Raw genomic sequence first — 40,431 nt, 5'->3', positions numbered from 1 at the left:
TAGTTGGCGATCTGCATGTACTTCGGGAGAACGTGCTCGATCTCAGGCAACTCGAAACCTTCTGCTACTGGCATAGACCACTGGTCGCTACGCTGGGATTATGGCATCGATAGACTGACCCGATGCGGACACTCCTGGTAGCGGCAGGTGGTGGCGGCGATGCCATTGCAGCAGCCGCCCTCTCCGCCCTTCTGCCGGGTGACGCGGTGGGGATCGCGACGATGGCCTGGGACCGGCTCCTGATCGACCCTCTGCCAGGCCCGCGGAAAGCTGCTGATTTCGCCGGCCTGGAACGCCGTCACGGCTGGTGGAGGATCACGACCCGGAGCCGGCCCGAAGCCCCGGCCGGATCCACACTCCCACGGCTTGCCGGCGAGATTCCCCACCCGCTGGTGCTGCTCGACCCGAGCGACGGTGCCCACGGTATCCGGCAGCAGATCGAGGCCGCGGCCACCGAACTCCACGCCGACGACATCCGGCTCGTCGACGTGGGTGGGGATCTGCTGGGACAACCCGGCGATGCCGGACTGCGAAGTCCCTTCGGCGACGCGCTGACGGCCGCCGGTTGCCTGGAGCTGCCCATGGTCTCCTGGGTCGCCGGCCCCGGCCTCGACGGGGAACTGTCCGAGGACACCGTCTGTGGACGGGCCGGCGAGAACTCCGTGTCACACACGATCAGCCCGGAGAGCTGGAAGCCCTACCTGCCGACATTCGGCTGGCACCCGACCGAGGCCACAGCACTGCTCGCCGCAGCAACCCTCGGGGCCCGCGGAACGGTAGAGATCCGCGAGGCCGGGCTACCGGTCCGCCTGACCGAGCGAAGCCCTACCGTCCTCGAGATCGGCATCGACACGGTCGGCGACATCAACCCCCTGATCTCCCAGCTGGCAGGCACCCGCTCCTTCGAGGACGCGGAACGGCTCGCCGTGCAACTCATGGGTGCCACCGAACTCGACGCCGAACGCGTCAAGGCAGCACGACCCAGGCGACAACAGCCGCCACCCACCGAGACGATCTCCGCACTGCGTTCCTGGGAGACAGCCGCCCGCGCGCGAGGCATCGACTTCGTCACCTACCGACGTCTCGCCGAAGCACTCCACCACCCCGACGTGGCAGCCCTCAGAGCAGCCGTCATCGCACATCAACCGGAACGCGACACCGGTCTGCTGTGGGAAGTCGCAGACCACTGCACCGCGGAGCGATGAGAAGGAGAAGCGCACCCGCGACGTGATCCCGGCCGTGGTCCACCGCCTGCGCCGCGTGCTAGTGTCCGGCTCGAGTTGGCCGCATCCTTTTGGGATGCCAGGGAACTCCGGTGGGAATCCGGGACTGGCGCGCAGCGGTGAGGGGGACGGCGGCACGACGACGCCACTGGGGAGCAGTCCCTGGGAAGGCCGTGCCGCCGGTTGAACCCGAGTCCGAAGACCTGTCGGCTCACATGTTCGTCGATGGACTCTCGCGACCAGGGTCTCCAGACCCGAGAGGCCCCCCGACCTCGTGAGACCCGGATTCCGGCTGCCGTTCCGGCCGCTGCTGCTCGTGCTCGCCGTCACCGCGGTGCTCAGCGTCGTCGCGTCGCTCGCGTTCGGCTCGGAGCACATCCCGCTGCCCGAAGTCGTGGACGCGGTCACCGACCGGTTCACCGGGCAGGACCCGGGGCGCTGGGACGTCATCATCTGGGAACTGCGGCTGCCCCGGGCCCTGATGGCCCTGGTCGTCGGCGCGGGGCTCGCGGTCGCCGGGGCCGGGATGCAGACGCTGGTCCGGAACCCGCTCGCCGACCCCTACCTGCTCGGCATCAGTTCCGGCGCTTCGGTCGGCGCCACTGCCGCGATCACCACCGGGGCGCTCGCCGGGTTCGGCATCTACGCCGTCTCCACCGGGGCGCTGCTGGGTGCGGTCGGGTCGGCGCTGCTGATCTGGCTGATCGCGATGGCCCAGGGTGGTCTGACCCCGCTGCGCCTGGTGCTGTCCGGTGTGGTGCTGTCGTCGGGGCTGTCGGCGATCGCATCGCTGCTGGTGTTCCTCAGTGACGATGCCCGGGCCGCGAACTCGGTGATGTTCTGGATGCTCGGCAGTGTCGGCGGGGCGACGTGGGAGAAACTCGCGATCCCCGCTGTCCTGGTCGCCGTGGTGATCGTGGGCATGTTGGGCGTGCACCGGTGGCTGGACGCGCTGGCTGCCGGGCCGGAGACGGCGGCCTCTTTGGGGATCAACGTGGCGGGGATGCGTACGACATTGTTCGTGGGGTTGTCCGTGCTCGTCGGGGTCCTGGTGGCGGTGAGCGGGGGAGTGGGGTTCGTCGGCCTGATCGTTCCGCACGCGGCGCGGCTGGTCGTCGGGGCCCGCCATCGGGTGGTGCTGCCGGTCGCCGCGGTTGCCGGGGCGGTGTTCCTGGTCTGGGTGGATGTGCTGGCCCGGATGGTGGTGCGCCCGCAGGAGATCCCGCTCGGCGTGGTGACCGGGGTGCTCGGCGCGCCGCTGTTCCTGCTGTTGATGGGCCGGGGTGCCTATCGGTTCGGCGGTGACCGGTGACCGCGCTGCGGCTGGTGGACGTGTCCGCCCGGCTCGGCGGCCGCACGATCCTGCACGAGGTGAACCTGGAGATCCCCGACGGGGCCCGGCTGGGCATCGTCGGTGTGAACGGCGCCGGCAAGTCGACCCTGCTGCGGGTGCTGGCCGGGGTGCTGTCGCCGCACGCCGGGACCGCGTTACTGAACGGTGCCGACATGCGCCGGATCCCGGCCCGGGACCGCGCCCGGCGGTTGTCGTTCGTACCGCAGGAGGATGTCGGAACCCCGGAACTGCGGGTCGGTGAGATGGTCGCGCTCGGCCGGGTGCCGCAGACCCGGCCCTGGTCGCGTGACAGCCGCGCCGAGCACGATCTGGTGCGCGCCGCTCTCGCCGCGGTCGGGTTGGCCGACCGGATCGACACCGCCTGCGACCAGCTGTCCGGCGGCGAACGGCGGCGTGCCGTGCTGGCCCGTGGCCTGGCTCAGCAGTGCCCGATCATGTTGCTCGACGAGCCGACCAACCACTTGGACGTGGCCTGGCAGCTGGAGATGCTGGACGTCTTCGCCGCCCGGGCCCGCACCCTGGTCGCCACCCTGCACGACCTCGACCTGGCACTGCGGTTCTTCGACCTGCTCGCGGTCGTCGGCTTCGAGCGGCCCGGCGAACCGGCGGGCATCGTCGCGTTCGGGCCACCGGCCGAAGTCCTCGACGCCGCCCGGGTGGCGACGCACTTCGGCGTCGGCTCGGTCCAGGTGCCGCACCCCAGCCGCGACCAGACCCACCTGCTCATCCACCCCCGAGAGGACACCCCGCCGGCATGAAACGCCTCAGTCTCGCTCTCCTGTTGACGCTCACCGCCTGCTCCTCCGGCGCGACCGAAGCCACCACCGGCGCCATCTCGGTCCAGAACTGCGGACAGACGGTCACCATCGACAAGCCCATCACCCAGCTGTACGCGTACGACGGCGGCATCATCTCGATCGTCCTGGCCGCCGGGGCCCGCGACCAGCTCGTCGCCGTCACCGGCATGGACCAGGACCGGGCGGTGCTCGAACTCGCCTACCCCGACCTGCGTGTCGGCGAGCTGAAGAATGTCGGGGGCGAGTACCCCACGCTGGAGAACGTTCTCGCGGTCAAACCGGAGATGATGTTCGCCGGGTACGGCTACGGATTCAGCGAGTCCCGCAACCTCATGCCCGAGGACCTGACCACCCACGGCATCAAGACGTACCTGCTCAGTGAGACCTGCAAGCAGGACGACGGCGCCCGCGGCACGATGGACGCCTGGACCGCGCTCACCACCGACCTGCGCAACATCGGCGACCTGACCGGCCACCGTGCGACCGCGGACACCGTGGTCACCGACATCGAGAAGCGGCGGGCCGCGCTGGCCGCCGCCCCCAAGGGTGAGAAGACGCCGACCGGGTTCCTGTTCGACTCCGGCACCGACGCGATCTTCACGTCCGGCTCGTACGGCGGACCACAGGCGATCTTCGACGCGGCCGGGGTCACCAACGCCACCGCCGACGTGGCGGACACCTGGACCGAGGTGGGCTGGGAGCGGTTGGCCGCCTCGAATCCGGACATCATCTACTTCGTGGACTACCCCGGCCAGACGTACCAGCAGAAGATCGACACCCTGAAAGCCAACCCGGCGTCCCGCGATCTGACCGCGGTCAAGGAGGGCCGATTTGTCAACCTGCCGTACGCCATGTGGGTCTCCGGCCCGCTCAACATCGACGCCGCGGAGTGGGTCCGCCGGTCCACCGAACACTTCGGTCTCACCCCGCAGTCGCAGATCGCCTCACCCGTGGACATCACCAAGCTGACCGGCCTGCCCGGCAACGACTGGCTCAACTGAGAAGAACGAGGAACCGATGACGATCAGGCCAGCCGTGACGGGCTGCACGGTGACGGTGTGCCGGGACTGCTGCTGCGGCAGCCTCCGCAAACACCCCAAGATCGACCACGACGGGCAGATCGAGGTCATCCGCGCCGAACTGGAACCCCGGAACCGGGTCCGCACCAGCCTCTGCCTCGACGCGTGCGACCAGTCGAACGTGGTGGTGGTCCACCCGACCCCGGCCGCCCGCCGGACGGGCGCCCGCCCGGTCTGGTTCGGCCTGGTCCTGGACGACACGGTCCTCGACGACCTGATCACCTGGGTCCGCGACGGCGGCCCCGGCGTGGTCGAGGTCCCCCCGATCCTGCAACTGTCCGTGATCACCCCACCGGCGAACGCCGATCGGTGATCGATTGCGGTCGTGGACTGTCCTGATTGGTCCGTAGCGTCAACTTCGAACCGGGCACTCCGCCCGGTACCTGCGAAGAGATGCGGATCGGCGATGACAATTCTGGTAACCGGTGCCACCGGGGCGGTCGGGCGGCACCTGACCGGTGCCTTGGCGGCCGCCGGGGAGAAGGTCCGCGCGGTGAGTCGTGAACCGCGGAAGGCCGGCCTGCCGGACGGCGTCGACGTGGTCGGCGCCGACCTGACCGCATCCTCGGCGTTGACCGCGGATCTGTTCGACGGCGTCGACCGGATGTTCGTCTTCCCGTTCGAGCACGGCGTCGACGATCTGATCGCCGCCGCGGTCGCCGGGGGAGTGCGCCGCTTCGTGGTGCTGTCGTCGCTCGCCGCCGCCGGCGAGTTCCCCCGCGACATCGGCTCCGCCAGCTACACCCACCATCGGGCAGTGGAGCAGGCGGTGACGTCCCGGACCGATGCCTGGACCATCCTGCGGCCGGGCACGTTCGCCGGCAACCTGCTCTCATGGGCCTGGCCCATCAAGGCCGGTTTGCCGATCCGTGCGCCGTTCCTGCACTCCGCGCAGGCACCGATCCACGAGGCGGACGTCGCGGACGCCGCAGCCGCCGCATTGTTGCATGACGGGCAGCAGAGCCGGATCCACCCGCTGACCGGCCCGCAGTCGCTGACCAGGATCGATCAGGTCGCCACGATCGGGGCCGGGATCGGGCGCGACATCCCGCTGGTGGAGATCAGCCCCGACGAGTTCCGTGCGGACGTAGCCCGGTTCATCCCGGAGGACATCATCACCATGCTGCTGGATTACTGGTCGGACACGGTCACCGAGCCCGACCGGGTCCGGCCCGGCGTGCGTGACCTCACCGGGCGGCCGGGCCGCCCTCTCGAACAGTGGGTCCGCGACCATCGTCCGGACTTCACCGGAGCCTGACCGGATGCCCCGTCCGGGTGGTGTGGCCCCCGGGACCGGTTTCACCTGATGGTGGGCGGGCACTGCTGCGGTATGGCTTTGACTGACCAACATCTCCGAACCGATCCCGGTGCGGCCTCCACGGCTGAACTGGTCAACCAGGCCGCCGGGCAGATCTCCACTCTGGTGCGCGACGAACTGGCCCTCGCCAAGCTGGAACTGACCGAGAAAGGCAAACGTGCCGGCGTCGGCGGTGGGCTTCTCGGCGGGGCCGCGGTGCTCGGCTGGTTCGGCATCGGCCTGCTGCTCACGCTCGCGGTCGTCGCCCTGGACCTGGCCTGGCCGCTGTGGCTGGCCGTGCTGACGGTGATGATCGTGGTGTTCGCCGCCGCCGGCATCGCCGCCCTGCTCGGTAAGAAGCAGCTGGCCAAGGTCGGCTCGCCGGTGCCGCAGGACACCGTCGCCAACGTCGAGACCGACATCCGGACCGTGAAGGCCGCCGCACAGCGAGGACACCACTGATGACCTACGTAGCCCACAACTCCCACGACCTGCGCGCCGACATCGAGGACACCCGCATCGAACTCGGCGAGACCGTCGAGGCCCTCGCCGCCAAGACGGACGTGAAGACCCGCGCCGGGGAGGCGATCAGCGCCGCCGCCGGCCGGACCAGGGAACGACTGGCCGGGGCGGGCACCTCCACCGCACGGGCCGCGGGCACGGCCCGGCAGAAACTGGCCGAGACCACCCGCAATCCTGCGGTACGCCGGGCCGCCCCGCCCGCCGCGATCGCCGTCGCGGCAGCCGGAGTTGCCACCGTGCTCCTCTTCGCCCAGCGGCGCCGGTCCACCCGCTTCCACTGAGGCGGGGCTGTTTTCAGGGTCGTGCGCCACTATCGTTGCGGCGCATGACCATCGATCTGACAACCTTCCGGGAACGGGCCACGATGGCTGAGGTCCCGCCCGCGATCGTCACGCGGCTCACCGACACCGCCCGGACCTGCGTCACCCTGGGTGCGAACGTGACCGGCCCGGTGGTGGGCGTGTTCGGTGGGGATCCGCCGATGCCGGCCGGCATGCCGGACCACGACAGCCCGTTCATCGCGGCCGTCGACTGTGCGCTGGTCCCGGCGTACCGGACGGATGTGGTGTGGCCCCGGGAGGGGTATCTGTTGTTCTTCGGCGACGACTACGACCGCGGTGAGGTCCGTCATGTGCCGCCGGGCACCCCGATGGTGGAGCGGCAGGTGCCCGGCGTGGCCACCTTCGAGCGCCGTGAGCTGCGCATGTCAGTCGACGTCAGCCTGTCGCCTCTGGTGTGGGATGTCGACTACGGCGACGACGACCTGGAGGACATCGACGACCTGGAGGAGAGCGTCGCGTCCTGCGCCGCGGGTCTGCACAGCGGCGGCCCGGTCCAGATCGGCGGCTATCCGGCCTGCTGGAACGACCCGCCGAACCCGGACAAGGTGCTGCTGGCCACGTTCAGCGCCGAGGACGAGGACACCTTCAGCATGCCGTGGACGATCCTCTACTGGCGGATCGACGAGGCCGACCTGCTCGCCGGCAACTTCGCCAAGGCCGAGCAGTCGCACGACTCAGCCGCGTGACCGGACAGCCAGCGCATGCCGGACCAGGTCGGCGTTGCCGGTGACCGGTTCGCCGGCCGGCCCGGTCAGGGTGTCCTCCAGCCCGATCCGGGTGGGCAGCCCCAGCCGGGCGGCGTGCGCGACCAGTGGCCAGCAGGCGGCGTCCTCGCCGTGCAGCAGCCGCGGCCCGACGACGCCGGACTCGTCGAGGGCGGCGAGGATCGTATCGGCTGTCGCTTCCGCTGGTTCGTCGAAGACCTCGACCAGGACCCGGAACCATGCGGTACGCCCGACGGCGGCCAGGTCCCGCGCGTCGGCGGGCGTCCACACACCGGCTTCCACGGCGATCCCGGCCTGTTCGAGGACGTCGACGAGTTCGGCGAACCCGGGTTCGCTGACGTTCACCGACGCGAAGTCGGGCCGGGCCGCGGGCGGCAGTTCGCCCCACCGGCGCACGGCCGCCAGGCGCTTCCCGGCGTCACCGTCGCTGATCCACAGCCCGGTGGTCACTCCCAACGGCACACCAGGACATCGCTGTCGTACGGCGGTGACGGCAGCCCCGACGTCATCCGCCCACACCGACTGTTCGCCGCTCTGGTCCCGTGGGTGCACATGCAAAGCTTCAGCTCCGGCGGCGACGGCAGCGGCCGCTTCCGAGGCCAGCTGCCCGGCCGTGATCGGCACGGCCGGGTGCTCGTCCCGCCGCCGCCCACCGTTGAGACACGCCTTGACCCACTCGATTCGGGGCATCAGTGGACGGCGGATTCGTACTGGTGGGCGTACGCCTCGGTGGGTGGGGTGTTGGTGATGATGTCGACGAGGACGCCGTCGGGGGCCGGGACGATGAAGTGGCGCTGGCCGAAGTCCTCGGTGCGGATGTCGAGGGCCGGAGTGAGCGGGCCGTCGGTGACCAGGTCGCGGTAGAGGGCGTCGACGTCGTCCACCTCCAGGTTCAGCAGCATGCCGGCGGCGACGCTGCCGCGGTGGGTGGCCGGGATCGTCTCGTGGGCGCAGTCGAGGACGGCCAGTTCCCAGCGGTCGCGGCGCAGGCTCACGTACCAGTCGGCCTCGAAGGTCGTCTCGAAGCCGAAGTGGTCGCGGTAGAACGACGCGGTGGTGGCCACGTCGCGGGTCAGCAGTACCGGGTACGAGCTGGTCAGCATGGCGTCTCCTCGTTTTACATACAGCGTGTATGTAAATTATAGGCATGGCGCGCGCGACGAAGGAACAGAGCGAGATCACCGGCCGGCGGATCCTGGAGGTGGCCTCGGCACTGTTCGCCGACCGGGGTTATGCGGCGGTCGGCCTGACCGAGGTCGCCACGCTGGCGGAGGTGACCCGGGGCGCGATCTACCACCACTACGCCAGCAAGCAGGGCCTGTTCCAGGCGGTCACGGCCGCCGCCCAGCAGCGCGTCGCCGACGAGGTCGAGCGAGCCGCGGACTCCTGCCCCGACGACTGGCAGGGTTTGCTCGCAGGCTGCCGGGCGTTCCTGTCCGCAGCAGTGGCCGACCGCAACCGGCGAATCCTGCTCATCGACGCCCCCGCGGTCCTGGACTGGACCACGTGGCGCGCCCAGGACGGCGCCGCCTCCGGCCGGCACCTGGTCGAGGCCCTCACCACCCTGTCAGCAGACGGCGTGCTGCGGGTCCGCTCGATCGAGAGCACCGCGGCCCTGCTGTCCGGCGCGATGAACGAGGCCGCCCTGCACATCGCCACCGCCCCGGACCCCGGGGTCACCCTCGACGAGGTCGTCGACGACCTGTCCCGCATGCTCGGCGCACTGCGCTCGTCACCGGTCGAGGATGAGGTCAGCGGCTCGGTGCAGGACCTGGGCTCGGGAGCGGTCTCCGTGGTCGGCGGCCAGGAAGTGGTCGCCGATCAGTAGGCAGAAGGCCAGCAGGCTTCGGGCCTCCACCTCGTCGGGGTCGTCGCAGAACGTGCTGAACATCTGGCGGAGCAGGTCCATGCGCCTGTTGTCGACGCTGCGCAGGCGGCCGGCGATTGCCGGGTCTCGGCGGGCCCAGGTGCGGATGGCCAGGTCGATCGGCAGGAGGCGGTCGCTGGAGAAGGTCAGGACACCCGCCCGTACGATCCGGCGCTTGGGGTTTCCGCCTTCGCGTTCGACGCGTTCCAGCACCTCGTCGGTGCTTTCGCGCTCCCAGGTGTCCAGCATGGCCGCCAGTAGGGCGTTGCGGTCGGCGAAGAAGCCGTAGAAGCCGCCTTTCGTCACGCCGAGCTGTTTGGCCAGCGCCTCGACCCGCACCGCGTCCGGGCCGCCGGCGGCGAGCGCCTCCAGCCCTGCCTCGATCCATCGGTCCCGCGGCGTCCGCGTCTCGAATTTCATGTGACCTGGCCCACCTTCGCGTATACGCCACCGTATATGAGCGGTTAGCGTGCCCCTATACGGCAGCGTATACGAGGAGAAGAGGTAAGCCATGAACCCGGTCCGGCTACCCGTCGTCGCAGTTCAGGGGCTGTGGCTGCGCTCCACCCTCAAGCTCGCGTCCACTCCGGGCGGCGGCACCGGCGGCTCCGTGCCGGAGGGCTCCGGCACGCCGCTGCGCCTGACCGTCCTCGGCGACTCCACCGCGGCCGGCTGCGGTGTCACCGGTGACGAGGAGGCGTTCGCCGCCGGATTCGCCCGGGAGGTCGCCGAGCGCACCGGCCGCCCGGTCGACTGGCAGGCGGTCGGCCAGTTCGGTGCCACCGCCCGGCGCATCCGTCACCGGCTCGTGCCGCGCCTCGACGACGACCTCGACCTCGTCGTGCTGCTCGCCGGCGCCAACGACGTGATGGCCGGCCGTACACCGGACATGTGGCGCGACGACCTGACCGCCATCCTCGGCGAACTCGCGGCCCGCTCGCACCGGGTCCTGGTCGCCGGGATCCCGCCGCTGACCAGGTTCCCCGCCATCCCATCGACGCTGGCCCGTTTCCTCAGCGAGCGTGCCGCCGCGCTGGACGCGGTCTCCCGGGAGGTGTGCGCACAGAACCCCGGCCGGACCACGTTCGTCGACTCACCCGCCGGAACGCCGCCGCCCGGCTTCTTCTCCGGCGACCGGTTCCACCCGTCGGCCCTCGGTTACCGGTTCTGGGCCCGGGACGTCGCCGCTCAGGTGTGATCCAGGCGGGGGAGCCAGCTGTCGGCGATGGCGTCCAACTCCCGTCGGGCGAGGGGTTCACCGAGGGCGCCGGCGGTGGGGGAGCGGCGGAGTCCGTCGAGGAGAAGCTGCAGGTAGCGGGCGTGTATGCCGGGCCGGACCGGGTCGCCGTGCATGGCCACCTCGCTGATCAGGGCGAGCAGGATCGGCAGGTCCTCGGCGGTGACGTCGGCGCGCAGCGAGCCCTCGGTGCGGGCGCGGTCGACCAGCTGGTTCAGCAGCGGTTCCATCCGGTCAGTGAACGCCGCGAACGAACGCGGCCGGTGCCCGCGGGTGAGGACGACGTCGCGCAGACCACGGTCGGTGGCGTGCAGCCGCGCGGCGGTGCTCAGCACGTCGACCAGGCCGTCCCAGCCGGTGGGCGCGTGCAGGGCGGCCTCGACGGTGCCGACAAAATCGGCGAGCCGCTGTTCATAGACCGCTTCCACCAGGAGTTCCTTGGTGGCGAAGCGGCGGTAGACGGTGCCCAGGCCGACACCCGCCTGGTCGGCGACGTTGTGGAAGGTGCCGGCCAAACCGCGCTGAGCGAACACCTCCTGAGCTGCGCGAATGATCCGGTCGCGGTTGAGCTGTGCGTCGCGGCGTAGCGGCCGGTCGTCCGTGCTTGTCACCCGGCGATCTTATCTGTGAACTACTCCACTAAGCGGATCAACGTGGTCCACTTAGCGTTCCGTTCAAGCGGACCACAAGGGTCCACTTAATGCGGAGCGGAGAACATCGATGAGCAAACGGGCTCTCGTCGTCGGAGCGGGCATCACCGGCGTCGCCACCGCCATCCGGCTACGGCAGATCGGCTGGGAACCCGTCATGGTGGAAAGGGCGGCACAGCGGCGCGGCGGCGGATACTTCATCATGCTGTTCGGGACCGGCAAAGCAGCCGCCGGACGACTCGGCGTCCTCGACGCGATCGGCACCCGCAGCGGCTCCGGCGCCACCTCGTACACCGTCGACCGCGACGGCCGGCGCAGCCCCGCGATGATGCCGTCCGACCTGCCCGGCGAACCTCGAATGCTGCTGCGCGGCGACATCGAACGGGCACTGTTCTCGGTGCTGCCCGCCGACGTCGAGGTCCGCTACGCCACGGTCCCCACCGCCATCACCCAGGACGAGACGGGCGCGCAAGTCACACTCCTCGACCAGGCGACTGGCGTCACCCGTACCGAAAAATTCGATCTCGTGGTCGGCGCGGACGGGATGCGCTCGACCGTCCGCGAGCTGGTCTTCGGCGACGACCTGCTGCACCCGCTCGGCTTCATGATCGGCGCGTGTCTGCTCGACCGGCCGCTCACCGGTTTCGGCATGTCCGAAGGCCTGTGGCTCAACGAGCCGGGCCGGTCCGCGATCGCGTTCTCCTTCGCCGACCGGCCGTCCAGTCTGATGTTCACCTACCGCGCCGACGATTCCGGCAACCCCTTTGCCGGTACGCCTATCGAGAACCTGCGGTCCGCCTTCGGCCCCGCCGCCACCGGGCCGATCCTGGGCGAACTCCTCGACCGTTACGAGGAGGCACCCGACGTGCTGTTCGACTCCGTCAACCAGGTGCGCATGCCACGCTGGCACGACGGCCGGGTGGTGCTGGCCGGCGACGCGGCCTGGTGCCTCACGCTCTACTCCGGCATGGGCGCCTCCACCGGCATGGCCGGCGCCGACCTGCTCGGCACCATGCTCGCCCGGCACGACGGCGACATCGGCACCGCACTGAAGGCCTGGGAGACCCGGCTGCGCCCGCACATCGAGGAACAGCAGGCCCAGGTCCACGCCGACCGCCTGCTGTTCATCGCCAAGGACGACCAGGAGTACGCGATGCGCACCCAGATGATGCAGATGGCCGCCACCTCCGGCGGCCTGCCCGGCAACACCAGCTTCGACTCGAAGAACCGAGACATCAGCGGCTGAACACCACCCGGGCTTCACCTGGCTGGGCTGGGCTCGTGGCGGCGGGCCCAGACTTCCAAAACGGAGACGAGCCGACGAATCGCCGAAGCCGCGGTGAACCTGTCTCCGTTGGCGTGGCGTGATCGTTAGGGTGGTCGTGAGCAGGGCGGATGCGGCCCGTACCATCGCCGGGTGCTCAACCCGTACCGCCATGAACTGAGTTATGGCTTCACCACCACCCGCAGCAGCCGGCTGGCGACCGTCATCATCTTCGGTGTCGTCGGGGCGCCGCTGTGTCTGGTCGCCGGCATTCTCGCCGGGCTGGTCGCCTCCTTCGTCTCGGACACGTCCGGCGACCTCGCCCAGTGGAAGGTCGTCGCCTCCATCCTGTTCGGGGTGCTGCTGATGGGCCTGTTCACGGCGTTGATGGTGTTCAACGCGGTCAAGGTCACCCGCACGACCGCCTGGTTGGAAGGATCGCGGTTGACGATTCGGACGGTCCGGCCCCGCACCGTCGACCTGGCGATGGCCCCGTCGGTCGGCATCCACCCGACCCAGCTCCGGTGGCGCACGCCCGGCCGCAGCGACATGATCGCCGAACTGGTGATCGCCGGTCCCGCCGAGAACACCTACCTGCGCCTGTCCACCGGCGAGGGCTACCCGATGCCACCGCACGACATCAGCGCCCTGATCAATGTCCTGGCCGCGACCGGCGTCCCCGGCTCAGCGAACGTGATCCACTACCTGCGGACCTACTGATCTGGGCGCACGCCTGAAAATCGCCCGGACGATACCGTCTCGTGGTGCGTACACATCGGAGGGCTCGTGCCGGATGGTCGCGCGATCAACGTCGCGCGGTCATCGCGGTGCTGCTGTCGGCCGGGATGCTCCAGATCCGAGCACTGGCATCGAGGCCGGAACGGTCGAGACATCCGGACGGCCATCTCGCCGAGATCCGGCTCATCGCCGACATCTGCCACAATCTGCCCGGCGCCGACCGGCCCCGGCCGATCGGCGAGTACGATCCGCTGGTCTGGGCGTGGCAGACCAGCGACGACTTCAAGCGCTCCTGGATCCGCAGGCACCTGGCCGAAGCGGGTATCGGCGTCGAGTTCCTGGAGCGGGCACCGCTTCCACCGCCCGCCGCGTCACCCGAGACCCGGCCCACCTGGAAGCGGTGGCAGTTGCCCCGCGATCCGGCGGCGTTCCTCGCGGTCGACTCGAACACCTTCGCCGACCTGGTACGCCAAGCCCGGGAGGACGTAGCCGCCTTCGAATGGTTCCTCGATCACCTGCACCCGGACGGGCAGCACATCCTCCGTCCCCGCCGTCCGGCCGAGACCCTGCTCCGGGCCGACGGACCCGGTGACCTGCGCCAGTACCGAGCCCTGGTGACGATGAACGACGGGACGCTGGTCGTCGACCACCCTCGCCTGCGAGCGGCGGACGTCGCGGCGTTGCCCGGCAACCTTCCGCTGCTGCGCCGCCTGCAACTGGCCGCTGTTCCGCCCGACCGGCGGGAACTCGATGCCGGCCGATGGGCGAGCCGGCATCGCGAGGAGAACCCGAAATGCCGAGATCAAACCTACTGATCCGTCGTACGGACGTCCGTCCCGTTCTCGGCGAACGCCTGGAAATCGCGCATGTGCTGGAGCGACTGCTTACGGAAGGCGCCGGTCATCAGGAACCCGCCCAGGCGCATCGGCAGGCTGTCGAACCGGTACTCGTTCTCGCTCTCCCAGAGCGTCGTCGCCGGACCGGTTTCGATCAGGCGCTCGCGGGCGGCGTTCCACATGCCCGCCCCGGTGAGTTCGCGGTCGTAACGGACGATGCCGTCCGGTGCGTCCCGTTCCAGGCGGGTGATGGTCTCGGTGGCCTCGAACTGCTGCTGCCCCATCCGCAGCACCACCCGCGACTCGGTGCCGACCTGCCCGTGCACCCCGTTCACCGGTTCGTGCGACACCAGACCCCGAAGCCAGTACGGCAGATGCTCCGGCTCCGACAGCAGCTGGACCACCCGGTCCCGCGGCACGCCGATCTCCAGCGAGACGGTGTACTTCATGGCAGCTCCTCGTCGGATGTGAAGGTTCCGCTGATCCCCAGTGTTCCAGTGCGATCTCCGAGTGGAAGCCGCCACCCCCGAAGGCCGCCCGGTCCGGCTGGAGCAGACACTACGGCCGTCAGCCGGCCGTCCAGACCTCGATGCCGTAGAGCTTGATCGTGGAGTTCTCCGAGGAGTGGCCGCCGGCGGCGATCTCGACGGTGCCGCTGGTCAGGGCCGGTTCCTCCAGTGGTGCGGTGAGCACGGGATCGCGGAGGCCGTCCATGTAGACCCCGGCGAACTCGTCCTCGATCTCGATGGAGAAGCGGTGGGATTTGGCGCCCAGGTTGACGCTCCGGCCTTCGTTGAGCACGGTCCATGGCGCGTTGGGTGTGGTGCTGGCGAGGGCGAGGTTGTTCCGGCACACCTCGAGGACGTAGGAGCCTTCGCCGGTGTGGTGGTAGCGGAAGTAGATCCGTGCGCACAACTCGCCGACCACCGACTCGACGGAGATCAGGGTCTTCTGGTCGCCGGTGAACTCCTTGCGTGGTCCGGTGCACATGATGCCGTGCCGGCCTTTGATGATCAGGAATTCGCCGTCGAACGTGCAGCTGCTTTGCGAGTTCGTCGTCTCCGCCCACAGCGACGGCCCGATCAGCGGGTCGTTGATCACCATGACGGGCTCTGGCGGTGGCGCGGAAGGGGCCGGCGGAAGCGGGTTCTTGTCCGGGGAGGGCCACATGGCGATCGCTGTGCCCGCGGCCAGGGCGACGGTCAGCACCCCGGCGCCGACGGCGGCCGCCAGTCGCGGGAACCCGGGCCGGTCCTTGCGGTGCTGGCCGGAGCGCCGCGGCGACGGGGCGGGGAGGACGACCGGCCGGGTGGGTGGGGCGGAGTCCGACGCGAGGAGCATGTCCAGCAGTTCGGGCGCGGTGGGCCGGGCGGCGGGGTTCTTGGCCAGGGTCCGTTCGACGATCGCGCGGAGCGGGCCGGTCAGGCTGCCGAGTTCGGGTTCGCGGGTGAGGATGCGGATGGCGATCGCGGTGGGGGAGTCGCCGGGGAAGGGCGAGCGCCCGTTCGCGGCGTAGGCCACCACGGCACCCCAGGCGAAGACGTCGACCGCCGGGGTGGCCTGGCCGATCAGGGGTCCTTCGAGTCGTTCCGGGGCCATGTAGGCGACGGTGCCGACGGTCTGCCCGGTGCGGGTGAGTCCGTCGTCGGCGTCCAGGGCCCGGGCGATGCCGAAGTCGATGACCTTGGGCGAGCCGAGGGCGAACAGCACGTTGGCGGGTTTGAGGTCGCGGTGCACCACCCCGGCGCCGTGGATGGCGACCAGGGCGGTGGCGACGCCGACGGCCACGCTGTGCAGCGCGCCGTCGGTGAGCGGCCCGTGGTCGGCGATGACCTCGCTCAGGTTCGGGCCGTCGACGTATTCCACGACCAGGTACGGCGTGCTGTGGTCGGGGTCGGCGCCGAGGACGGCCGCGGTGCTGAACGGCGGCACCTGGCGGGCCCGCTCGACCTCGCTGCGGAACCGGGCCCGGAACTCGGGCACCGCCGCGTACTCCGGCCGGATGACCTTGATCGCTACTGTCCGCCCGTCACGGTCCCGCGCCTGGTAGACGGCACCCATACCGCCCTCGCCGAGGAGCCCGAGCACCTGGAATCCGCCGAGGACCCGCGGATCGTTCGGGCGCAGCGCTCTGATCGCCATGCCGGCCCACTCTCCTCAACAGACGGATAGTCCGGACAGCGCGGAAATCTAGCATCCATGAGCATCTGTGCGTTTTCAGGTGGAGGCGGGCCAGTTCGGGTTCGGCCCGGTACGCCGCCTGCAGGCTGGGTGGGGGGTGCTGTACGCCGACAGTGCCCCGGCCAGCACCATGGTCTGCAGGCTGAACAGGGTCGCGTTCTCGCCCAGCTCCGGCAGGTACTTCTGGATCAGCGCGGTCATGGTGGCGAGGCGTTGCAGGGAGGCGCGTTTGTAGCGGGCCACGACCTCGACGGAGACGTTGTGCTCCAGGACGCTGCCCTGTGCGCCGAACAGGTCGCACAGCACCACCCGGTCGGCGAGTGATCCGCTGAGGATGCCGGACACCGCTGTCGCGCGGTCGGTCATCGGCCGGCTCTCGTCGACGCCGGCGGTCAGGGCGGCGGCCAGTGCGGTCAGCCAGTCGCGCAGGAAGAGGTCGAGCAGCTCGAGCAGCTCGGCCTCGCGGGACTCGAAGTAGCGCAGCACGTTGGGTTTGGCCAGGCCGGCGCGGCGGCTGAGCTCGTTGAGGGTGACCGCGGCCACCGGCATCTCGTCGAGCATGGCCGATGCGGTGTCGAGGATCGCCTGGCGGCGGATCTCGCGCTGCTCTTCGGTTCGGGCCCGCTGGAAGGTCACGATCAACTCCCTAACTTAAATACCTGCGGTACGTTGACATCGTACCGCAAGTACTTTACTGTCGTTCTCACAAGATACCTTCGGTACTTAAGCGGGGAGCCCGACATGAGCGAGCAGTGGACGACGGCGAACATCCCGGACCAGCACGGCCGCGTGGCAGTGGTGACCGGAGCCAACGCCGGCTTGGGGTACGAGACCGCCAAAGCCCTCGCCGAGCGCGGCGCCTCCGTGGTGCTCGCCGTGCGCAACGTCGAGAAAGGTGAGCAGGCCGCGGCCCGGATGACCGGTGACGTGAGCGTGCAGGCCCTCGACCTGACCTCGCTCGACTCGGTCCGCACCGCCGCCGCGGCCCTGCGGAGCAGGTTCGACCGCCTCGACCTGCTGATCAACAACGCCGGCGTGATGTACACCCCGGCGCAGACCACCCGCGACGGCTTCGAGATGCAGTTCGGCACCAATCACCTCGGCCACTTCGCTCTCACCGGCCTGCTGCTGGACCTGATGCTGCCGGTGCCCGGCTCCCGCGTGGTGACGGTCAGCAGCACCGGCCACCGCATCCGCGCCGCGATCCACTTCGACGACCTGCAGTTCCAGCGGTCGTACAGCCGGATCGCCGCCTACGGGCAGTCCAAGCTGGCCAACTTGATGTTCACCTACGAGTTGCAGCGCCGTCTGGCCGCCCACGGCACCACCGTCGCGGTGGCCGCCCATCCCGGCGTGTCCAGCACCGAGCTGGCCCGCAACACACCGACCGCCCTGCGCCTGCCGATCACCTGGCTGGCGCCGCTGATCACCCAGGCCCCGGCGATGGGCGCCCTGCCGACCCTGCGCGCCGCCACCGACCCGGCAGTGCTCGGCGGCCAGTACTACGGTCCCGGCGGCCGTTTCGAGGTCAAGGGCCACCCCCGCCTGGTCACGTCCAGCCCGGAATCACACCAGGTAGGCGTACAGCAGCGCCTGTGGTCCGTCTCGGAAGACCTCACCGGCGTCACGTTCCCGCAGGTGAGCGCGTCGCACCTGGTGTAGCCGACAACTCGGGCGTGTAACTATACGTAGAGTACAGTTACGCGATGCTTGCTCTGAAGCCCTCACAGCGGTGGGGCCTGCTGGGCGTGATCAGCTCGGGACTGCTGCTGATCACGCTGGACAACTCGATCCTCTACACCGCGCTGCCCACCCTCACCGCGGATCTCGGCGCGACCGGCACCCAGGCGCTGTGGATCATCAACGCGTACCCGGTGGTGATGGCCGGTCTGCTGTTGGGCAGCGGCACGCTCGGTGACCGGATCGGGCACCGCCGGATGTTCCTCATCGGGCTGGGACTGTTCGCGGTGGCGTCGCTGGGCGCGGCGTTCGCTTCCGGACCGGCGACGTTGATCGCGGCCCGGGCCCTGCTCGCGGTCGGCGCCGCGGCGATGATGCCGGCCACCCTCGCCCTGATCCGGGTCACCTTCCACGACGAACGCGAACGTAACATCGCGATCGCCGTGTGGGGATCCATCTCGGTCGTCGGCATGTCACTCGGCCCGATCGTCGGCGGCGCCCTGCTGTCGGTGTTCTGGTGGGGATCGGTGTTCCTGATCAACGTCCCGGTCGCGATCGCCGCAGCGGTCGCCACCGTGCTGATCGCCCTGCCGAACGATCCGGACCCGGCCAAACACTGGGACCTCCGGTCGTCGGTGCAGGTGATGGCCGGGCTGGTCGGCGCGGTGTTCGCCATCAAGGAGGTCGCGCACCGGCCACCGGACTGGACGGTCGTGGTGGTCGCGGTCCTGATCTCGGCGGCCGGGTTCACCCTGTTCGCCCGCCGCCAGCGCCGCCTGCCCGACCCGCTGGTGGACTTCGCGATCTTCCGCAACCCGGCGTTCAGCGCGGGTGTGCTCGCCGCCGCCCTGGCGATGTTCGCGGTCGGCGGACTGCAACTCGTCACCACCCAGCGCTACCAGCTGGTGGAGGGTTTCACCCCGCTGCAGGCCGGGCTGCTGGTCGCCACCATGGCATTCGGCTCCCTGTTCACCGCGATGTTCGGCGGCATGTACCTGCACCGCACCGGCCTGCTGCCCCTGATCGGCGGCGGCCTCGCGGTGGCCGTGCTCGGCGTGGCACTGATCGCCGCCGGCGGCACCGGCAGCTTCGGGCTGCTCATCACCGGCCTGCTCGTCACCGGCGCCGGGCTGGGCGCGACGATGGGGGTGGCGTCCAGCGCGATCGTCGGCAACGCCCCGGCCCGCCGCGCCGGGATGGCGTCCTCCATCGAGGAGGTCTCCTACGAGTTCGGCTCGGTGGCCGCGGTCTCCCTGCTCGGCAGCCTGATCACAGTCGTCTACGCCACCACCGTCGGGCTGCCGCCCGGCGCCCCGGCCACCGCCGGCGAGACCCTGCCGGACGCCCTCGCCACGGCCGGCGGCGACCCGGTGATCCTCGCCGCCGCGCGCGCCGCCTACAACACCGGTTTCCTGGTCACTACCGTTGTCGTGGCCGTCGTCCTGGCGGCCGGCGCGGCACTCACCGCACGGATGCTGCGCCACCACGGGCCCGGATCCCCAGTTGGTTCCCGAGAGGATGGCGCACGTGCGCCCGAGTAAACGGACCGCGATCGTCGAGGCCGTCCAGCGGGTCATCGCCCGCGACGGGGTCGCCGGCGTGACCTACGAAACGGTCGCGGAGGAGTCCGGCCTCACCAAAGCCGGCCTCGTCTACCACTTCGCCACCCGCGAGGACCTGCTACGCGGCGTGCAGGAACACGTCGCCGCGATCTGGGAGGAGACGATGACCGCCCTGGCCGGAGCGCCCGCCGACCAGCTCACCCCTCAAGAGCGGCTTGCGGCGTACGTCCGGACCACACCACAGAGCGCGACCCGCGGCGACGTGCTCCTGCTCCTCGAGACCATCGGCGACCCGGTGACCGGGGCACCGATCAGCGGCGTGATGAACCGCTGGGTACCACCGATCCCCGGCAGCCCACCCCTGACCGATCAGCAGTTACGGATGGTTCTCGCTCAGCTGGCGGCCGACGGACTGTGGCTGCACGAGGCACTCATCGGCACCACCGTCCCGGCCGACATGCGGCAATACCTGACCGAACAGATCGCCGCTCTGATAGCTCAGGACCGGTAACGGCCGCTGAGCACCCCCAGGACATCCTGGTAACGGCCCTCGGCCTCGGCGTTGCGCTGCCACCTCACCCGCTCGACCAGGATCTGCTCGGCCTTCGGGTCGGCTTCGAGCAGGCTCATCACCTCGTCGAGAAAGTCTTCCAGGGGCATGGCCACGTCGGAGTCCTGCTGGTTCATCAGCGCGGTCCGGGTGGCCGGCGGCACCAACTCGATCACCTGGACGTCACTCTTGGTGAGCTGCACCCGCAGACTCTCGGTGAACGAGTGGATCGCGGCCTTGGTGGCGTTGTAGGTCGGCGTAGCAGGCAGCGGCACGTACGCCAACCCCGAACTGACCGTGACGATCGTCGCGGCCGGCCGACCGAGCAGACCGGGCAGGAACGCGTTGACCAGGCGGATCGTGCCGAGCAGGTTGAGCGTGACGGTCCGCTCGGCGACATCCAGGGACGCCGGGTCACGCAGATCCTCCGGCTCCATGATCCCGGCCATCGTGACCAGGGTGTCCAGCGCCGGATAGCGGGCGGCCAGGTCGTCACGGGCCGCGACGATCGACTCCGGGTCGGCCGCGTCGATGACGACGGTGCCGATGCCGGGGTGTTCGGCGGCGATCTGCCGCAGCAGTTCGGTGCGCCGCCCACCGACGATCACGGTGTTGCCCTTGGCGTGCAGGCGCAGAGCCAGCCCGAGCCCGATGCCGGAGGTCGCGCCGGGAATGAAGACAGTGTTACCGCTGATGTTCACGGAGTTCCCTTTTTCTCAAAAGATTTTCAGGCGAAATTCTGATTGCCGAGTACGCCGAGAAAGGCGATCTGATCGTGGGCGTCGGATCCGGGGCGGGGCCGGAACAGAATGAGCCGATGCCCGGAGGAGGGGCTCAACACGACGTCGCACTGCAGGTCCAGTTCACCGATCAGCGGATGCCGGATCAGTTTCGGCGCCGAAGCCAGCGCCACCACCTCCTGCCGCTCCCACACCGTGCGGAACTCGGCGCTGCGGTCGAGCAGGTCGGCCACCAGTCCCTGGGCGAACCGGTCGCCGGTCGAACGCTGGGCGACACCGGCCCGCAGGTCAGCCGCGTACGCCCGCCCGATCCGCTCGTGCTCGTCCGGATCGTTGCTGTCCCGCGAAGCCGGATCGGCGAACCACCGCCAGGTGACGTTGGATTCGTACCCGGGCAACCCGGTCCAGACCCCGAAGAGGCTGACCGCGGCCCGGTTCTGCGCGACGACCGTCAGCAGGTCGTCGGTCACCTGGGCCGGGGTGTGCGGCAGCACGTCCAGCAGGTAGAGCATCGCCGGGTCGACGTGCGCCAACGGCGACCGCGGCTCCGGCGGCTGCTGCCCCGCGAGCCGGAACAGATAGTCCTGCTCGTCCCCGGTGAGCCGGATGGCCCGGGCCAGACTGGCCAGAGCCGCCGCCGACGGCGTCCGCACCCGCCCCTGCTCGAGGCGCCCGTAGTAATCCGGCGACAACGCCGCCAGCCCGGCGACCTCTTCCCGCCGCAGCCCGGGAGTGCGCCGCCGCCCACCACCGGGCAGCCCCACATCCTCAGGCCGCAACCGTTCCCGCCGATGCCGGAGAAACTCCCCGAGCGCTTTGTCATCCACGAAGACCTCCCCTCCTCCCGGCTTTCTTCCCGGCGCAAACCCAGCATCAACGGAAAGAACAGGGATATGAAGGCCACGTTTAGCCTAGGTCTCCCAGACCCTGGCTACCGCCGAGCCGGGACAACTGGCACTCGTCGGCGAGCCGCCCTCAGCGGTGCAGACACCTGGCGGGTCTCACCGGCGGAGATCGGCAGACCCACTGCCCGGCGTCGGTGAGGCGATCGACGAACTGTCGGATCTGAGCGCCGGTGATCACGGTGATGACTGCGGCCAGCGGCAGCCGGACGGCGTCGAGCAGGGCGATCCACGAGGTGGGCCGGTCTCCATGGCGAGAAGTCGACGGCCAGCACGGGGCGGCCGTACGCAGCCCGCGGCAACGGATTCCCGGTCAGTTGCCGGCGCAGCGACGCCACCTCGATCCGGCCGTGGTTGAGCGCGTCGTATATCGTGCCGCGGCCGCCTCGATGCTCCGGAGCCAGCGACAACCCGACCAGCGTCTTGACCGGCCCGTCGGTGCACAACACCGCCTCGGTCAGCTCGAACAACGCGTCCGCCCGCCGGGTCAGGCATCGGTAGAACTGCTCGCGGAACTTCGCCAGCACATAGATCGTTTCTACTCGGTCAGCCATGGCCGCCACAACAATCATCGATGATCTTGGACACGGCTCCGCGGGCCTCAGCATTCCGAAGCGTCACCTATCCCGGATCGGCATGACGCTCGGTCACAGTCGGTCGGCTCGGCGACGGGACGCTACGAGTGCGCGGATTTGCCGATGAGAGGTCATGCCAGTGTGGATCTCAGCTCACGGGCTCGGCCGGATCTGGGCGCCGCCTCGTTGTGTCGCTCAGGGGTAGCGCTCGGCTGCAACGATGACTTTATGACGCCTGTATGGGCACCGGTACTGGCAGCTTCTGTTGCCGTAGTGGGAACTCTCGCTGCGGCGATCTTCACTCAAGTCTGGGCTGCGCGACGCGAGGACAAGCGCCGAGCGGACGAGCGGAGTGAAAAGGACCTTACCTATGAGCGCGAGAGCCAGATTCGCCTCTACCAAGAACGTAGATCAGCTTACGTGAATTACATTCAAGTGCTACACCAAACGAGTGAAACACTTCGCGAGCTATCTCTTGCCGAAAAGCCTGGAGACGGTGCAAGGCGGGCTGCTGCTGACGCCTTTCGCTTCTCAGATTTGTTGGCTGCCCGAGAGGATTTGGCTCTGGTGGCAGATCTGAGACTTGCAATTGTTGCCCGAGAGGCATTCCTCAACCTCGTCTCATTCAGAGATCTCGTGGCGCGCGGCTTGGATCTTGAAAGTCCGGAGCGTTTAGCGAACTGGGAAGGGCACCGAAAAACGCTGAGCAGCCTACGGGCTGAAATGCGCAGAAGCCTGGGCATCCCGGAACTGGGAGAACCTTCAAAATTAGGCCCTGGATTCTAATTCCTGGTGTTCGACCCGCAGATGACGTTTGACCGTACCTCAGGTCTCCGTGAAGGGCTGCGGGCCGACGCGCTGATCTGCCGCAGAAAACGCGCGGTCGGTCTTCTCGTCACTGCGCACAGAACCTGTTCACAGGCACTCATCGTAGTCACCTTGGTGACGCCATGGGTACCTCGCAGCGACGCCAACGGACGGCGAGGTTGAACGGCAAGATGAATGGCTGTCTCTGAATCCGTTTCCGCAGCTGGCATGGCGTTGAGGTTGGCATGGTGTGTCCGAACGCGTTGACGGTTGTGGCTAATGTGCCGGGCTGTGGATGTCGCCCGCACCTTTCTCGGAGAAGTCGATGCCCGTCAGCCCGGTGCGCTCGCCGGACTGTTTCTGCACGGTTCGCTCTGCTGGCCGTCCCCGCGTCGACCGTGGGCCTGCGGCCGGCCTTCTTCGGCGGCGAGCTTCGCGCCGCTGAGACGGCGGGGTCATCAGGCTCTGTTCAGGAGCGCCGGAACGTGTGCATGTGGACGTCTTCGGCGAGGACGCTGTCGGGGGTGAGGGCGCCTTCGATGGTGAAGCCGAACAGGGAGTTCAATGCCTCCTCGCCCAACTGCAAAGGATGGAACGGCAGCGGGTACGGGTCCTCGTCCTCCCAGTTCGGGTCGGGTTCCACCGGATGGAGGCCGGCCCAGAACGGGCGCTCGAAGTCGAACGAATCGCCGATGTTCTCCTCGATGCCGTTGTCCGGTGACAAGCCCAGCGAACGGATCAGCCGCCCGTTCTCCCACACCGCGAAACACAGCCAGTCCACCACCGAATGCATGCCCAGCATGACGATCCGCCGCCCGGCGCCGATGCGCAGCAGGTGTTCCGGAATCTCCGACGGCCGGTCGAGGACCAGCTGCCGGTCGCACAGCACCGTGGCGCCGGGCAGCACGGTGACATGGGTGACCCGGTCAGGCGGATAGGTCTCCTCGAGAGTGGTGTCACCCGCCGCCGTCACCTCGGCACCGGGAAAGATCTCCCGGACGACGGCCTCGGCCGCGGCCACGTCGGACGGAACCGCATCCCGCAGCACCGCCCGCAGGTCCCCGTCACTGAACGCCAGCAGTGCGGCCTTGGCCCCCATGGCACCTCTTTCCGGAAAGGATCAGCGCGAGTCTGTCACCGTCGGGCGTGCCGGGCTCGGCCGAGTGCACCAGCAGCCGCAGCCCGCCGCTGTCGCCGACGTCGAGCGTTTCGTAGTCGAGGCTCACGACGCCGACGGCAGGATGATCGAAGACCTTCTTGCCGGTACGGCAGAAGCTCACGTCCGCGCGCGCCCACAGGCGGACGAACTCGTCACTGCGCATCGTCAGCTCGCCGACCAGACGTTGCAGCACCGGGTCGCCGGCGTGCACCCCGACCGCCGACCGCAGGGCGGCCGCACATTCGGCCCGGACCCCGGCCGGATCCACGTGCCGGTGCCCGGTCGCCGGGTCGAGGAACGCGTCCCGGACCAGGTTGCGGCCGACCGCATGCCCCGGATGCAGCAGCGAGGCCAGTGTGTTGGCGTACACCACGGTCAGCCGATGGTCCAGCAGCACGGCGGGCCACGGGGAGCTGTCGACCAGCCGGGCCACCGACGGTCGCACTGCGGCGTCGTACTCCCGCTGGGTTGAAGGTGGTGAACCGGCGAGCCGGTGCAGATGGGTCGTGGCGTCGGCGTCCAGACAGAGCGCCCGGGCCAGTGCCCCGACCACCTCCGCCGACGGATGCCGGTCGCGGCCCTGTTCCAGGCGCACGTAGTAGTCGACGCTGATCCGGGCGGTCAGCGCCAGCTCTTCCCGGCGCAGCCCGCGCACGTGCCGCCGCCCGCTGCCGGGCAGCCCGACGGCGGCCGGCCCGACCAGGGCACGCCGGGCCCGCAGGAACTCGGCGAGATCACCACGCATTGCTTCACGGTAGCCGGGGCCCGGCGCGAAAAACTGGCCCTGTCACTCCTGGTATCGACCGGGCCTGGAGTAGTCCCGCCGCCCGGCGCAGCGTGGACCGCATGAACAGCATGAAGAACCGCCGTGTCCTGGTCACCGGTGCCTCCTCCGGGATCGGCGCGGCCACCGCCCGGACCCTGCACCAGGCGGGTGCCCGGGTGGCCGCCGGCGCCCGCCGTACCGACCGGCTCACCGGTGACCTGCGGCTGAGCCTGGACGTCACCGACGAGGTGTCGGTCCGGGCCGCCGTCGACGCGGTAGTCACCGAGTTCGGTGGTCTCGACCTGGTCGTCAACGCGGCCGGCATCATGCCGCTGGGCCCGGTGCTCGGCGCGGATGTCACCGACTGGCGGCGTTGCCTGGACACCAACGTGCTGGGCCTGATGCTGGTCACCCACGCCGCCCTGCCGCACCTGGCCCGGGCCGCCGGGCAGGGCGGCACCGCCGACATCGTCAACATCGCCTCGGTCGGCGGCCGCGAGACCTTCCCCGGCTCGTCGGCCTACAACGCCAGCAAGTGGGCGGTCGTCGGCTTCTCCGAGGCGCTGCGCAAGGAGATCAGCCCGGCCGGGGTCCGGGTCAGCCTCGTCGAACCCGGCTTCACCGACACCGAACTGCCGGCGAGCATCACCGACGACACGATCCGGGCGAGCATCGAGGACCTGGTCGCCGGCCAGAAGAACCTGGACAGCGACGAGGTGGCCGCCGCGATCGCCTACATCACCGGCCAGCCCGCCCACGTCCTGATCAACCAGCTGCAGGTACGCCCGGTCAGCCAGCTCTGAGCTCAGGGCCAGAACGCGGCCACCGCGGCGGCGTTGGCCCGGCCGATCGCGCGGCCCGCCTCGGCTGACGGGGCGCGGGTGGCGGGGGAGAGCGGGTTCGCGCCGAAGGCGTCCAGCGACGGCTGGTCGGCGCTGACCACGTACACCGACGAGGGTTCCAGCGCGGCGACCTGTTCCGGCAGTTCCGGTCCCCAGAGCGCGGGCGCGTCGGCCAGCTGGGGCATGATCAGCAGGATCCGGTCGTACCCGGCGGCCAGGTCGAGGTTCGTCCCTTCCCGCAGCCCACCGTCCATGTAGCGGCGGCCGTCGATGGTGACCACCGGCCAGATGCAGGGCACCGCGCAACTGGCCGCGACCGCGTCGGCCAGTGGGACGCCGGAGGTCCGGTGGAACACCACGCCTTCGCCGGAGTCGATGTCCACGGCGGTCAGCACCAGCTTCTGCTCCGGTGAGGTGGGCCAGGAGTCGCGGGGGAGCCGCGCGGTGATCGAGGCGAGCCGTGCCGCCGGGTCGACGGTGTCCGCGGCGGCGGCCAGCGCCCCGATCCGGCGGCGCAGTTCGTCGGGTGCACCGCCGTCGGCGACCGCTCTGGTCAGCCCGGACAGCATCACCATCAGATCACCGGCGGGTTCGATCTCGGCGGTTTCGGCGGCGAGTTGTGCCTGGTAGAGGTCGTCGAGCGGGGTGCCGCTGGTGATCTGGGCGGCCACCGCCGACCCGGCGGACGTGCCGACGACCAGGTCGGCCGCGATGATCCGCGCAGCCAGCCCGGGATCGGCGTCGGCAAGCCCGCGCAACACGCCCAACTCCCAGGCGATGCCGGCGACTCCACCACCGGCGAGAACGAGTGCGGTCCTCATGGGTTCTGTTGCCTCTCTTCGCGTGCTCGAGGGGTGTGCTCCGCCAGGATGCGGTTCAGGTGGTAGTCCAGGGTGCGTCGTACGTTAGCCCCGCTGCGGCGTCGGTGCAGCAGGTCGAGCCCGAGTCCGCTGATGCCGCCGACGAGCAGGTTCGCCTCCTGGGCGGCATCGATCGAGGGCCGGGCGCCGGCCGCCGTGATCAAGGCGGTGACCAGGTCTTCCAGCGGGTGTTCCGGAGCAAGGAAGACTGCGGCCAGCTTGGGATCGGTGAGGCTCCAGGCGTAGTAGGTGGTCATCACCCGCAGGCTCGTGCGGCGCTGTTCGTCGAGGGGAAGCAGTTCCTCGAGGGTTGCCCGGAGCAGCACCCGCGGGTCGGATGCGTCGCGCAGTGCCGCGATCCGTTGCCGGCTGCGGTGCTCGTTGTCGCGGTGCAGCGTCTGCAGGGCGGTGACCAGCAGTTGATGCTTGTCGGTGAAGTGGTACTGCACCACCCGTGGGGTCACGTCCGCCTCAGCGGCGATCTCGCGGATGGTGGCCATCTGCAGGCCGCGTTCGGCGGCGATGCGCCAGACCGCCTCGACGATCTGGCGCCGGCGCCCGGCCAGTTCCGGCGCGGTGGCCTCGGGGACCGGTGGGTTCTTGCGTGACCGGTACGCCCGGGCCTGGCAGGCGCGGGAGCAGTAGATCGGCCGGCGGCCGCGCAGGGACGGCCGTACCGGGCCACGGCAGACCGGACACCTGTTTTCGTCACGCATCAGCTCAATCTACCCGCGTACCTAGTGTGACGTTTCGGCTGAAGCTGCTTTGTAGACGACTGTTCCAGATGTTTCCGTTGATACGTTCGTATCGCAACGGAGGAGTTTACTGTGGATGGCGGCTGGTACCGGTTGGCTATGGTTCTCACGCTCTTCGTGGGTGTCTGGGAGGGGCCGATCGCGATCGTCTTTCGCGTCTTCACCGACAAGGGCCCGAATGTGTTAGTGGCGGCCAACTACCTGCCGTCTCCGTGGTGCTATCTCGTCGCGGTCGCGGCGGCGACCATCGCGTTCGCGGTGATCGCGGTTCTGGAGACCCGGCGTAAGAAGGCGATGTCCGCCGCCGGATGACCCTGTTCACCGACAAGTGCGGGTGCCGTGGTCGAACGTACCCACCTGAAGTTGTTGACCTGGGGCGTCTCGGACGTCGAAGGTCTGGTAGGTCAGGTCCAGGCGGCCCTCGGCCGGGTGGTGGAAGGTCTTGCCGGTGCGCAGCAGTGCGCCCACGCCCTGCCGGTCCCAGCGGGTGGTGAAGTCGGGGCAGCCGGCCAGGTCGTCGCGGACCGTGCGGATGGCCGGGTGGTTCGGGAGCAGGCCGGCGTTCAGGCGCAGCGCGTGCACGACGGCGTCGGCGGCGAACGGCCAGTCGTCGAAGAACGTGCGGGCCAGCGGGTCGGTGAAGAGCACCCGCACCATGTTGGGCCGCGGACCGAACGGGGCCAGCAGTGCCGCGCCGGGGCGGTTCGCGGCGAGCACGTCGAAGGCGGGACCGAGGACGTACGCGGCGGCGTGCGGGAAGGCGTCCATCAGCGTCAGCAGCGCCGGGTGCACGATGTCGCCGGCCGGTGCCGGGACCAGTCCGGTGGTGAGCCCGGCCAGGCGGTACAGGTGGGCGCGGGTGTCGGTGTCGAACCGGAACGTCCGGGCCAGGGCGTCCAGGATCTGCGGTGACGGGTGGCGTTCGCGGCCCTGTTCCAGGCGTGCGTAGTAGTCGGCGCTGACCCCGGCCAGCACCGCCACCTCCTCACGGCGCAGTCCCGGCACCCGGCGGTCGCCACCGGGGAACAGGCCCGCGGCGGCCGGTTCCACCTGGGCCCGGCGGGCGCGCAGGAACTGCCCGAGCTGGTTCGTGTTCGTCACCCGACGGATCCTAGAAGGCCCACTTCCAGGGTGCGCGACACCTATGAAGTCGCTGCCTTCTCCGGACCGGGTGCGGCGCCGAGCATGGTCCGGACACCGTTCGAACGAGGAGCTACCCCATGATCGACGTCATCGACCCCGCCACCGGAGAGGTCGCCGGGCGGGCGCCGGACACCACCCGTGAGCAGCTGGACGCCGTGGTGGCCGCCGCCCGCGCGGCCCAGCCCGGATGGGCGGCACGCACCGTCGACGAGCGGCGCGGCTATCTGCGGGCGATCGCCGATGTGGTCGAGGCGAACACCGGCGAGCTGGCCCGTCTGGTCACCCGGGAGCAGGGCAAACCGCTGCCGGTGGCGGTTGCCGAGGTGGCCGGGCTGGCGTACTGGCTGCGGGAGACGGCGACCCTGGACCTGCCGGAGACGGTGAACCAGGACGACGGCGAACGGCTGTCGATCACCCGGCACGTGCCCCTCGGGGTGGTCGCGGCGATCACCCCGTGGAACTACCCGATCGGGCAGCTGTCCTTCAAGATCAGTCCGGCGTTGCTGGCCGGGAACACCGTGGTCGTCAAACCGTCGACGTTCACCCCACTGTCCACACTGCGGCTGGGGGAGCTGTTGGGCGACGTACTGCCGCAAGGGATTTTGACCGTGGTGACCGGCGGTGACGACCTCGGGCCGTGGCTGACCGCGCACCCCGGCATCGACAAGATCAGTTTCACCGGGTCGACGGTCACCGGGCGGGCCGTGATGGCCGGCGCCGGGGCGTCGCTGACCCGGGTCACCCTGGAACTCGGCGGCAACGACCCGGCGATCGTGCTGCCCGACGTCGATCCGGAAGAGGTCGCCGAGCAGTTGTTCTGGGCCGCGTTCGGCAACGCCGGCCAGATCTGCCTGGCCAGCAAGCGGATCTACCTTCACACCGCCGTGTACGACCGGGTCGCCGCGCGGATGGTCGAGCTGGCCGAGCAGGTGAAGATCGGCAACGGTCTCGACGACGGCGTCCAGCTGGGACCGATCTCCAACACGCGGCAGTACGGCACGGTCCTGGACCTGTACCGCGACGCCGTCGACTCCGGCTACGACATCCTCACCGGCGGGCCGCTCGACGGGCTGTTCTTCCGGCCGACACTGATCGGGAACCCGCCCGACGACGCGCGGATCGTGCGGGAGGAACAGTTCGGGCTGGTGCTGCCGCTGCTGCGCTTCGACGACGTGGACGAGGTGATCGCCCGGGCCAACACCAGCGAGTACGCGCTCGGCGCGTCGGTGTGGTCGGCGGATCCGGAGGCCGCGCGGGCCGTCGCGGAGCGCCTGGACGCCGGGACGGTGTGGGTGAACGAGGTGATGCACCTGTCGCCGCTGGTGCCGTTCGGCGGGTCGAAACAGTCCGGCATCGGGGTGGAGAGCGGGCAGGCGGGCCTGTTGGCGTTCACCGAGCGCCGCACCCTGACGGTCAAGCGTCGATGATCGCGCGGCTGCCCCGCCTCAGCGCGTCGGCGACGGCGGCCGGGTCGCCGAGGTAGCCGGCCACCATGGCGCCGTCGCGCAGCAGCACCAGCTGGGCCACGACGGCCGCCTGGTCGGGCCGGCCCAGCGGGGCGATGATCTGCTCGAACAGTGTCGAGTACCACCGGCGGTGGGTGTCGACGACCCGGCGGACCGGGCTGTCCGGGTCCGGGTACTCGGCGGCGGCGTTGATGAACGGGCAGCCGCGATAACCGGGGCCGCACACCACCGCCCCGATGCCCTCGGCGATCAGGGCGAGCGCCTTGTCCGGGTCGCCGGCGGCCATCTCGACGGCCTGGCCGATGCCGTCGCGCTCCAGGCCGGCGCGACGCTCCAGATAGGCCACGACCAGGTCATCTTTGGTACGGAAGTGCCGGTAGAAGGTCACCTTGGTGGTGCCGACCCGCTCGATGATCCGGTCGGCGCTCACCGCGCGCAGCCCCTGCGCGTAGAAGAGGTCGGTGGCGGCGTCCAGCAGTCGTTCGCGCATCGGCGGGGTGGCGGTCACGGTCTCCACGATACAAATCTCCCTGGCAGCAACTCTTCGCCGCCCACGGCCACCCCACCCACGCTCCGGCCGGTCGCGGCCCGCTCTCTTTGGCGTCGGTGTCGATGAGACCACCCACGGTCGGCGCGTACGTCTCGTCGGGGGCGGTGGCCAGCGCTACCGACGTGCTGGCCACCAATCGGATGGCTCGCCTGCTGCTGGCCGACTTCGACGCGATGCCGGTCCGGGTCCGTAACGCGACTCGGTGGCCGGTTCTCGACGAGGGCGCGCGGTCGCTGTGGGGTGACAAGTGGGAGAAGGGGGCGTCCTCGATGGCCGGGGCACTGCGGATGGACGCGGCGAAGTTCCCGGACGATCCCCGGACCGCTGAGCTGGTGGGGGAGGCGCAGACCCTCTTCGTCTACCTGGCCAGACCGGGATCACCGACGGCGGACGCCCTCGCGATGCTGGCCAGTCTGCGGCCTGGGTCACCGCTGCTCGGAGCTCCTGCGGTTGTGCGGCCGTAACGGGCGGGGGGAACGCCGGATCGTGCGGGAACGGTGGGGGAGGCAGCGGCGTTGCGATGCCCTGGTGGTTCCGGGGCGTCGGGTGAGGGCGAGGTAGGCGATGGCGCCGGTGGGCAGGATCAGCCAGAACGACAGGAGGCGGTAACCGAGGACCACGACCGCGGCGGTGGATTCCGGTGTGCCGGCGGTTACCAGGCCGGCGAGTAGGCCCGCTTCGACGAGGCCGATGCCGCCGGGGGTGAGGGGGATCTGCCGGACTATCTGGACCGTCAGGTAGACGGTGGCGGTCTGTTGCCAGGTCAGCGGGGCGCCGCAGGCGTGGGTGACGGCTACCAGGCACGCCATGTCGAGCAGCCAGTTGAGGGCGGCGAGCCCGACGGCGGTGGCGCGGTCACGGATCCGGAGGGCGCGTACCGCAGCAATGGCCTGGTGAAGTTGATCGGCGATCCGGTCGAGGAACCGCGGCAACTTTCTGGTGGGACGGTCGTGGTGACGTCCTCTCATGAGGACGGCCGCGATCGGCACCGTGGCCATCATCGCGATGGCGACGACGGCGTTGCCGACCGAGAACAGGTAGAGCAGGGCCAGGCCGATCAGGGAGGCCAGGCCGGAGAGCAGGGTGGCCGCGGTCGCCACGGCGGTACCGGCGCCGTGCCGGGCGTACTGCCGGATCGCGAAGGCCGCCGAGGCGGCTGAACCGGCGGGCAGGGCCATGCTGATCGCGGAACGGCTGGAACTGACGGCGAGCATCGACCGCGCCGGGATCCGGGTGCCGAGCGCGGCCAGCACCGCCCACTGCTGGCCGGCGAAGACCGTCTGGGACAGGATCTGGGCCAAAACGGCAGCGGCGAACCACCACGGGTCGGCCTGATCGATCACGGTCAGGACGGTGTCCGGATCCGGTACCCGGTCGTGCAGTGCGAAGCCCGCCACCAGGATCGTGGTGGTCAGCAGTGCCGGGCGGAGCCACTGTCGCGGTGGTTTCGGCTCAGGTTCCATGGCGTCCCGCCCCTTTACGGCGAACGTACGTTCGTTTTGCTCGCCTGGCGAGTGTCGGCCTGCGCGGGGAGCGCTGTCAAGAACGATCGTTCGCTTTAGTGGGCGACGTCATGGCGAGCAGGCCCCGGACGCCCGCCAGGTAGTCCACGGCGCTGGTGCCGTCGAGCAGGAGCCGCTGTAGGATGTAGCCCTGCACGAGGCTGAGCATGGCCGCGCCCAGCTGGTCCGGATCGAGGTCCGCCGGGGCGTTCCCGGCTGCCTGCCAGCGGCGGGCCACCTCGGCGTGGTTGCCGCGCAGCCGCTGGTAGACCTCGCTCGCCCGGACCGCGAGGGCCGGGCTGCGCAGGGCCTCGGCCCACGCCTGCACGCCGATGCGGCCGAGGTCGACGCCGGAGTTCTGGTGGCTGGCGATCCGCTCGTCGATCATCGTGATGATCGCCGTCAGGGCCTGCTCCGGTGAGGGGGTGGCGTTGTCGGCCAGCAGTTTCCGGAACGTCCCGTCGGCGGCCGTCAGTGCCTCCTCCGCCACCGCGGTGATCAGCTCGTCCTTGCTCTTGAAGTAGCGGTAGAACGATCCGGCGGACAGCCCGCACGCTTCGATGATGTCGGCCATCGAGGTGGCGTGGAAACCGTTGACGGCGAACAGCCGGGCGGACGCGGCCAGGATGTCGGAGCGGCGGTCGGCCCGGTACTGCTCGGTGACGCGTGGCATGCCCCAACGCTAAAGCGAACGTTCATTCTTGACAAGCGCGGCGGCCGTGCGCACTCTTAAAGCGAACGCTCGTTCGTTAAGGAGAAACCATGTCCCCGTCACCCTGGTCGAGAGTTCTCGGGGCAGCCGCCCTGCTCACGGCGATCATCAGCGTGCTGCTCACCGCCTTCGCCTGGCCGTCGGTGCGCTCCTCGGTGCACGACGTGCCGATCGCCGTCGCCGGCCCCGCCGCCGCGGTTGAGCAGGTCACCGCGGCTCTCGGCGAGAAGATGCCGGACGCCTTCGACTTCACCGCCGTCGCCGACACCAAGGCCGCCGAGCAGCTGATCCTCGACCGCGAGGTGTACGGGGCGATCGACCTGACCGCCGGCACCCCGCAGGTCATCACCGCTTCCGCCGCCAGCGCCCAGGTCGCGCAGGTCCTGCAGACCGTCGGCGCCGCCCTGAGCCAGACCGGGACACCCGGTGCCACGGTCGCGGTCCGTGACCTGGTCAGCCCACCCGCCGACGACCCCCGCGGCGCCGGCCTGGCCGCGGCCGCCCTGCCCCTGGTGATGGGCGGCATGCTCACCGCGATCCTGCTGACCCGGATGCTCCAGGGCAGCGGCCGCCGCATCGCCGGGGCCCTGACCTTCGCCGTCACCGGCGGCCTGGCCATGACCGCGATCCTGCAGTTCTGGTTCGGTTCCCTCGGAGGCTCCTACCTGGCCAACGTCGGTGCGATCAGCCTGACCATCGCCGCCACCTCGTTGACCCTGCTCGGCCTGGAGTCCCTGCTCGGCTACCCCGGCCTGGGCCTCGGCTCAGCGATCATGATGCTGATCGGCAACCCGCTCTCCGGAACGGTCAGCGCCCCGCAGATGCTGCCCGGCTGGTCCGGAGCCCTCGGCCAGCTGCTGCCCCCGGGCGCCGGGGGCCAGCTGCTGCGCTCCACCGCCTACTTCGACGGCGCCGGCAGCACCCACGCCATCATCGTCCTGGCCGGCTGGCTCGCCCTCGGCGTGGTGCTCTACGTAGCCGGCGGCATGCGGGCCCGCCGCAACGACAGGACCGAGGCCCACGACATCCCCGCCGTGCCGGTGCAGGTCTGACGTTCGATACGCCGCTGCTGACGAGTTCAGCAGCGGCGCCGGCCGGATCCTCAGGCGTCGAATCTGCCGTCCCTGACCGCCTGGATGAATGCGGTCCAGCCGGATCAGGCGAAGACAAGAGTGCCGCCGTCCTTGTTCTTGGTGTCACGCACGGCAACGACGTCAACCAGGTTGTCAGCGACCTCGACGCAGTTGCCGCCATCACCGCCGGAGCGGGCGCTCTTGCGCCAGCGGGCACCGTTCAGGGCACGCACGAGACCACTCCTCAACCTTGTTCTCGATGATCCGCCGGGACTCGGTTTCGATAGGCGCAATCCTATCGACCAGATCCCGCCAGATGGCCTCGTAGATCTCCACCTCGGGCCGCCTGTCGAGGATCTCGGACCGGCGACTCCCGCGGAAAGTTTCCGGATCACGGCCGTGCCGGTACGGATCTGACGAGCTCAGCAGCGGGGACGACCCGGGCGACCTCACTCCCGGCGAACACGCCCTGTTCGGCGAACTGCTGGATCGCCTGGCCCGCTAAAGCGCGCGTGGTTGTGCGTTGCGCAGGCGGATGGCGCTGAACTCGGCGTTCGCCGCGACTACCGCGTCGACATACGGCCACAGCGACGGCGTCGAACGCACTTCGACGCCGTGCTCCGCCAGCGCGCTGAAACAGTTCTCGACGCGGCGGACCTCCTCGACGCGGGCGTCCCGTTCGCTGACCCAGTACCCGGCGGTGGCATCGAGCAGGGTGAAGTCGGCGGGGTCGAGAAGGTGCACGTTCAGGCTGGTCTGCATGAGATGAGGCACCCATCCGTGCTCCACGGCGATGACGCGGGAAGCCGGAGAGCTGAGCAGGCCGGCAGATTCCGCCAGCCAGCAGACGCGGGGGCACTGCCGAGGCAGGAGATAGTTCGGCAACCTCTTCTCGTCGACCGCCCACACCCATTCCCGCCCCTCGTGGGGAGTGCCGGCCGGTGAGGGACGCGGCCTCATGACGGTGAACGGGCCCTCGTCGCTGACGTGGAAAAGCCGCGGCACCCGATCAGGTTAGTAGGAAACTTTCCAAGATCGTGGTGAATTGTTCGGGCTTTTCCTCGGCTGGGTAGTGGCCGCAGTCGTCGAGGATCGCCTCGGTGACGTCGTCGGCTGCCAGGCGCATCGTCTGGCCGGTGCCGGCTCCGCTCCACAGTGCGCCGCCGACGGCGAGGACCGGCAGTGTGAGCCGGGTTCGGGCGCGGCGCTCGTTCTGCGCGATCGTCTCGTCCAGTGCGCGGTAGTACTCGAAACTCGCCCACAACCCGCGCGGATCGGCGGTGATCGCGTCCACATAGACGTCGACGGCGTACTCGGGAATCGTGGTGGGGGTGGCGGCCTTGGTGGCGAACTGCCAACCGAAGAAGAGCCGCTCGCGGCCCCGGACCAGGTCCTCGTTGAGGCCGTCGAGCCGGTTGAAGCCGAACTGCCACAGCTTCCGGTTGAGTGCGGCCGGGCCGAATGCCGGCGGCGACGGTACGAGCCCGGGGATCACGGCTTCGACCACGGCCAGCCGGCCGATTCGTGACGGATGGTCGGCGGCGAGGGCGTAGGCGGTCCACGTGCCGATGTCGTGGCCGACCACGTCGAACCGGTCGTGCCCGAGCGCGGCCATCAACGCGACCAGGTCGGTGGCGAGGGTGCCGGCGTCGTACCCGGCGTCGGGTTTGCCGGACAGCCCGGTCCCGCGCTGGTCGACGGCGACGACGGTATGGGTGCGGGCGAGTGCGGGCATCACGTCCCGCCAGGCGTACCACGTCTGCGGCCACCCGCCGACAAGCAGCAGCGGCGGCCCGTCCCCGCCGGTGACGGCGTGCAGCCGCAGCCCGTCCACCTCCACGATCCGGCTGATGAATCCGTCGGGCACCACAGTGTTGGAACGATCAGTCCAAGTTGTCATGCCACGACCATACGCATGTTGAAACGATCGGTGCAAGATGCGGTACGCTGTTGGTCATGGCAGGCCGCAAACAGTTCGACGTCGACGAGGCGCTCCGGCTCGCGATGCACGTCTTCTGGCGCTGGGGCTGGTCCGAAGCCTCGATCGACCGCCTGACCGAGGGCACCGGTCTGGGCCGCAGTTCGCTCTACAGCACCTTCGGCGACAAGAGCACCCTCTTTCAAAAAAGCCTGCTGCGGTACGCGCAGAGCTACCACCCGTTGTACGAGGAGGCACTCACCGGGCCCCACTCGGATCCCAGCGCCGTGATCACCGCGTACCTGCGGGTCACCCTGAACCGCATCGCCGACCCGACGGTCCCCGACGGCTGCCTGCTCACCATGTCGGCGGCGCAGTTCCCGGCGCTCGACGCGGCCGGCCAGGCGACGGTCCGCACCATGATCGACACCTTGCGGGCGATGCTGGAGCAGGCGCTACTGGCGGCCGGAGCCGACGAAAATGAGGCCGCCGAGCTGGCGCTGTGCACACTGGCGACGAACAAGTCCCTGGCGGTGCTGAGTAGGGTGGGTTTCTCCAGCGACGACCTGGAAACCGTCGCCGCGACAGCCTCCCGTGTCCGAAGGAGCGATCATGGCGTACGACCCGGAGACGGCTGAGCGCGTCCGCGCCGCCCTGACCGACCGGCAGGTCCGCGAGGTCAAGATGTTCGGCGGCCTCGCCTTCATGGTGGACGAGCGGATGGTCGTCTGCGTCTCGGCGGGCAACGCCGACCTGCTCGTCCGGGTCTCACCCGACGACGCAGCCGAACACCTGGCGAAGCCGGGTGCCGCACGCGCCGAGATGGGCACGGGCCGTTCGATGGGCAAGGGCTGGATCGGCGTCGACAAGACGGCCCTCACCGAGGACTTCGACTACTGGATGACCGCAGCGCTGTCCTTCCACGCCAGCTCGAGGTCATGAGTCCGTTTTCTCGCGGCGGGGCATAGGGCGGGCGAAACCGAGCAGCAGAGCCACGCCGGTGCCGAGGAGCCCGATGGCGACTCCGGATCCGATCGCCCGGTCCCGGCACGCCTGGTCGGCGCTCTCCGAAGCAGGCGTCGACCGGGACGACGAGTCCCGGATCGTCTCGGTGAACACCAGGGCGATCGGCGGCTCACACTCCCACGACGCGACCACCCGCTCGTACCGCGAGCCATCGGTCCGCACGATCGTCGGCGGATACAGAGCCAGGTAGGCACCCCACCCGGCCAGCAACACAGCGCCGACCCGGGGCCCGTACGTACGAAGTTCCTGCTTGGTGAACACCCGCGGCACGATAACCGAGCCCAGCCCCGGTGTGTACCTGCTGCCCGGCTCCCGGGCGGTGACCGCCCTGACCGCCGCCGTCATGGCCGCCGCGGTGGCTTCTCGCCGTCACTGACAGAAATTCCGGCCGGCGATTGCACGCTCGGCTCGGCACACGCACCTTGAGTACAAGACCTGGGACCGGTGGAGAGGGGATCGGCTTCGACACCTGTCGGCAAACGAGCGCCGAAGACGAGTATCCCCACCATCACCCCACCCATGGAGAAGGAGCGAGCCGATGAGCAGATCCCCACCGATGTCGAGGAGAAAGCCATGGGTGAGCACCCGCGGAGACCGGACACGTTCGACGCGTACTATCTGGCCGATTTCAGGTCGTTGACCTGGTTCGCGCTCCGGATCGGAGCATCGTGCGTGTCCGAGGCCGAGGACCTGGCCCAGGACGCCATGCGAACGGTTCTGTGCCACTGGACGACGATCGAAGCGCCGTACGCGTATGCCAGAGCGGCCGTCAGCCGGCAGATCTGCCGGGTTCGTTCCCGGCAGGCCCGGCAACGTGACGCCGAGGCCCGCGCCTCGGCGCAGCAGATCGACCGGCAGCGGACCCCGTTCGACGAGGACGCCACCACCGTTCTCGCGCTGCTCCGGGAGCTTTCGCCGGCTCAGCGGACAGTGTTCGCCCTGGCCACCGACGGCTTCGATCCAGTGGAGATCGCCGAGATCACCCGTCAGAACGCCGCAACGGTCCGGTCCAACCTGCGCCACAGCCGCCGGAGACTGATCCGTCTTCTGAACGAGGCATCAGGGAAGGAGACCGACGATGGACCATGACGACATCATGGACGCCGAACTCGACCAACTCCTGGCCCGGGCCACCGTGTCCGCCCTGACCACCTTGACCGCCGGGAACGACGTACGTCAGCTCCTGCGAGATCTCCATGCCGACCCGACCCCACCACCGACCAGCGATTGCGGAGAGGTCGTTCCCTGACCGGGAACGGCCTCGGCCGTCGCGGGCTCAGGACGTCACCCGTTCGTAGAGGGCCCGCAGCTCGGTGCCGCCGGACTGACGGCGGGAACGCTCCAGCAGCAGCCGGATGGCGGCGGTCGTCTCCGGGCACGTGCGCACGTGCTGCGGTGCGACGCGTTCCGCGGTGAGCAGGAAACGGATCGCCTCCCGGTCGCGGCCGCCGATGCGGGCCAGGGCGCGTGCGGTGTCGGCGTAGTAGAAGACCTGCCGTACCCCGACCGGGATCACCGCCGGGTCGGTGCGCCGGGCGATCTCCACGACCCGGATCGGGTCGCCGTCGTCGACCTCGATGCTCATCCACCAGATGTTCACGTTGGTGGGGCCGAAGAACAGTCCCATCGTGTCGGTCTCGCCGGTGCGGCGGGCCAGGGCGGACGCCGCGGTGAGCCAGTCCCGGCTGTCGTCCGGGCGCTGCCGGAACCGGCTCGCCAGCGCGGCGACCAGGTGCAGCGATCCGAGCGCTTCGAGGCCGCCGGGCCGGGCGAGGTGCGGGCTCAGGGCGTCCACCGCCCGTTCGGCGAGCGTCTGCCCACGCTGGTGCGAGCCACAGGCGATCGCTGCGCTGGCCAGCACGTACGCCGCATGCCCTTGAAGTATCGGATCGCCGGCGGCGTCCGCCGCGTCGCGGCATTGCTGTGCGCCCAGCCAGGCGTCCGAGGGGTGACCGAGACTGCGCAGCACCGACGAGGCGGTGTGGGTGGCCTCGCAGAGCAGCCGGAGCGCGTCGCGATGGTGCGGCCCGGCCGTCTCGGTGTGCAGGTGACGCAGGAGATCCGGCAGCAGGTGTGCCGCCCCGGCGTAGTCACACGTCCGGTAGAGGGCGCCCACCAGATCGGCGCTACGGCGGAGTTCGGCGATCGGCGACGCCGGCCGGCCGGGCGGCTCGGTCAGGTCGATGTCGACAAGCGCCGTCCGCAGGCCGAGCACACCGGCCCGGGCTGCCGCGGTCACCCGGTCCGAGGCCGGTACGGCGGGCCGGACCAGCTCGGCCGGGGTGCATTCCAGGGCGGCGGCGATGGCGGCGAGCATGAAACGGTTGTCGGCCGTCTGCAGCCCTCGTTCGATGCGGCTCCAGGTGGCATGCGAAACACCGGCCCGGCTGGCGGCGAACCGGATGCTCCACCCGCGCAGCAGGCGGCGGGCACGGATCTCCGTACCGATCGCGGGGTCGGGGGGCCGTCGTAGGGTCACACGTTCGACCGTATCCCCGCCGTCAGGCGTGGTGGATCAGTGCTGTACCACCGCCCGGCCTCACAGGTAGTCCTGTTCGGAGACACCAGCGATCGCGGCCAGGTCGGCTTCGGGCAAGCCCAGCGCCTCGGCGAGGTGCCGGACGAGGTTGGGGTGTGGTCTGAGCCCGCCGCTGCCCAGCCAGCGCACCGTCGATCGGGACAGTCCCGCTCCATTGGCCAGGTCGCTTGTCGAATGGTGGCGGTTGGCCATCAGGGCCTCCAGCAGCGGGCCGAACGGGTGCGGGTCCTGGACGCCGGCGGGGCGCAGCGCGGGGGTGATCACGGTGTCACCGACCTTCGCCTCGAAACGTCGCAGGATGTCGCCCTCGAAACGGATCCGGCCGAAGAACGGCAGCTCGTGCCCGGCCCCGTCGGTGAGCATCGCCGGCACCGACACCTCGGTGAATCTCTTCAGCCGCCCGCCGGGGTAGTCCGGGATCTCATGGGGCAGAACCAGTTCGACCCGCGTGACCCGGTAGTCACGGTTCCACCACGGCAGGTCGTCCAGCAGTTCGTTGAGGAACGGGATCAAGGGCGTCAGGTCGACCGGCTCCAGGCGCTGGTTGAACCGGGGCAGATAGGTGAGTGCCGCGAGCACTGCGGGGCTCAGCTTCCGGTCGTCGATCCCCATCGGCAACTTCCTTTCCTTCCGGCGGTACGGGTATCGAGGTCGTCGTGGTATTCAATCAGTGATGCGGCTCGCAGTCCCTGGCCTCTGACGTCAACGTCAGGTTTTAGCGTGGCGGTATGCAGATCAACGGCTCGAAAGCCCTCGTGACCGGCGCCAACCGTGGATTGGGCAAGGCCTTCGCCGAGGCCCTGCTCGCCCGTGGCGCCACCACCGTCTACGCCACCGCCCGCCGTCCGGAGCTCATCGACATCCCGGGCGTCGTTCCGCTCCGGCTGGACATCACCGACCAGGCCTCCATCGACGCCGCGGCAGCCGAGGTGGGCGACCTCGACCTCCTGGTCAACAACGCCGGCATCTCCACGAACGCACCCCTGCTCGGCGCCTCGACGGAGAACATCCGGCGCGAGTTCGACACCAATTTCTGGGGCACCCTGCACGTCACCCGCGCGTTCGCCCCACGGCTCGCCGGCGGCGCCATCCTGAACGTCATCTCGGCACTGAGCTGGTACGCCTTCTCACCCGCCAGTAACGGCTACGCCGCCTCCAAGGTTTGGCACAGTCGGGCCTTTTGCTAAGGGGTA

At 69.7% G+C, this 40,431-nt stretch carries 53 protein-coding genes and 1 riboswitch; of the genes, 29 read left to right on the top strand and 24 right to left on the bottom strand.

The genetic code is table 11. The features are described from left to right. Nucleotides 1-122 precede the first annotated feature (122 nt). The 9 genes from Aco03nite_RS38020 (at nucleotide 123) to Aco03nite_RS37980 (ending at nucleotide 7,299) form a co-directional block, all read left to right on the top strand. A complete protein-coding gene (locus Aco03nite_RS38020) occupies nucleotides 123-1,205 on the top strand; it encodes a DUF1152 domain-containing protein (RefSeq protein ID WP_203805183.1) in 1,083 nt (360 codons plus the stop codon). Nucleotides 1,206-1,264: 59 nt separating this feature from the next. Then, nucleotides 1,265-1,448: riboswitch (cobalamin riboswitch) on the top strand. A 49-nt stretch (nucleotides 1,449-1,497) separates the two neighbouring features. Further along, entirely contained in the window at nucleotides 1,498-2,535 is a 1,038-nt protein-coding gene (locus tag Aco03nite_RS38015; protein ID WP_203805181.1) for a FecCD family ABC transporter permease, read from the top strand. Next, nucleotides 2,532-3,335: an ABC transporter ATP-binding protein gene (locus Aco03nite_RS38010; protein WP_203805179.1), complete on the top strand. Its 804-nt coding sequence runs from the start codon at nucleotides 2,532-2,534 to the stop codon at nucleotides 3,333-3,335. The genes Aco03nite_RS38015 and Aco03nite_RS38010 overlap by 4 nt, the downstream gene beginning before the upstream one ends. After that, entirely contained in the window at nucleotides 3,332-4,375 is a 1,044-nt protein-coding gene (locus Aco03nite_RS38005; RefSeq protein WP_203805177.1) for an ABC transporter substrate-binding protein, read from the top strand. The genes Aco03nite_RS38010 and Aco03nite_RS38005 overlap by 4 nt, the downstream gene beginning before the upstream one ends. 49 nt (nucleotides 4,376-4,424) lie before the next feature. Next, nucleotides 4,425-4,766: a hypothetical protein gene (locus Aco03nite_RS38000; RefSeq protein WP_203805191.1), complete on the top strand. Its 342-nt coding sequence runs from the start codon at nucleotides 4,425-4,427 to the stop codon at nucleotides 4,764-4,766. A 93-nt stretch (nucleotides 4,767-4,859) separates the two neighbouring features. After that, the gene (locus Aco03nite_RS37995; protein ID WP_203805175.1) at nucleotides 4,860-5,711 is read left to right on the top strand and encodes an SDR family oxidoreductase; all 852 of its coding nucleotides are present in this window, start codon (nucleotides 4,860-4,862) and stop codon (nucleotides 5,709-5,711) included. 78 nt (nucleotides 5,712-5,789) lie between these two features. Beyond that, a complete protein-coding gene (locus Aco03nite_RS37990) occupies nucleotides 5,790-6,212 on the top strand; it encodes a phage holin family protein (protein WP_239145773.1) in 423 nt (140 codons plus the stop codon). Next, entirely contained in the window at nucleotides 6,212-6,553 is a 342-nt protein-coding gene (locus Aco03nite_RS37985) for a DUF3618 domain-containing protein (protein ID WP_203805171.1), read from the top strand. Before Aco03nite_RS37990 ends, Aco03nite_RS37985 begins: the two co-directional genes overlap by 1 nt. A gap of 44 nt (nucleotides 6,554-6,597) precedes the next feature. After that, nucleotides 6,598-7,299 carry a DUF1963 domain-containing protein gene (locus Aco03nite_RS37980; RefSeq protein WP_203805169.1) on the top strand — a complete coding sequence of 234 codons (702 nt, stop codon included), beginning with the start codon at nucleotides 6,598-6,600 and terminating at the stop codon, nucleotides 7,297-7,299. On the opposite strand, the gene Aco03nite_RS37975 is transcribed toward Aco03nite_RS37980, so the two are convergent. Further along, complete coding sequence (locus Aco03nite_RS37975; RefSeq protein ID WP_203805167.1) at nucleotides 7,288-8,028, bottom strand: 3-keto-5-aminohexanoate cleavage protein; 741 nt, start codon at nucleotides 8,026-8,028, stop codon at nucleotides 7,288-7,290. The genes Aco03nite_RS37980 and Aco03nite_RS37975 overlap by 12 nt on opposite strands. Then, a complete protein-coding gene (locus tag Aco03nite_RS37970; RefSeq protein ID WP_203805159.1) occupies nucleotides 8,028-8,441 on the bottom strand; it encodes a VOC family protein in 414 nt (137 codons plus the stop codon). Before Aco03nite_RS37970 ends, Aco03nite_RS37975 begins: the two co-directional genes overlap by 1 nt. Before the next feature lie 44 nt (nucleotides 8,442-8,485). Here Aco03nite_RS37970 and Aco03nite_RS37965 point away from each other — a divergent pair, with 44 nt between their 5' ends. Next, complete coding sequence (locus Aco03nite_RS37965) at nucleotides 8,486-9,166, top strand: TetR family C-terminal domain-containing protein (protein ID WP_203805158.1); 681 nt, start codon at nucleotides 8,486-8,488, stop codon at nucleotides 9,164-9,166. Here the strand turns inward: Aco03nite_RS37965 and Aco03nite_RS37960 are convergent. Next, on the bottom strand, nucleotides 9,071-9,625 hold the full coding sequence (locus Aco03nite_RS37960; RefSeq protein ID WP_203805156.1) for a TetR/AcrR family transcriptional regulator: 555 nt from the start codon (nucleotides 9,623-9,625) through the stop codon (nucleotides 9,071-9,073). The genes Aco03nite_RS37965 and Aco03nite_RS37960 overlap by 96 nt on opposite strands. 91 nt (nucleotides 9,626-9,716) lie before the next feature. Here Aco03nite_RS37960 and Aco03nite_RS37955 point away from each other — a divergent pair, with 91 nt between their 5' ends. After that, entirely contained in the window at nucleotides 9,717-10,403 is a 687-nt protein-coding gene (locus Aco03nite_RS37955; RefSeq protein ID WP_203805153.1) for an SGNH/GDSL hydrolase family protein, read from the top strand. Here the strand turns inward: Aco03nite_RS37955 and Aco03nite_RS37950 are convergent. Beyond that, complete coding sequence (locus Aco03nite_RS37950; RefSeq protein ID WP_203805152.1) at nucleotides 10,394-11,053, bottom strand: TetR/AcrR family transcriptional regulator; 660 nt, start codon at nucleotides 11,051-11,053, stop codon at nucleotides 10,394-10,396. The genes Aco03nite_RS37955 and Aco03nite_RS37950 overlap by 10 nt on opposite strands. A 109-nt stretch (nucleotides 11,054-11,162) precedes the next feature. Between Aco03nite_RS37950 and Aco03nite_RS37945 the strand changes: the two genes are divergently transcribed. From Aco03nite_RS37945 to Aco03nite_RS37935, 3 genes are all read left to right on the top strand, one after another. Beyond that, nucleotides 11,163-12,338, top strand: a complete 1,176-nt coding sequence (locus tag Aco03nite_RS37945; RefSeq protein ID WP_203805150.1) for an FAD-dependent monooxygenase — start codon at nucleotides 11,163-11,165, stop codon at nucleotides 12,336-12,338. 171 nt (nucleotides 12,339-12,509) lie between these two features. Then, complete coding sequence (locus tag Aco03nite_RS37940; protein ID WP_203805148.1) at nucleotides 12,510-13,076, top strand: hypothetical protein; 567 nt, start codon at nucleotides 12,510-12,512, stop codon at nucleotides 13,074-13,076. A 44-nt stretch (nucleotides 13,077-13,120) separates the two neighbouring features. Beyond that, complete coding sequence (locus Aco03nite_RS37935; RefSeq protein WP_239145772.1) at nucleotides 13,121-13,909, top strand: hypothetical protein; 789 nt, start codon at nucleotides 13,121-13,123, stop codon at nucleotides 13,907-13,909. On the opposite strand, the gene Aco03nite_RS37930 is transcribed toward Aco03nite_RS37935, so the two are convergent. From Aco03nite_RS37930 to Aco03nite_RS37920, 3 genes are all read right to left on the bottom strand, one after another. Further along, nucleotides 13,903-14,379 carry an SRPBCC family protein gene (locus tag Aco03nite_RS37930; RefSeq protein WP_203805146.1) on the bottom strand — a complete coding sequence of 159 codons (477 nt, stop codon included), beginning with the start codon at nucleotides 14,377-14,379 and terminating at the stop codon, nucleotides 13,903-13,905. The genes Aco03nite_RS37935 and Aco03nite_RS37930 overlap by 7 nt on opposite strands. 118 nt (nucleotides 14,380-14,497) lie before the next feature. After that, nucleotides 14,498-16,072: a serine/threonine-protein kinase gene (locus Aco03nite_RS37925; RefSeq protein ID WP_203805144.1), complete on the bottom strand. Its 1,575-nt coding sequence runs from the start codon at nucleotides 16,070-16,072 to the stop codon at nucleotides 14,498-14,500. Nucleotides 16,073-16,147: 75 nt separating this feature from the next. After that, on the bottom strand, nucleotides 16,148-16,747 hold the full coding sequence (locus tag Aco03nite_RS37920; RefSeq protein WP_239145771.1) for a TetR/AcrR family transcriptional regulator: 600 nt from the start codon (nucleotides 16,745-16,747) through the stop codon (nucleotides 16,148-16,150). Between the two features lie 105 nt (nucleotides 16,748-16,852). On the opposite strand from Aco03nite_RS37920, the gene Aco03nite_RS37915 reads away from it, so the two are divergent. Genes Aco03nite_RS37915 through Aco03nite_RS37905 form a run of 3 tightly spaced genes read left to right on the top strand, consistent with a single transcriptional unit; the run spans nucleotide 16,853 to nucleotide 19,864 of the window. Further along, a complete protein-coding gene (locus tag Aco03nite_RS37915) occupies nucleotides 16,853-17,773 on the top strand; it encodes an SDR family NAD(P)-dependent oxidoreductase (RefSeq protein ID WP_203805142.1) in 921 nt (306 codons plus the stop codon). 44 nt (nucleotides 17,774-17,817) lie between these two features. Further along, on the top strand, nucleotides 17,818-19,332 hold the full coding sequence (locus Aco03nite_RS37910) for an MFS transporter (RefSeq protein ID WP_203805140.1): 1,515 nt from the start codon (nucleotides 17,818-17,820) through the stop codon (nucleotides 19,330-19,332). After that, a complete protein-coding gene (locus tag Aco03nite_RS37905; RefSeq protein WP_203805138.1) occupies nucleotides 19,319-19,864 on the top strand; it encodes a TetR/AcrR family transcriptional regulator in 546 nt (181 codons plus the stop codon). The genes Aco03nite_RS37910 and Aco03nite_RS37905 overlap by 14 nt, the downstream gene beginning before the upstream one ends. On the opposite strand, the gene Aco03nite_RS37900 is transcribed toward Aco03nite_RS37905, so the two are convergent. From Aco03nite_RS37900 to Aco03nite_RS53510, 3 genes are all read right to left on the bottom strand, one after another. Beyond that, nucleotides 19,852-20,604, bottom strand: a complete 753-nt coding sequence (locus tag Aco03nite_RS37900) for an SDR family oxidoreductase (RefSeq protein ID WP_203805136.1) — start codon at nucleotides 20,602-20,604, stop codon at nucleotides 19,852-19,854. The genes Aco03nite_RS37905 and Aco03nite_RS37900 overlap by 13 nt on opposite strands. Before the next feature lie 26 nt (nucleotides 20,605-20,630). Further along, complete coding sequence (locus Aco03nite_RS37895) at nucleotides 20,631-21,470, bottom strand: helix-turn-helix transcriptional regulator (protein ID WP_203805134.1); 840 nt, start codon at nucleotides 21,468-21,470, stop codon at nucleotides 20,631-20,633. Nucleotides 21,471-21,574: 104 nt separating this feature from the next. Beyond that, nucleotides 21,575-22,099, bottom strand: coding sequence for a transposase (locus tag Aco03nite_RS53510; RefSeq protein WP_239145774.1), 525 nt, complete (start codon nucleotides 22,097-22,099; stop codon nucleotides 21,575-21,577). Between the two features lie 249 nt (nucleotides 22,100-22,348). Here Aco03nite_RS53510 and Aco03nite_RS37885 point away from each other — a divergent pair, with 249 nt between their 5' ends. After that, nucleotides 22,349-22,906 carry a hypothetical protein gene (locus Aco03nite_RS37885; RefSeq protein WP_203805132.1) on the top strand — a complete coding sequence of 186 codons (558 nt, stop codon included), beginning with the start codon at nucleotides 22,349-22,351 and terminating at the stop codon, nucleotides 22,904-22,906. A 490-nt stretch (nucleotides 22,907-23,396) separates the two neighbouring features. Here Aco03nite_RS37885 and Aco03nite_RS37880 read toward each other — a convergent pair whose 3' ends face one another. Both Aco03nite_RS37880 and Aco03nite_RS37875 read right to left on the bottom strand, forming a co-directional pair. Next, nucleotides 23,397-24,026: a DUF6928 family protein gene (locus Aco03nite_RS37880; RefSeq protein ID WP_203805131.1), complete on the bottom strand. Its 630-nt coding sequence runs from the start codon at nucleotides 24,024-24,026 to the stop codon at nucleotides 23,397-23,399. After that, complete coding sequence (locus Aco03nite_RS37875) at nucleotides 23,992-24,831, bottom strand: helix-turn-helix domain-containing protein (RefSeq protein ID WP_203805128.1); 840 nt, start codon at nucleotides 24,829-24,831, stop codon at nucleotides 23,992-23,994. The genes Aco03nite_RS37880 and Aco03nite_RS37875 overlap by 35 nt, the downstream gene beginning before the upstream one ends. A 101-nt stretch (nucleotides 24,832-24,932) precedes the next feature. Between Aco03nite_RS37875 and Aco03nite_RS37870 the strand changes: the two genes are divergently transcribed. Continuing rightward, a complete protein-coding gene (locus Aco03nite_RS37870; protein ID WP_203805126.1) occupies nucleotides 24,933-25,655 on the top strand; it encodes an SDR family oxidoreductase in 723 nt (240 codons plus the stop codon). A gap of 2 nt (nucleotides 25,656-25,657) precedes the next feature. On the opposite strand, the gene Aco03nite_RS37865 is transcribed toward Aco03nite_RS37870, so the two are convergent. Further along, nucleotides 25,658-26,515, bottom strand: a complete 858-nt coding sequence (locus Aco03nite_RS37865; protein WP_203805124.1) for a patatin-like phospholipase family protein — start codon at nucleotides 26,513-26,515, stop codon at nucleotides 25,658-25,660. Continuing rightward, entirely contained in the window at nucleotides 26,512-27,270 is a 759-nt protein-coding gene (locus Aco03nite_RS37860; protein ID WP_203805123.1) for a TetR/AcrR family transcriptional regulator, read from the bottom strand. The genes Aco03nite_RS37865 and Aco03nite_RS37860 overlap by 4 nt, the downstream gene beginning before the upstream one ends. A gap of 111 nt (nucleotides 27,271-27,381) precedes the next feature. On the opposite strand from Aco03nite_RS37860, the gene Aco03nite_RS37855 reads away from it, so the two are divergent. Continuing rightward, the gene (locus Aco03nite_RS37855; protein ID WP_203805121.1) at nucleotides 27,382-27,621 is read left to right on the top strand and encodes a hypothetical protein; all 240 of its coding nucleotides are present in this window, start codon (nucleotides 27,382-27,384) and stop codon (nucleotides 27,619-27,621) included. Nucleotides 27,622-27,627: 6 nt separating this feature from the next. On the opposite strand, the gene Aco03nite_RS37850 is transcribed toward Aco03nite_RS37855, so the two are convergent. Continuing rightward, the gene (locus Aco03nite_RS37850) at nucleotides 27,628-28,410 is read right to left on the bottom strand and encodes a helix-turn-helix transcriptional regulator (RefSeq protein ID WP_203805117.1); all 783 of its coding nucleotides are present in this window, start codon (nucleotides 28,408-28,410) and stop codon (nucleotides 27,628-27,630) included. 119 nt (nucleotides 28,411-28,529) lie between these two features. Between Aco03nite_RS37850 and Aco03nite_RS37845 the strand changes: the two genes are divergently transcribed. After that, nucleotides 28,530-29,879: an aldehyde dehydrogenase family protein gene (locus tag Aco03nite_RS37845; protein ID WP_203805115.1), complete on the top strand. Its 1,350-nt coding sequence runs from the start codon at nucleotides 28,530-28,532 to the stop codon at nucleotides 29,877-29,879. On the opposite strand, the gene Aco03nite_RS37840 is transcribed toward Aco03nite_RS37845, so the two are convergent. Next, the gene (locus Aco03nite_RS37840) at nucleotides 29,866-30,435 is read right to left on the bottom strand and encodes a TetR/AcrR family transcriptional regulator (RefSeq protein WP_239145770.1); all 570 of its coding nucleotides are present in this window, start codon (nucleotides 30,433-30,435) and stop codon (nucleotides 29,866-29,868) included. The genes Aco03nite_RS37845 and Aco03nite_RS37840 overlap by 14 nt on opposite strands. 95 nt (nucleotides 30,436-30,530) lie before the next feature. Between Aco03nite_RS37840 and Aco03nite_RS37835 the strand changes: the two genes are divergently transcribed. Further along, nucleotides 30,531-30,932 (top strand): MmyB family transcriptional regulator, encoded by a 402-nt coding sequence (locus Aco03nite_RS37835; RefSeq protein ID WP_203805113.1) that lies wholly within the window; start codon nucleotides 30,531-30,533, stop codon nucleotides 30,930-30,932. Here Aco03nite_RS37835 and Aco03nite_RS37830 read toward each other — a convergent pair. Both Aco03nite_RS37830 and Aco03nite_RS37825 read right to left on the bottom strand, forming a co-directional pair. Next, on the bottom strand, nucleotides 30,894-31,931 hold the full coding sequence (locus tag Aco03nite_RS37830) for a lysylphosphatidylglycerol synthase transmembrane domain-containing protein (RefSeq protein ID WP_203805111.1): 1,038 nt from the start codon (nucleotides 31,929-31,931) through the stop codon (nucleotides 30,894-30,896). The genes Aco03nite_RS37835 and Aco03nite_RS37830 overlap by 39 nt on opposite strands. Before the next feature lie 76 nt (nucleotides 31,932-32,007). After that, nucleotides 32,008-32,643: a TetR/AcrR family transcriptional regulator gene (locus Aco03nite_RS37825; RefSeq protein ID WP_203805109.1), complete on the bottom strand. Its 636-nt coding sequence runs from the start codon at nucleotides 32,641-32,643 to the stop codon at nucleotides 32,008-32,010. Between the two features lie 89 nt (nucleotides 32,644-32,732). Between Aco03nite_RS37825 and Aco03nite_RS37820 the strand changes: the two genes are divergently transcribed. Beyond that, on the top strand, nucleotides 32,733-33,734 hold the full coding sequence (locus Aco03nite_RS37820; RefSeq protein ID WP_203805107.1) for a hypothetical protein: 1,002 nt from the start codon (nucleotides 32,733-32,735) through the stop codon (nucleotides 33,732-33,734). Nucleotides 33,735-33,838: 104 nt separating this feature from the next. On the opposite strand, the gene Aco03nite_RS37815 is transcribed toward Aco03nite_RS37820, so the two are convergent. The 3 genes from Aco03nite_RS37815 to Aco03nite_RS37805 all read right to left on the bottom strand — a co-directional run bounded on the left by Aco03nite_RS37815 (nucleotide 33,839) and on the right by Aco03nite_RS37805 (nucleotide 35,655). Continuing rightward, nucleotides 33,839-33,979, bottom strand: coding sequence for a DUF397 domain-containing protein (locus Aco03nite_RS37815; RefSeq protein WP_203805185.1), 141 nt, complete (start codon nucleotides 33,977-33,979; stop codon nucleotides 33,839-33,841). Nucleotides 33,980-34,256: 277 nt separating this feature from the next. Continuing rightward, nucleotides 34,257-34,760, bottom strand: a complete 504-nt coding sequence (locus Aco03nite_RS37810; RefSeq protein WP_203805105.1) for a DUF6886 family protein — start codon at nucleotides 34,758-34,760, stop codon at nucleotides 34,257-34,259. Nucleotides 34,761-34,764: 4 nt separating this feature from the next. After that, nucleotides 34,765-35,655 (bottom strand): alpha/beta fold hydrolase, encoded by an 891-nt coding sequence (locus Aco03nite_RS37805; protein ID WP_203805102.1) that lies wholly within the window; start codon nucleotides 35,653-35,655, stop codon nucleotides 34,765-34,767. Nucleotides 35,656-35,711: 56 nt separating this feature from the next. Here Aco03nite_RS37805 and Aco03nite_RS37800 point away from each other — a divergent pair, with 56 nt between their 5' ends. Together Aco03nite_RS37800 and Aco03nite_RS37795 are read left to right on the top strand one after the other, a co-directional pair. Continuing rightward, nucleotides 35,712-36,311: a TetR/AcrR family transcriptional regulator gene (locus Aco03nite_RS37800; RefSeq protein WP_203805099.1), complete on the top strand. Its 600-nt coding sequence runs from the start codon at nucleotides 35,712-35,714 to the stop codon at nucleotides 36,309-36,311. Continuing rightward, a complete protein-coding gene (locus Aco03nite_RS37795; protein WP_203805097.1) occupies nucleotides 36,286-36,615 on the top strand; it encodes a TfoX/Sxy family protein in 330 nt (109 codons plus the stop codon). The genes Aco03nite_RS37800 and Aco03nite_RS37795 overlap by 26 nt, the downstream gene beginning before the upstream one ends. On the opposite strand, the gene Aco03nite_RS37790 is transcribed toward Aco03nite_RS37795, so the two are convergent. Next, nucleotides 36,610-36,960, bottom strand: coding sequence for a hypothetical protein (locus Aco03nite_RS37790; RefSeq protein WP_203805084.1), 351 nt, complete (start codon nucleotides 36,958-36,960; stop codon nucleotides 36,610-36,612). The genes Aco03nite_RS37795 and Aco03nite_RS37790 overlap by 6 nt on opposite strands. Between Aco03nite_RS37790 and Aco03nite_RS54320 the strand changes: the two genes are divergently transcribed. From Aco03nite_RS54320 to Aco03nite_RS37780, 3 genes are all read left to right on the top strand, one after another. Beyond that, nucleotides 36,950-37,075, top strand: coding sequence for a hypothetical protein (locus Aco03nite_RS54320; protein WP_275415942.1), 126 nt, complete (start codon nucleotides 36,950-36,952; stop codon nucleotides 37,073-37,075). The two genes, Aco03nite_RS37790 and Aco03nite_RS54320, sit on opposite strands and share 11 nt — an antisense overlap. Nucleotides 37,076-37,218: 143 nt before the next feature. Continuing rightward, nucleotides 37,219-37,788, top strand: a complete 570-nt coding sequence (locus Aco03nite_RS37785) for an RNA polymerase sigma factor (protein ID WP_203805079.1) — start codon at nucleotides 37,219-37,221, stop codon at nucleotides 37,786-37,788. Beyond that, nucleotides 37,778-37,948: a hypothetical protein gene (locus Aco03nite_RS37780; RefSeq protein ID WP_203805073.1), complete on the top strand. Its 171-nt coding sequence runs from the start codon at nucleotides 37,778-37,780 to the stop codon at nucleotides 37,946-37,948. Before Aco03nite_RS37785 ends, Aco03nite_RS37780 begins: the two co-directional genes overlap by 11 nt. Nucleotides 37,949-37,975: 27 nt before the next feature. On the opposite strand, the gene Aco03nite_RS37775 is transcribed toward Aco03nite_RS37780, so the two are convergent. Together Aco03nite_RS37775 and Aco03nite_RS37770 are read right to left on the bottom strand one after the other, a co-directional pair. After that, complete coding sequence (locus tag Aco03nite_RS37775) at nucleotides 37,976-39,148, bottom strand: helix-turn-helix domain-containing protein (protein ID WP_425544614.1); 1,173 nt, start codon at nucleotides 39,146-39,148, stop codon at nucleotides 37,976-37,978. A 90-nt stretch (nucleotides 39,149-39,238) separates the two neighbouring features. Then, the gene (locus tag Aco03nite_RS37770) at nucleotides 39,239-39,850 is read right to left on the bottom strand and encodes a helix-turn-helix domain-containing protein (RefSeq protein ID WP_203805067.1); all 612 of its coding nucleotides are present in this window, start codon (nucleotides 39,848-39,850) and stop codon (nucleotides 39,239-39,241) included. Between the two features lie 116 nt (nucleotides 39,851-39,966). Here Aco03nite_RS37770 and Aco03nite_RS37765 point away from each other — a divergent pair, with 116 nt between their 5' ends. Then, nucleotides 39,967-40,425 carry an SDR family NAD(P)-dependent oxidoreductase gene (locus Aco03nite_RS37765; protein WP_239145769.1) on the top strand — a complete coding sequence of 153 codons (459 nt, stop codon included), beginning with the start codon at nucleotides 39,967-39,969 and terminating at the stop codon, nucleotides 40,423-40,425. Nucleotides 40,426-40,431 lie beyond the last annotated feature (6 nt).

The sequence above is a fragment of the Actinoplanes couchii genome, from assembly GCF_016862075.1.
Lineage (GTDB): Bacteria > Actinomycetota > Actinomycetes > Mycobacteriales > Micromonosporaceae > Actinoplanes > Actinoplanes couchii.
This window is presented reverse-complemented; position numbering and strand designations above follow the sequence as displayed.

Excerpts from the sequence above, each read along its gene's own strand:
- Aco03nite_RS38020 (WP_203805183.1), top strand. The coding sequence starts at position 123 with ATGCGGACACTCCTGGTAGCGGCAGGTGGTGGCGGCGATGCCATTGCA.
- Aco03nite_RS38005 (WP_203805177.1), top strand. The coding sequence starts at position 3,332 with ATGAAACGCCTCAGTCTCGCTCTCCTGTTGACGCTCACCGCCTGCTCC.
- Aco03nite_RS37995 (WP_203805175.1), top strand. The coding sequence starts at position 4,860 with ATGACAATTCTGGTAACCGGTGCCACCGGGGCGGTCGGGCGGCACCTG.
- Aco03nite_RS37985 (WP_203805171.1), top strand. The coding sequence starts at position 6,212 with ATGACCTACGTAGCCCACAACTCCCACGACCTGCGCGCCGACATCGAG.
- Aco03nite_RS37980 (WP_203805169.1), top strand. The coding sequence starts at position 6,598 with ATGACCATCGATCTGACAACCTTCCGGGAACGGGCCACGATGGCTGAG.
- Aco03nite_RS37975 (WP_203805167.1), bottom strand. The coding sequence starts at position 8,028 with ATGCCCCGAATCGAGTGGGTCAAGGCGTGTCTCAACGGTGGGCGGCGG.
- Aco03nite_RS37970 (WP_203805159.1), bottom strand. The coding sequence starts at position 8,441 with ATGCTGACCAGCTCGTACCCGGTACTGCTGACCCGCGACGTGGCCACC.
- Aco03nite_RS37965 (WP_203805158.1), top strand. The coding sequence starts at position 8,486 with ATGGCGCGCGCGACGAAGGAACAGAGCGAGATCACCGGCCGGCGGATC.
- Aco03nite_RS37960 (WP_203805156.1), bottom strand. The coding sequence starts at position 9,625 with ATGAAATTCGAGACGCGGACGCCGCGGGACCGATGGATCGAGGCAGGG.
- Aco03nite_RS37955 (WP_203805153.1), top strand. The coding sequence starts at position 9,717 with ATGAACCCGGTCCGGCTACCCGTCGTCGCAGTTCAGGGGCTGTGGCTG.
- Aco03nite_RS37945 (WP_203805150.1), top strand. The coding sequence starts at position 11,163 with ATGAGCAAACGGGCTCTCGTCGTCGGAGCGGGCATCACCGGCGTCGCC.
- Aco03nite_RS37930 (WP_203805146.1), bottom strand. The coding sequence starts at position 14,379 with ATGAAGTACACCGTCTCGCTGGAGATCGGCGTGCCGCGGGACCGGGTG.
- Aco03nite_RS37925 (WP_203805144.1), bottom strand. The coding sequence starts at position 16,072 with ATGGCGATCAGAGCGCTGCGCCCGAACGATCCGCGGGTCCTCGGCGGA.
- Aco03nite_RS37915 (WP_203805142.1), top strand. The coding sequence starts at position 16,853 with ATGAGCGAGCAGTGGACGACGGCGAACATCCCGGACCAGCACGGCCGC.
- Aco03nite_RS37910 (WP_203805140.1), top strand. The coding sequence starts at position 17,818 with ATGCTTGCTCTGAAGCCCTCACAGCGGTGGGGCCTGCTGGGCGTGATC.
- Aco03nite_RS53510 (WP_239145774.1), bottom strand. The coding sequence starts at position 22,099 with ATGGCTGACCGAGTAGAAACGATCTATGTGCTGGCGAAGTTCCGCGAG.
- Aco03nite_RS37885 (WP_203805132.1), top strand. The coding sequence starts at position 22,349 with ATGACGCCTGTATGGGCACCGGTACTGGCAGCTTCTGTTGCCGTAGTG.
- Aco03nite_RS37880 (WP_203805131.1), bottom strand. The coding sequence starts at position 24,026 with ATGGGGGCCAAGGCCGCACTGCTGGCGTTCAGTGACGGGGACCTGCGG.
- Aco03nite_RS37875 (WP_203805128.1), bottom strand. The coding sequence starts at position 24,831 with ATGCGTGGTGATCTCGCCGAGTTCCTGCGGGCCCGGCGTGCCCTGGTC.
- Aco03nite_RS37870 (WP_203805126.1), top strand. The coding sequence starts at position 24,933 with ATGAACAGCATGAAGAACCGCCGTGTCCTGGTCACCGGTGCCTCCTCC.
- Aco03nite_RS37865 (WP_203805124.1), bottom strand. The coding sequence starts at position 26,515 with ATGAGGACCGCACTCGTTCTCGCCGGTGGTGGAGTCGCCGGCATCGCC.
- Aco03nite_RS37860 (WP_203805123.1), bottom strand. The coding sequence starts at position 27,270 with ATGCGTGACGAAAACAGGTGTCCGGTCTGCCGTGGCCCGGTACGGCCG.
- Aco03nite_RS37845 (WP_203805115.1), top strand. The coding sequence starts at position 28,530 with ATGATCGACGTCATCGACCCCGCCACCGGAGAGGTCGCCGGGCGGGCG.
- Aco03nite_RS37835 (WP_203805113.1), top strand. The coding sequence starts at position 30,531 with ATGAGACCACCCACGGTCGGCGCGTACGTCTCGTCGGGGGCGGTGGCC.
- Aco03nite_RS37830 (WP_203805111.1), bottom strand. The coding sequence starts at position 31,931 with ATGGAACCTGAGCCGAAACCACCGCGACAGTGGCTCCGCCCGGCACTG.
- Aco03nite_RS37825 (WP_203805109.1), bottom strand. The coding sequence starts at position 32,643 with ATGCCACGCGTCACCGAGCAGTACCGGGCCGACCGCCGCTCCGACATC.
- Aco03nite_RS37820 (WP_203805107.1), top strand. The coding sequence starts at position 32,733 with ATGTCCCCGTCACCCTGGTCGAGAGTTCTCGGGGCAGCCGCCCTGCTC.
- Aco03nite_RS37805 (WP_203805102.1), bottom strand. The coding sequence starts at position 35,655 with ATGACAACTTGGACTGATCGTTCCAACACTGTGGTGCCCGACGGATTC.
- Aco03nite_RS37800 (WP_203805099.1), top strand. The coding sequence starts at position 35,712 with ATGGCAGGCCGCAAACAGTTCGACGTCGACGAGGCGCTCCGGCTCGCG.
- Aco03nite_RS37795 (WP_203805097.1), top strand. The coding sequence starts at position 36,286 with ATGGCGTACGACCCGGAGACGGCTGAGCGCGTCCGCGCCGCCCTGACC.
- Aco03nite_RS37785 (WP_203805079.1), top strand. The coding sequence starts at position 37,219 with ATGGAGAAGGAGCGAGCCGATGAGCAGATCCCCACCGATGTCGAGGAG.
- Aco03nite_RS37780 (WP_203805073.1), top strand. The coding sequence starts at position 37,778 with ATGGACCATGACGACATCATGGACGCCGAACTCGACCAACTCCTGGCC.
- Aco03nite_RS37770 (WP_203805067.1), bottom strand. The coding sequence starts at position 39,850 with ATGGGGATCGACGACCGGAAGCTGAGCCCCGCAGTGCTCGCGGCACTC.
- Aco03nite_RS37765 (WP_239145769.1), top strand. The coding sequence starts at position 39,967 with ATGCAGATCAACGGCTCGAAAGCCCTCGTGACCGGCGCCAACCGTGGA.